At 38.3% G+C, this 45,705-nt stretch carries 45 protein-coding genes and 7 pseudogenes (1 of these 52 cut by a window edge); 23 read left to right on the top strand and 29 right to left on the bottom strand.

Annotated elements, in window-relative coordinates:
- Positions 1-185 precede the first annotated feature (185 nt).
- The 3 genes from PSI23_RS06440 to ydfG all read right to left on the bottom strand — a co-directional run bounded on the left by PSI23_RS06440 (position 186) and on the right by ydfG (position 1,771).
- Positions 186-506 (bottom strand): DUF1161 domain-containing protein, encoded by a 321-nt coding sequence (locus PSI23_RS06440; RefSeq protein WP_273554298.1) that lies wholly within the window; start codon positions 504-506, stop codon positions 186-188.
- 33 nt (positions 507-539) lie between these two features.
- Positions 540-902 carry a DUF1283 family protein gene (locus PSI23_RS06435; protein WP_273554297.1) on the bottom strand — a complete coding sequence of 121 codons (363 nt, stop codon included), beginning with the start codon at positions 900-902 and terminating at the stop codon, positions 540-542.
- Positions 903-1,024: 122 nt separating this feature from the next.
- A complete protein-coding gene (ydfG, locus tag PSI23_RS06430) occupies positions 1,025-1,771 on the bottom strand; it encodes a bifunctional NADP-dependent 3-hydroxy acid dehydrogenase/3-hydroxypropionate dehydrogenase YdfG (protein WP_273554296.1) in 747 nt (248 codons plus the stop codon).
- Between the two features lie 214 nt (positions 1,772-1,985).
- Here ydfG and PSI23_RS06425 point away from each other — a divergent pair, with 214 nt between their 5' ends.
- Entirely contained in the window at positions 1,986-2,717 is a 732-nt protein-coding gene (locus tag PSI23_RS06425; protein ID WP_273554295.1) for a hypothetical protein, read from the top strand.
- A 129-nt stretch (positions 2,718-2,846) separates the two neighbouring features.
- On the opposite strand, the gene PSI23_RS06420 is transcribed toward PSI23_RS06425, so the two are convergent.
- On the bottom strand, positions 2,847-3,140 hold the full coding sequence (locus PSI23_RS06420) for a hypothetical protein (protein WP_038196669.1): 294 nt from the start codon (positions 3,138-3,140) through the stop codon (positions 2,847-2,849).
- 164 nt (positions 3,141-3,304) lie between these two features.
- A pseudogene (locus PSI23_RS23170) lies at positions 3,305-3,469 on the bottom strand (ISNCY family transposase); the annotation flags it as partial.
- A gap of 200 nt (positions 3,470-3,669) precedes the next feature.
- Between PSI23_RS23170 and PSI23_RS06410 the strand changes: the two are divergent.
- From PSI23_RS06410 to PSI23_RS06365, 10 genes and pseudogenes are all read left to right on the top strand, one after another.
- Positions 3,670-3,957, top strand: a pseudogene (locus tag PSI23_RS06410) (ASCH domain-containing protein); the annotation flags it as partial.
- 400 nt (positions 3,958-4,357) lie between these two features.
- Entirely contained in the window at positions 4,358-4,549 is a 192-nt protein-coding gene (locus tag PSI23_RS06405; RefSeq protein ID WP_273554293.1) for a hypothetical protein, read from the top strand.
- Entirely contained in the window at positions 4,546-5,688 is a 1,143-nt protein-coding gene (locus tag PSI23_RS06400) for a replication initiation factor domain-containing protein (RefSeq protein WP_273554292.1), read from the top strand. Before PSI23_RS06405 ends, PSI23_RS06400 begins: the two co-directional genes overlap by 4 nt.
- On the top strand, positions 5,676-6,005 hold the full coding sequence (locus tag PSI23_RS06395) for a hypothetical protein (RefSeq protein ID WP_099110238.1): 330 nt from the start codon (positions 5,676-5,678) through the stop codon (positions 6,003-6,005). Before PSI23_RS06400 ends, PSI23_RS06395 begins: the two co-directional genes overlap by 13 nt.
- A 25-nt stretch (positions 6,006-6,030) precedes the next feature.
- Positions 6,031-6,288: a hypothetical protein gene (locus PSI23_RS06390; protein ID WP_273554291.1), complete on the top strand. Its 258-nt coding sequence runs from the start codon at positions 6,031-6,033 to the stop codon at positions 6,286-6,288.
- Between the two features lie 7 nt (positions 6,289-6,295).
- Positions 6,296-6,544 carry a hypothetical protein gene (locus tag PSI23_RS06385; protein ID WP_099110236.1) on the top strand — a complete coding sequence of 83 codons (249 nt, stop codon included), beginning with the start codon at positions 6,296-6,298 and terminating at the stop codon, positions 6,542-6,544.
- A gap of 140 nt (positions 6,545-6,684) precedes the next feature.
- Positions 6,685-8,286: a hypothetical protein gene (locus PSI23_RS06380; protein ID WP_273554290.1), complete on the top strand. Its 1,602-nt coding sequence runs from the start codon at positions 6,685-6,687 to the stop codon at positions 8,284-8,286.
- An 8-nt stretch (positions 8,287-8,294) separates the two neighbouring features.
- The gene (locus PSI23_RS06375) at positions 8,295-8,585 is read left to right on the top strand and encodes a DUF2523 family protein (RefSeq protein WP_099110234.1); all 291 of its coding nucleotides are present in this window, start codon (positions 8,295-8,297) and stop codon (positions 8,583-8,585) included.
- Between the two features lie 13 nt (positions 8,586-8,598).
- Complete coding sequence (locus tag PSI23_RS06370) at positions 8,599-9,639, top strand: zonular occludens toxin domain-containing protein (protein ID WP_228860472.1); 1,041 nt, start codon at positions 8,599-8,601, stop codon at positions 9,637-9,639.
- Positions 9,639-10,766, top strand: a complete 1,128-nt coding sequence (locus tag PSI23_RS06365) for a type II secretion system protein GspD (RefSeq protein ID WP_228860473.1) — start codon at positions 9,639-9,641, stop codon at positions 10,764-10,766. Before PSI23_RS06370 ends, PSI23_RS06365 begins: the two co-directional genes overlap by 1 nt.
- Before the next feature lie 2 nt (positions 10,767-10,768).
- Here the strand turns inward: PSI23_RS06365 and PSI23_RS06360 are convergent, their stop codons facing one another.
- The 8 genes and pseudogenes from PSI23_RS06360 to PSI23_RS06325 all read right to left on the bottom strand — a co-directional run bounded on the left by PSI23_RS06360 (position 10,769) and on the right by PSI23_RS06325 (position 16,291).
- Positions 10,769-11,119 carry a hypothetical protein gene (locus PSI23_RS06360; RefSeq protein ID WP_273554289.1) on the bottom strand — a complete coding sequence of 117 codons (351 nt, stop codon included), beginning with the start codon at positions 11,117-11,119 and terminating at the stop codon, positions 10,769-10,771.
- 239 nt (positions 11,120-11,358) lie between these two features.
- Complete coding sequence (locus PSI23_RS06355; RefSeq protein WP_273554288.1) at positions 11,359-11,550, bottom strand: hypothetical protein; 192 nt, start codon at positions 11,548-11,550, stop codon at positions 11,359-11,361.
- A 181-nt stretch (positions 11,551-11,731) separates the two neighbouring features.
- Positions 11,732-11,983, bottom strand: coding sequence for a hypothetical protein (locus tag PSI23_RS06350; protein ID WP_099110229.1), 252 nt, complete (start codon positions 11,981-11,983; stop codon positions 11,732-11,734).
- A gap of 130 nt (positions 11,984-12,113) precedes the next feature.
- Positions 12,114-12,332 (bottom strand): hypothetical protein, encoded by a 219-nt coding sequence (locus PSI23_RS06345; protein WP_099110228.1) that lies wholly within the window; start codon positions 12,330-12,332, stop codon positions 12,114-12,116.
- Positions 12,333-13,468: 1,136 nt separating this feature from the next.
- On the bottom strand, positions 13,469-14,116 hold the full coding sequence (locus PSI23_RS06340; protein WP_273554287.1) for a carbon-nitrogen hydrolase family protein: 648 nt from the start codon (positions 14,114-14,116) through the stop codon (positions 13,469-13,471).
- A 74-nt stretch (positions 14,117-14,190) separates the two neighbouring features.
- Positions 14,191-15,207: a serine hydrolase domain-containing protein gene (locus PSI23_RS06335; RefSeq protein WP_273554286.1), complete on the bottom strand. Its 1,017-nt coding sequence runs from the start codon at positions 15,205-15,207 to the stop codon at positions 14,191-14,193.
- Between the two features lie 173 nt (positions 15,208-15,380).
- Positions 15,381-15,824: pseudogene (locus PSI23_RS06330) on the bottom strand (SMP-30/gluconolactonase/LRE family protein); the annotation flags it as partial.
- Between the two features lie 314 nt (positions 15,825-16,138).
- A complete protein-coding gene (locus PSI23_RS06325) occupies positions 16,139-16,291 on the bottom strand; it encodes a hypothetical protein (RefSeq protein WP_273554285.1) in 153 nt (50 codons plus the stop codon).
- A 211-nt stretch (positions 16,292-16,502) separates the two neighbouring features.
- On the opposite strand from PSI23_RS06325, the gene PSI23_RS06320 reads away from it, so the two are divergent.
- On the top strand, positions 16,503-17,414 hold the full coding sequence (locus tag PSI23_RS06320; protein WP_273554284.1) for a LysR family transcriptional regulator: 912 nt from the start codon (positions 16,503-16,505) through the stop codon (positions 17,412-17,414).
- Between the two features lie 9 nt (positions 17,415-17,423).
- Here the strand turns inward: PSI23_RS06320 and PSI23_RS06315 are convergent, their stop codons facing one another.
- The 4 genes and pseudogenes from PSI23_RS06315 to aptA form a co-directional block, all read right to left on the bottom strand.
- Entirely contained in the window at positions 17,424-18,281 is an 858-nt protein-coding gene (locus PSI23_RS06315) for an MFS transporter (RefSeq protein ID WP_273554306.1), read from the bottom strand.
- Between the two features lie 34 nt (positions 18,282-18,315).
- Positions 18,316-18,585: an MFS transporter gene (locus tag PSI23_RS06310; RefSeq protein WP_273554283.1), complete on the bottom strand. Its 270-nt coding sequence runs from the start codon at positions 18,583-18,585 to the stop codon at positions 18,316-18,318.
- A 198-nt stretch (positions 18,586-18,783) separates the two neighbouring features.
- Positions 18,784-19,126 (bottom strand): annotated as a pseudogene (locus PSI23_RS06300) (ASCH domain-containing protein).
- 285 nt (positions 19,127-19,411) lie between these two features.
- A complete protein-coding gene (aptA, locus tag PSI23_RS06295; RefSeq protein ID WP_273554281.1) occupies positions 19,412-20,758 on the bottom strand; it encodes an omega-aminotransferase AptA in 1,347 nt (448 codons plus the stop codon).
- 358 nt (positions 20,759-21,116) lie between these two features.
- Here aptA and PSI23_RS06290 point away from each other — a divergent pair, with 358 nt between their 5' ends.
- From PSI23_RS06290 to PSI23_RS06280, 3 genes and pseudogenes are all read left to right on the top strand, one after another.
- Complete coding sequence (locus tag PSI23_RS06290) at positions 21,117-21,275, top strand: hypothetical protein (protein WP_273554280.1); 159 nt, start codon at positions 21,117-21,119, stop codon at positions 21,273-21,275.
- A 152-nt stretch (positions 21,276-21,427) separates the two neighbouring features.
- A complete protein-coding gene (locus tag PSI23_RS06285; RefSeq protein WP_273554279.1) occupies positions 21,428-21,886 on the top strand; it encodes a DUF2946 domain-containing protein in 459 nt (152 codons plus the stop codon).
- 117 nt (positions 21,887-22,003) lie between these two features.
- A pseudogene (locus PSI23_RS06280) lies at positions 22,004-24,010 on the top strand (TonB-dependent copper receptor).
- Between the two features lie 181 nt (positions 24,011-24,191).
- On the opposite strand, the gene PSI23_RS06275 reads toward PSI23_RS06280, so the two are convergent.
- The gene (locus PSI23_RS06275; protein WP_273554278.1) at positions 24,192-24,683 is read right to left on the bottom strand and encodes a MarR family winged helix-turn-helix transcriptional regulator; all 492 of its coding nucleotides are present in this window, start codon (positions 24,681-24,683) and stop codon (positions 24,192-24,194) included.
- Positions 24,684-24,891: 208 nt separating this feature from the next.
- On the opposite strand from PSI23_RS06275, the gene PSI23_RS06270 reads away from it, so the two are divergent.
- Positions 24,892-25,797, top strand: a complete 906-nt coding sequence (locus PSI23_RS06270; RefSeq protein ID WP_273554277.1) for an EamA family transporter — start codon at positions 24,892-24,894, stop codon at positions 25,795-25,797.
- Between the two features lie 11 nt (positions 25,798-25,808).
- Positions 25,809-26,405, top strand: a complete 597-nt coding sequence (locus PSI23_RS06265; RefSeq protein ID WP_273554276.1) for an NADPH-dependent FMN reductase — start codon at positions 25,809-25,811, stop codon at positions 26,403-26,405.
- A 393-nt stretch (positions 26,406-26,798) separates the two neighbouring features.
- Here PSI23_RS06265 and PSI23_RS06260 read toward each other — a convergent pair whose 3' ends face one another.
- Together PSI23_RS06260 and PSI23_RS06255 are read right to left on the bottom strand one after the other, a co-directional pair.
- Entirely contained in the window at positions 26,799-27,224 is a 426-nt protein-coding gene (locus tag PSI23_RS06260; protein WP_273554275.1) for an N-acetyltransferase, read from the bottom strand.
- A 23-nt stretch (positions 27,225-27,247) separates the two neighbouring features.
- Complete coding sequence (locus tag PSI23_RS06255; RefSeq protein ID WP_273554274.1) at positions 27,248-27,508, bottom strand: MFS transporter; 261 nt, start codon at positions 27,506-27,508, stop codon at positions 27,248-27,250.
- A gap of 857 nt (positions 27,509-28,365) precedes the next feature.
- On the opposite strand from PSI23_RS06255, the gene PSI23_RS06250 reads away from it, so the two are divergent.
- The 4 genes and pseudogenes from PSI23_RS06250 to PSI23_RS06235 all read left to right on the top strand — a co-directional run bounded on the left by PSI23_RS06250 (position 28,366) and on the right by PSI23_RS06235 (position 34,218).
- Positions 28,366-31,422 (top strand): autotransporter domain-containing protein, encoded by a 3,057-nt coding sequence (locus tag PSI23_RS06250; protein ID WP_273554273.1) that lies wholly within the window; start codon positions 28,366-28,368, stop codon positions 31,420-31,422.
- 193 nt (positions 31,423-31,615) lie between these two features.
- Positions 31,616-33,133, top strand: coding sequence for a trypsin-like serine peptidase (locus PSI23_RS06245; protein WP_273554272.1), 1,518 nt, complete (start codon positions 31,616-31,618; stop codon positions 33,131-33,133).
- Between the two features lie 280 nt (positions 33,134-33,413).
- Positions 33,414-33,796, top strand: a pseudogene (locus PSI23_RS06240) (STM2901 family protein).
- On the top strand, positions 33,790-34,218 hold the full coding sequence (locus tag PSI23_RS06235) for a DUF1493 family protein (RefSeq protein ID WP_273554271.1): 429 nt from the start codon (positions 33,790-33,792) through the stop codon (positions 34,216-34,218). Before PSI23_RS06240 ends, PSI23_RS06235 begins: the two are co-directional and overlap by 7 nt.
- A 370-nt stretch (positions 34,219-34,588) precedes the next feature.
- Here PSI23_RS06235 and PSI23_RS06230 read toward each other — a convergent pair whose 3' ends face one another.
- From PSI23_RS06230 to PSI23_RS06215, 4 genes are all read right to left on the bottom strand, one after another.
- Complete coding sequence (locus PSI23_RS06230) at positions 34,589-35,473, bottom strand: radical SAM protein (protein WP_273554270.1); 885 nt, start codon at positions 35,471-35,473, stop codon at positions 34,589-34,591.
- 12 nt (positions 35,474-35,485) lie between these two features.
- Complete coding sequence (locus PSI23_RS06225; protein WP_273554269.1) at positions 35,486-36,484, bottom strand: hypothetical protein; 999 nt, start codon at positions 36,482-36,484, stop codon at positions 35,486-35,488.
- Position 36,485: 1 nt separating this feature from the next.
- Positions 36,486-37,331 (bottom strand): TauD/TfdA dioxygenase family protein, encoded by an 846-nt coding sequence (locus PSI23_RS06220; RefSeq protein WP_273554268.1) that lies wholly within the window; start codon positions 37,329-37,331, stop codon positions 36,486-36,488.
- A 385-nt stretch (positions 37,332-37,716) separates the two neighbouring features.
- Positions 37,717-39,660: a pyridoxal phosphate-dependent decarboxylase family protein gene (locus PSI23_RS06215; protein WP_273554267.1), complete on the bottom strand. Its 1,944-nt coding sequence runs from the start codon at positions 39,658-39,660 to the stop codon at positions 37,717-37,719.
- Positions 39,661-40,518: 858 nt separating this feature from the next.
- Between PSI23_RS06215 and fnr the strand changes: the two genes are divergently transcribed.
- Both fnr and uspE read left to right on the top strand, forming a co-directional pair.
- Complete coding sequence (gene fnr / locus PSI23_RS06210; RefSeq protein ID WP_273554266.1) at positions 40,519-41,274, top strand: fumarate/nitrate reduction transcriptional regulator Fnr; 756 nt, start codon at positions 40,519-40,521, stop codon at positions 41,272-41,274.
- 128 nt (positions 41,275-41,402) lie between these two features.
- Positions 41,403-42,347, top strand: coding sequence for a universal stress protein UspE (uspE, locus tag PSI23_RS06205; protein ID WP_273554265.1), 945 nt, complete (start codon positions 41,403-41,405; stop codon positions 42,345-42,347).
- 149 nt (positions 42,348-42,496) lie between these two features.
- On the opposite strand, the gene PSI23_RS06200 is transcribed toward uspE, so the two are convergent.
- From PSI23_RS06200 to PSI23_RS06180, 5 genes and pseudogenes are all read right to left on the bottom strand, one after another.
- A complete protein-coding gene (locus tag PSI23_RS06200; protein WP_273554304.1) occupies positions 42,497-43,420 on the bottom strand; it encodes a tyrosine-type recombinase/integrase in 924 nt (307 codons plus the stop codon).
- Between the two features lie 535 nt (positions 43,421-43,955).
- Positions 43,956-44,117, bottom strand: a complete 162-nt coding sequence (locus PSI23_RS06195) for a hypothetical protein (RefSeq protein ID WP_273554264.1) — start codon at positions 44,115-44,117, stop codon at positions 43,956-43,958.
- Between the two features lie 318 nt (positions 44,118-44,435).
- Positions 44,436-44,591 (bottom strand): annotated as a pseudogene (locus PSI23_RS06190) (AzlD domain-containing protein); the annotation flags it as partial.
- A gap of 244 nt (positions 44,592-44,835) precedes the next feature.
- Entirely contained in the window at positions 44,836-45,210 is a 375-nt protein-coding gene (locus PSI23_RS06185) for an aromatic amino acid transport family protein (RefSeq protein ID WP_273554303.1), read from the bottom strand.
- 154 nt (positions 45,211-45,364) lie between these two features.
- Positions 45,365-45,705: the final stretch of a tryptophanase gene (locus tag PSI23_RS06180; protein ID WP_273554263.1), read on the bottom strand. 1,063 nt of this gene lie beyond the right edge of the window; the window shows 341 of its 1,404 coding nt (coding positions 1,064-1,404); its start codon lies beyond the right edge, outside the window; the stop codon is at positions 45,365-45,367.

Raw genomic sequence — 45,705 nt, 5'->3', positions numbered from 1 at the left:
CAGTTGCCAGACCGCAAGGTGTTTTAACAAATCAAAAGGGGTTTTTATAGCGGATTTATAGCTGAAAGCTCTACAGAACCCCCTGCCTAGCAGGGGGTTTTCTATATACAATAAAAAAGGGAGCGTATTTTGCTCCCTTTTTGTCTTTCCGATAATGCCCCTGATACTATGTCATTTAAAAAGTATTACTCTTGGTTTTTCTTGTCGCTTGGGGCTTTATCAGAGGGCGTGTTAGCGTGAGAAAAACGGATATAGACTATTTTCTTCTTCCCTTGATCACAATGACCAACAATTTTCCCACTTGTGGTGTTGTCTTCATTAACTTGATCACTAGGGACTAAGTCAAGCCTAAAATCCGTTTCTGAAACACCATTTTTAATGATTTTCTGCGCAATTTCTTCTTTCAGACTTTCACATGTTACCTTTTGTGAAGTTTGCTCCGCATGTACTGTAAAGGAAGAAAACGCAAAGAACAAAGCTCCAGTTAGCAGGATCTTTTTCACCATCATCTCCTTATATTGACGTCGGTGTTGAATCTATCAAGGTTTAATCGGGCGACCTGTATTGATATCCAGGCAACGCTTTGTGCTTGGTTCCCAATACGCATTAATGTTGGCACTCTTCAAACAGGTATCACGATTATCAACTTCCACTGCGTACTTATCAAACTCTTTCTCTCTACGTTTGTCCACTTTCTGACGCAGTCTTCTCTGTTCATTCCATTCTTCTCGGCTTTGACGAGCCGCTTCTCTACTCATGGAATTTTCGCCGCCACCATTAATGGTTATACATGTACTTTCTGTCGTACAAGGTCCGGAAAATGCTGGCGTTTGCCAGAAGAGAGAGAAAAGAAGGGAAATAGCCAAAATGCTTTTAACAATAGAAGAACTATGAATGTTCATGTTTGAACCTCTTTCACTATACCATTTACTCAACATATCATTTGCTAAACTATAATTATAAGACTAAGTCATTTAATAAGGCTGCCAAAAGTATCAGATTTATTAACAACCCCACTTAGTAACTAGCCTCTATGTATGCTTAAACCCGCGAATGACTGACAAACTGGCATCATTTCCAATGTATTAATATTGACACGAGAAGGCAGGTTAGCAACCCAAAATACAGCTTCTGCAATATCATCCGCTGTTAATGCGTCAGCACCTTCATAAGTTCTATCTACTTTTTCTTCATTACCTTTAAAGCGGATATGAGAAAACTCAGTCCCTCTAACAAGCCCAGGTTCAATATCAGTAACTCGAATGTTCTTTCCATGTAAATCAGATCTCAACCCTAAGCTAAATTGTTTGACAAAGGCTTTGGTGGCGCCATATACGTTGCCACCTGCATAAGGCCAACTTGCTGCGGTGGAACCAATATTAATGATGTGTCCGTGGTTGGCTTGTACCATATTAGGTAACAAAGCCCGCGTCATGCTCACTAATCCTTTTGTATTGGTATCAATCATTGTTTCCCAGTCATCAGGATTAGCTTGGTGAGCTGGTTCTAATCCTAATGCAAGCCCTGCATTATTCACAAGAACGTCTATATTAAGTAGAGTATCTGGTAATTGCTGAACTGTATGTTCAATTGCGGTGCGATCTCTGACATCAAGTTGAATGGGGTGGAAATTTTCCCCTAATTCGCTCTTCAACTTATCTAATCTATCTTGACGACGCCCTGTTGCAATAACTACCGCGCCATGTTTAATAAATTTTCTCGCAATCGCTTCACCGAAACCAGAAGTTGCCCCTGTCACAAAAACAATCATAATTATCCTCTTATCTGCGAGTCATTATCATTAATAACCCTATTAGTAGAAAAATTTATTTCTTATTAGTCAAGGTTAAATTGTTTTTCATGCTATTAATACTTTGTTTTTAAATAAATTATTTATCAAGTGACATGAGGATAAATATACAATAGAAAGACTTGATTAAAACAAATAACTGGAATAAATTATTTACAATGAAATCATATATAGAGTGCTAAAATTTTTTATAGATAAAAGTAAAAAATCAGGAGTAAATATGCCTTTTTTTCAACCATTTAAAACGAGTCTTGAGCCAGAGGATCTTGTATTTGGTTTAAATACAGAAAGAAACAAGTATGCCATAGAATATCGAGCCTTCGGCCATTTACGCGATAAGAATCATTTCTCAATAATTGATAGATATTCAATTACTCCAGAAGAAATTACAACGCGGAAATTTCTTAGAGCACAAATCCCACCTAATCAAGAAAGCTTTACACAATCGATAGAAAATCATCGTAAGTACAAGGTATTACAGTCTGCTGCGAAAGATAATGGAAAGACGAATTTTGATGTTGATTGGGATAAACATTGTCTTTCCTATACTAAAAAAGTGACAAAAAGAAAATGCAAAGCTGGATTATCTTGGTACTCTCTTTCACTAAACCGTTCATGTATTCATTTTATTTTAGATGGAATAGATATGGAGAGTGTTATTTACAAACATTATGAGCAAAAGATAAAGAAAGGGACTTCATACACAGGCAGTGAACTGAGATGGATATATCGAAATAGGAAAGATCCAAAAGTTAAATCTTGCATCCAATTTTGGCGAAATGGTCAGCCAGTTCTCCCACCTTGGGAAGAAGGAAAAGATGCTCATTTATGGCAATACTACCAGCCGAAATTTGAAAACTCTGAAATTGAGGTTGGGGAATTTGCTGAAACCGTTTTGAACCTTTAGATAAATATAATGGTCAGCTAAATGTAAGTCTTGATACGACGAGACGCACTGAATGACAATAACTCGATTGAGCAAGAAATGGCCCATTAATTTTTTTGATAGACCTTTTCTTGCCTGATTACAGCGTTCTTAGATTCTGATTGGTTTTCTCGTCAGAACTTTCATGAATGCTTGTACAAAGACAGTAGTATAGAATAAGGGAACGTATAGCATTCCAATGGCGATCATCATAGCTCCTATAGAAAGCATTATCGCAACTGTGCTATCAGGTGAGGTTATATTCATTAAACCTTCTGATAATCCCACCAGAAATTCTTTTCCTTGTAGTTTTGCATAAAGCCATGAAGCGCCAACAAGAACTGTTCCTAACCAAAATGAGATCCAGCATATTGCGGATGTAAAAGGGGTTGAGTTGTTTCTCATTTTTTTCCTTTATATTTATAAAATTACAGATGATGAAAAGAAACATTAGTACTGAACTGCATTTCTTTTTGCGAAAGTTTAGATTTTTTCATGTTGATACACATTTTGCCAATATACCAAATGATAAGTGGATAATAACTTTGATTTGACCAAAATAAGTAACCCCAGTGACCATCGGCAGTCATCCATTTTCTGAGCATTTCCACCGAGACGATGATGTCGTGACGTTCCCTAAGTTTTTCAGCAGCCAGTGTGGGGCCAAAGTCACTGTAATTTTCATATAGCAACGCCAATACCTGAAGTTTTAGCGATTCAGGAAGACTGTAGTTGCCAGATTTGCATGTCAAGGCTAAGTAGAAATGTCCGCTTGTTAGCAAAGTTGAAATGTCCTGATTTATGCATGTATTATAAATAATTACAGGCGGTTCTCTGGAGGAGAACATGCAGATTAACATGAGAAAATCATACTAATGAAAGCTATATCTATAGTCGCACCAGCAGGTGAAAATATTGCGACAGGAAAAAAACGTTAGAAATAAGAAAATGGGCACCAAACTTTGATTGTAATGAGGACTTGTTGATTGTTGAAAACCAACATTATCTTTTAAAAGAGGGTGATGAGGAAATGGGGAAAGCCGTCGCAATCGTCAAAGTTAAAAATGTTAGGCCATTTTTTGAAAGTGATATTGAAGCAGCTTGCGCATCGTATTACGAAGCGGGTTGGTTAGCTTGGGAGCTAACGGATGTCAGAGCTATCGAAGAACCAATAAAAATGATAGCAAAACGTAAAATTTATGAGGTTGAGCTGAGAGCCTAACGATTATAAACCAGCCAGAACACTGAATTGCACTTTCATACCTCATTATGATGAAAATAAAAAGTTAAGATGACTAATCGGAAATTATCTCATGGATTTGTTTATTGAAAAGGTTACACCTGACACAGTTGGTTTTTGGGAGTTGATGAATAAGAGTATTCGTTTTTAATACAATATGTTACGCAGACTGAAACATAACTGGCACAGCGGAAAAAACCGCTTTGAGCTATTACATTAATGGTTCGCATAATCTCGAACCGCGTTATGTTGAATTGCGGGCTGCCAAAATATCGCATGGCAGCCCAGCAATTTAGACATAACGTGGATTATGCGAATCCCACGCCGATCATACAGTTATAACCCCTAACTTTCGCTCTCTCTTGGTTACAAGAGAGGGGCTATGAAGATCATCTATTTCGATTACATCGCAGGTTTTGGCATCAATGCTCTTGTTGCCGATGAATGGGATTTTTACCCGTCTGTTGATGAATTGATGTATGAATGCACCTCTCTTTACGGCAATCAAATAGTGTTCGTCTCTACGGCGACTACTTCTGGTAATTTCACTGGCTATCAGGAATCTTTAAAATGATGACTGATAGAAGCGTTATTATCGATTATCTGGCCTTTTCTGCGCCGCTTTCATGTATGAAAGATGTTCATACTTTTCAGGAAAAAGGGCATGAATGGCGTAAATATGAATTTTTGCCATCTTATCGACATTATCAACACAGCCAATTTACTGAATCAGTATTAGGCAGAGATTACGAAGCGTTACCTGATTCAGGTGAGGTGTTTTCTTCTTCGATTGAAGATATCAACCGTAAGGCTGAACGCTATAACAGAGAATTATTGTCCTGTTTACATTCACGCCTGAGACGTTTTATCGCTGCTGTATTTGGATTATTTGTTGGTCCTGCTCGCGGTGCAGGTGGTTTTGCTTATCAAGATTCAGCCATTCTTTATTCTGAAGATGGTGGATATGAGCATTTCGGCATGATCTACTGGGGTGGGAACAATGGCACTTTTTACGTTCAGATCGGCGGAAAGGGTTGTACACATGTTATGAGTGGCACAACACCGGAAAAAATCTATAAGTGGCTTAAACATTTAGATATCACATCATTAAAACGTTTGGATCTCGCCACTGATGATTATGACGGTGTGTTCACTTGCCACCATGCATTATCAGCCTATAAAGATGATGCTTTTTATGGTGGTATGGGTCCAAAGCCAAAATTAGGCAATGCGCATGAAATAGATGCAGCAGGGTGCTATACCAAAGAAATAGTAACGGTAGGTTCTCGGCAATCTCGTGTTTATTGGCGTGTTTACAATAAAGCCCTTGAGCAAAAAGTTTCCGGCACTTGGTATCGTTCTGAGGCTGAATTAAAAGGCGTACCAATTGAGGTACTTTTAAATACACAAGGAACTTATACAGGGTTGTGCCCTTATGCAGCTTCCATTAATCCGACGAAGCCTGCACCAATTCCGATTCTTTTAGGTCGCAAGGCCGTTGATGCTATTGAATCTAAAGTTAAATGGCTTAGGAAACAGGCTTCTTCTTCTATCGCAAAACTTATTCACTTTTTTGAAGGGGACACTCAAGCCGTTCTATCAATGATAGTACGTGATGATCACATTTCTGATTTAAACCTGAAATTAGATTTGCCCCCAATATATCAAACACTCATAAATGAGAAATTAGGAGTATCACAATGTCCGTTTTAGAAAAAATTCCATTTTATATAGAAGTTACTGCCGCTGATGTGAAAATAGAACAAAAGACACGTACTAATAAAAATACGGGCGAAATCACTCCCTATTATACACAGCGTGTTATTGCACATATGGGGCCACGCTCAATGTCAGAGACAGTTATCACATTGTCAGAGCCAAATCCGTTACCAGAGGGAAAATATTTAATTTCTGGTTCTAGTTTATATCCAGGTAAACCATTTGGCGATAATCCACCTCGCCTTGAGTTTAACCAGTGGAATGTTTCTTATGTTCCTATGGAAACAGTTAAGCATTTAATTAAATTATAAATTAATTTTCAGGAATAGTTGTTTTATGGATGACTATACCAAAATAACAACTAAATTTTGTCAGCCTCATATAAATATGATGACTGATAATAGTAGTTGTAACGATGTAATTTTGAAATTACCGAAATCAGAATTTAATAAATTTCAATCTTCGATGGTTTCAAACAGTCCGCCTTTAGGTGAATTTAATATGAATATCTTAGGGGCTGGATTAGGGCTTGTCTTAGTCTTTTATGTATTAGGTTACGGATTAGGACGCATGATAAAAATGGTTAACTTATAGGTCTATTATGAAAATTAAAAATATTATTTCTAGGAGTTATTTAAAAGCGAGTGTTGTAGCTTCTGTGGCGTTGAGTTCTGCGGCATTTGCTAATGATGCTTCACAACCATCAGCAGGCTATCTTGATGTACTTTTGAAACAGATTGATGTTGCGCCGATAATTACGGGGGTTGTTGGTGTGGCGGCAATAGTTATGGGTATTTCTGTTACTATTATGGGTCTAAAAAAAGTATCAGCCATGATAAAATCGTTTTAATTAAAAAGCGTTTTAATGAGGGGCTTTACAGCCCCTTTTTAGAGGTGATTATGTGGGAATTAATGAGTTTTTTTACAGGGGTATTATGTGCATGGGCTGTAATACAGGGGTTTAATAGCTATTAATGACAGGTTATTTCCATGAATCCATATTCTTTGAAAAGGAAAATATTCATTTTTCCTTTGATGTTTATTGTATTATTTTTCCCTCTTTATCATTCTTACGCTAATCCGGCTGTGGCTATTGTTGCCCGTCCGATAATCACTCGTGTTTTCCAGTCTATTGTTACTCGCCGCGCAGGTATGGTAGCAGCGAATGATGCCGTCATGTTAAATACAGTGCGCTCAGGTACGATGCGTTATGTGGGACGTGTTGCGGCAAATGATTCTGTCTATAAACTAGCGAAAGTGAGTTCTTTACGTCATGCGAAAGATATTTCTTGGGTTTCTTTGGCTTTATCGTCAGGTGCAATAACATTACTTGATTTGAATGTTAATGGTAATGATAAGGTTAGTGTTTTTTTTGAACCGACAGCGGTTAAATTAAAGAATGGCCGTTATGCTATTAATGTAAATGGTAAAACAAAAATTGTCTCTTATAAACCATCTTTGAATAATCCTGTTATTTATACATATAGTTATAATATCGTTAATCCAATAGAAAAAGTAGATGTGTATGAGAATGATAAGTTAAGCAACGATTATAGATATTATTACAAATCTAATGATGGTGGTTTGTTTATGTCAAATGACTTACCAAAGTTAGCAGAACATCACGCATATCAAGACTTGGTTAAATATGACATTGGTAACAAAGTAACAAACGAAACCGTTGAAATAGATGATAAAAAATATGAATATTTAATTAGGAGAGTGGATATTGAAACAAAATACTTAAGACATTCTATCGGTGAGTTTTATGTTGAAGCAGAAGTTCGGGTTACAAGGAATATAACTGAATTCAAATATGATTTTGACGTGTTAACTGAATATTTCACTGGCACTGAAACAATTAAAATATTTAATAAGCCTGATTTAGAAAAAGATTATGATTATTATAAAGACACTAGCGTTTCATCTCCTTTGTTATTAATAAATCGAGAATATACTGAAAAAAAAGATGATGACACTCAGGTTGGTACGATTGCTGATTTAAATTTGAATTTATATAAAAATAAAACATTACCTTTACAGAACCTTGCGACATTATTTAACGGTTTGTTGTTGGAGGCTGCTTTACAGCAGGGTTATGACGGCGTTCCTTTCAGTCAGGAAAATCCGATAACTGAGACTGAGATTCAGACTGCACTGAATGAATTGGGTGTTGATAGGGTGACTTTTTCGGATTTGTTAGCGAAAGCAGGAGCAGGGAATGTTATTAAAGTTGATTTTGAAGAAAATCCAGCACCAAATCCAAAGCCTTCACCTAATCCAAAACCACGTCCTAAACCTGATGAAGAAACTGATCTTGATGCAGAAAACATTCAATACCCTGAATTAGATATGCCTACAGCAGAACAAATATTAGCGCCTTATAAGTTATTTTTTCCTTTTTTACAGGATTTTACTATGCCATCTCGCAGTGCTCAGTGTCCTGTTTGGGATATCAATATTCCTTATATGAATTTTCGTGGAAAAATAGATTCCCACTGCCCATTAATTGAGGAAAACAGAGGGGTGATTGAATCTATATTTTCATTGGTTTGGGCGTTTGTCGCATTGCGTAGGTTACTCAGTGCATAGGAGATAAAATGGGACGTTTACTCACAACATTATTTAGCGGGGCGTTTAGTTTCATATTTAAAGGCATTGTCGCAAAGTTTTTCCTGTTCTTTGCGTTATTTTATGTTACGACTGAATTTATCCCCATTGTCATTGACTGGTTTTTGCCTAAATCAACCAATTTAGCGGATCTTTTTGGCGCTTTGCCCGATGCCATTTGGTATTTCCTTAATTTATTGCAATTTCCGCTAGGTGTGCCTTTGGTGATTTCTGCGATGGTGACGCGGTTTATCATTCGCCGCTTACCCATCATTGGTTAAATAGGGAGTCAGGATGCCTATTACAGCTTATGTGGGTGTACCGCGTTCAGGTAAATCCTATGAAGTCGTTAAATCGGTGATTGTTCCGGCGATTGCGTCCGGTCGGCGCGTAGTTTCGAATATTTACGGGTTAAATGAAGAAAAAATCAAAGCCTATTGTTTGAAACAAAATAAAAAAATGTCTCCTGATAATTTAGGGAAATTGATTTATGTTGAAAATAATCAGTGCCTGAATGAGGATTTTTTACCTTCAATGGATAATTTGGACACATTTTGTCGGGCGGGGGATTTAGTTGTTATTGATGAAGTGTGGCGTGTCTGGGGTAGTGATAAAGATATTCCTAAAAATCATCGTTCATTTATTGCTGAACATGGTCATTTTGTTGATAAAGACACGGGAATTATGTCTGATTTAGTCGTGATTAACCAGACCATTAGTGACATTCCGCGTTTTATCAAAGGGCGTATAGAAACCACGTACCGGATGCAGAAGCATGTTGCATTGGGATTAAATAATCGTTATCGGGTTGATGTTTTTCAGGGCGCAAAGGTCACTAAGTCTAACCGGATGACTTATTATCAGGAAAAATACGATAAGGCTATTTTTGAGTTATATAAATCGGTCGAGGGTAATAACCCGAATCAGCAGAGAACGGATGCACGTCAGTCTATCTTTTCATCTAAAACGATTCGAATACTTATTCTAACTGTCCCTGTTTTTATTCTGGCATCAGCTTATGTTGTTTATAACTATTTCAATCAATATTTGAATTCTGAAAGCAAGGTGGAAGAAGTTTCTACTCGTCAATCCACATCGACAACAGCAAAGACTGTTAGCTCAGTAATCAGTCCTGTAAAGCCAGTGATCTCTTTATCGGATAAATGGCGCATTACAGGTGAGTTAGTTAAAGATGGCAGGGCATATGTGATTCTGGCTGACAAGCAAGGTCGATTACGCCTTGAGCCTAGAAGCCAGTTCCAATACAGCGGACGACTTTTGCAGGGTGATATTGAAGGGCAGACCGTGAATTATTACTCTGGAGGAATACAATAATGAGAAAAGGGTTATGTTTAATTTTTTCCTTACTGGCCCTGTCTGCACAGGCTAAAAATGTGGATTTTAAGCTGGAAGCCGTACCATTACCCAAAGCGATTGGACTCATTTATGATGAAGTCTTACAAAAGCCTTATATGCTTGATCCGAATCTTGCCAGTGATACCAGCCTGATAAGTTTTCATGCCACCGATAAGCAGGATTTTAACCAATTTATTGTTCGTTATTTCCAGAACATGAATATTAACGTTCATGAGAAACACGGTGTCGTTTATCTCGTTAAGGTGAAACCGCCAGAACCGAAGGTGATTAAGCAAAGTTTCGTTTATAGCCCTGTCCATCGGGATGTTGAGTATTTACAGGGATTTCTAAAATCAGAAGGGGAAGTAGCTGCCAGCGGTGATAAATTGGTTTTCTATGGTTCTAGAGATGAAATTACACGGGTTCAGAGTGTGTTAAGTTCGGTAGATATGCCCTCTCGTGAGGTTGTGGTAACCGGTTATGTTTTTGAGGTTCAGGATATTGAAAAAGAGGGTAGCGGGATTAACCTGTTGGCTAAATTACTCTCAGGAAAATTAGGGATCAATATTGGTGTAAAACAAAACTATGAAAATTTCATTACGATTAATACGGGTAGCCTTGATGCAATGGTTGAGTTGTTCCGGCGTGATGAACGTTTTCATGTGGTGAGCAGTCCGACTTTGCGTGTGAAATCTGGTTCAAAAGGAAATTTTAGCGTGGGGTCTGATGTGCCTGTGTTATCGAATGTGACATATCAGGATGGACGGCCTGTACAGTCGATTGAATATCGTTCTAGTGGGGTGATTTTCGATATTCAACCCACGATTAAAAGTCAGGCGATTGATTTAAAAATACAGCAGCAATTATCCAACTTTGTCAAAACAGATACGGGTGTTAACCAGTCACCAACCCTAATTAAGCGTGACATTGTCACTGACGTTTCTGTTAAAAGCGGTGAAATTATTGTGCTGGGTGGTTTGGCTGAAAATAAGGTAGAAGAGGGTGAAACAGGATTCAGTTTCCTGCCGAAAGGCTTTTTAACGGGCAAGTCAAAAGCTAATACAAAGACTGATATTATCGTATTATTACAGGTAAAAGTTATTTGACGTTATCGAGCATTGAAAAGCCGCCCCCCGCAGCGTTGCGAGGAGGCAGGCTTTTCAGGCGCAGATAGCGTCATTTTGTTTTCGGTGAATAATTCATATCGGATCATTCGTAATGCCGTTTTATTACTCTTTTTAATTTCAATAGATTCGTTAAAAGATGCTTTCAATTCTTCAAAAAAATTCATGTGACACCGTATCAAAACTTTGTTGGTAAATGCCCGTAAGGGCATGTAAGGCGGCATGAGAAAGCCGATGGAGACACTGCTATTAATCCGCCGATACAAAAGGGGGATTGAATCAGGGAGCGCGAAAACCATCTCACTCTCTGCAAAGCCGTGAGCGTAGCGAACCACTAAACCATCAAAGAGTACGAAAGTGTGACCGTCGAATAGACGAAAGAAATGTTCAGCGGGTAAGAAAAAAATTGTCTCGTTTGATTACATAGTATTTGGTACAGAAATCCAAGAAATGGTTAGTGTGCAACCAATTTTATTTTCACCTTTGGATTTTTCAACTCTGTATCCAGAATAACGAATAAATTCTTCTATATATTCCTCGACACCAAATTCCAGGAGCGTTCTGAAATCATAATCTATATATATTTACCATGTTTTGCCGCTTGATGTATAAGCGAATATATTTCATGGATATATTGAAATGATAACGCAGCTAATTTTGCTTGTTGCATTTGCTTTTGAGCTTTATCAGCTTCATATTTTGCATCTTTGGCTGAATAAAAATTATCAAAATTTTCAGGGCATATGTTTTTATTTATGTGGTTCAAAGTATTTCCTATGTATTATTAGTATACTAATAAACAACAAATATTGTTGTCTAATATGCGTACTGGTCATACCTGAAAAAGGCAGAATAATGGTTTACAATCAGTTGAGCTCACATGCTAAAAAACCGCTACAAAATAGAATGTTGTAGTGGTTTTTAAAAGTGAACTATCGTTTAACAGATTATTTATTTGTCAATTTATCTTTATGTTTTTCTTTTATCATTGCTGAATAATGATATTCAGCGGCATCAACAATTTTTGCCAAGCTCTGTCTTTCTATTCCATCACAACCATCTAAACCTTCACCTCCTGGCCTGTCAAATTTCACAAAGTCATATACTGTTTTTACTAAAAATCTTGCTATTTCGGCTCTTGCTACAGGGTTATCGTTACTTTCTTCTTGAAGCCATTTTTTTATAATCTCTTTTTTCATTTCTTATCCTTTTTACAGTTATAGAAGTTATGGTTTTTATCTCGGATGGTGAGCGTGGAAAAACCCCCGTGCTGTACTACGGGGGTAGTCTAAGGTTATCTTCGGGCTTTCAGGTGAACCCGGCCAAATTCTAACTGTCTTTTTCCAAAATTAGGTGACCATGTTCATCAAGTGTGATCATGGACAGCATTTGTTCAATTGCGTAATGCACCAAATCAGCCTCACTGTAAATTTTTTGCCGTCCGCTCATGATATTTTTCTTTGTTAAGAGGAATGCCTTTTCCTGTAAATCGATAGATTCCGACTTCTTCAACCTGATGGTAGTTTTCAATGTAGATGCATGACTCATTAGCAGCCTCCGTTCACCATAATCTTTAATTCTATAAAATTTGTGTGCAAGTTGCCTACGACATGTTGACAGGAAACATGTGATATGTTTACTATCTATAGATAATGTTATTAGTGATTTGTATACAACGCCAATTGAGAGCGTATTTAGGGAAAGAAAGATCGGGTACTCAGGGTCAAACCTCAGTATTTTTTTAAAAGCCTTATGGGTTCGCATAATCTATATTATGTTAAATAATCTATAATAATAAATTATTTCATATCCCTTCCTTTATTTCTAACCTTCATTTTTGAATAAGTATAAATTACCTATCTCACCTCACATTAAGGTGCTTTACTACACTCTTGTTCCAATCCAGATGAAGCAATCGCCCTTCCCGATCAAAGAATAGCCATCCATCATCTAATATTGCGAATATTCGGTGTTTTTTCTAATACCTGTTATGACTTTCAGATTATTACATTCTTCATCCGTAATATTGTCGGGTAATGTAATTCGTTTAAAGGCTCTGCCATTATGATAAATATGATAAATATGTATTTCACCAGAAGAAACTCTGTAGATTGTCCCCGTCTGTAAATCAACATTAATCGGTTCACTACCATTTATAGCATAAATACTCTCCCGAGAGATTTATGGCACGGCATATTCATATTTAATACCGTCAATCCATGGGTCGTCTGCATAAGCGGATAACATTGGAATGACAAAAATGGGTATTCGATGTGAAATAAATCATAAATATCTTCTTGTTAAGTTAGAATGGAAAATGTACAGTCTGTTTTTTATTAATAACACGTTAGAAGTCTAAATAATAATACTCTTCTTTTAAAACCTTTCCTTGAAAAAACAAAAGATATATAAAGCTTTTTAGCAAAAAGATATTGACAGTTTTAATTACTGTTATTTTAAAGGTGAATTTACCAAATTTCTCATCAAAAATCTTCCGATTTTTGTATCGAAAAGCTTGGTAATTTACTGAATCAGATATTCCCGATACACATTATTCGGTTTCTTTGATAATCGCAGGCTGACGGCGTGTTTTATCCAAAAGAAGACAGGTAACATCGGGTCGTGAATAGTGCCCTACGGGGTCTGCAATGGCTTTTGCCAATGTAATGGCACTCAGATCGATATCAGCGTACAGTACTCCTTCTTCGTATAGCAGTATTCATTTCACCTGATAGAGCATGAACATGCCCTTTATAAATGGAAAAACTTGGCCAGGAACCAACATGTATTTGTTCATCCTGAGAAAACATAGCGTATTTTGACAATGGTTGGATATGTTCCCAGCAGTTTAAGGCACCAACTTTACCAAGAGTTGTTTCAATAACATTTAAGCTACTACCATCACCTTCCCCAAAAATTGCTCTTTCTACATGTGTGGGCTTTAATTTTCTTCGTGTCAGTAGCGTTTGCCCCGTTTGATCGATAATAGATTGAGATATGTAAAGACTGCCATTATCTTTTTCGCTGAAACCAAGTACTACCATAATATTATTGTCAGCAGCAGCCTGCTCAATTTTTTGATATTGCTGGCTATTGATAACTAGTGAATTATTGTGATATTGCTCGAAGAATTGCATGCCCCAGAGTGGTGAATCCAGCCATATGAACCAAGGATAGCCCGGGATCCAAGTCTCAGGGAAAGCAATCAATTTAGTGCCATAATTGGCTGCCGACTCAATGAGTGAAATGGTTTTTGCAACGGTCGCTTCTAGATTGAGGAAAATAGGAGCAGCTTGAACTGCGGCTACTCGATATATTGTAGTTATTGACATAATGGACTGTCTCATTGTTAGGAATGCGCCTTTTCTTGCTGAAGAAGCAGAAGTTACACCGCTTTTTAATTCAACTAATTTAGCAATATCTCAGCAATTTTGTAACTCAGCGTTTGTGTATCAATAGATTCTTGATTACTCAGAACAGCAATAGTTAAACGCGAGTTTGGCAAACGTATAAAATAAGCTTTGTAACCTACCCATCCGCCGGAATGCTCTAAACTCGGTTCTACTAGGTGGTTATGATGTTCCAAACCAAATGCATAAGACTCATGATTTTTAACTATATCTCCGGTAAATGTTTTTTCTGGCAATGCCTGAGTCATGTGCTGGATTAATGTTTTTCCACCAACCCTGCCATGAGTTAAATTTTCTCCCCATAGCATGAGATCCCCAACGGTTGAGTGTACTGCTCCATCACCAGTATGTGTCCACAACGACTCAAAAAGCTGACCTTCTTGACTATATGCATGTACAAATTCAACAGAGATTGGATATTCATCAACAATGAATGTATTTCTCATTCCGAGAGGTTTAAAAATATATTCTTGGCTAAATTCACTAAGTTTCATCCCACTGGCTTTTTCAGCCACTTGTGCCAGTAGAAAATATCCGGTGTTGCTATACTCGAAAGCCGTTCCTGATACAAATACTGCTTGAGATTGGGCGTACAGGTGATGTAATGATTGTTCAATTGTCAACGTTTCTTGTTCACTGATACCAGCTGACTCAGCTAATTCCATATAATCAATCAATCCGCCTGTATGATAGATTAAATGACGCAAAGTAACGGGTTCAGCATAATTACCCAAATCAGGCAGATATTTTATGATTGAATCATCTAACGATAAATTACCATTGTTTTCTAACAATAGAATCGCAAATGCAGTGAATTGTTTTGAAACGGAAGCAATATTAAATACGCTATCTATTGAAAGTGGTTTATGTGATTCTAAACAAGCTAAACCTATAGAACCTTGATAGATTAAACCGCTGTCATATTTAGCCATATATACAACACCGGGAGCATTTTCATCAAACGGTGTTAAAAGATCATTTAGTTCTTTGATAATTATGGGGTTTTTATACATAAGAAATACCATCATCTTGTTCTAATATCTGGATGATAATACTATTGATTTTGAAATTCTAGTAAGTTGAATTTATGAAATATAAGAGTTACCGACTGTGCTTTCAGATTTAGAACCTTTAATCAAAGTTGGTAACTATCTTCTTTTCAAATCATAATATCAGGCCTGAACTTAGTGTTATTATTGGGATCATAGCAATATACATAGCAGCCAATAACTTGGCTTTCTGATTTATATCCCTCTTTGTCATTGATAATTCCATAAGGTGGGTCAGTAAACCAAATTGTTCCATCAGAACGTACAACAACATCATTGGGTGAATTGAATCTTTTACCATCTATTTTTTCAACTAATATAGTGACGCTACCATCGTTTTCTGTCCGAGAAATTCCACGTCTGCCATGCTCGCAGGTAATCAGTCTCCCTTCATTATCCAATGCATTTCCATTGGCATAATTAGAATATTGCCACCATATACTGAGGCCATCATATTCTGACCAGCGAAACATTTTATTTCTTTTCACATCACTAAAAATAATAGCATTTTCATCTGGTATCCAAACTGATCCCTCAGCCAAAATAGCCGGAGAACAAAGTTTTTCTAAATATATTTTCATAGTTACTCCTATTATTTTAGGGAACTTTTTTCATCATATAGATAATTATTTTCAATAACTTCATTGATCAATAAAATGGATTAATGTAGAGATAGCACTAAAGAGCATAAAAAAACAAATAAGCGAGTTTAGAGTTTACTGATGATTGCTGTAACTATTGGAGTGATTTTTTGTGTCGCTGGCTCACGGAAGTTTGCAATTAAGAGGCTATAAACAGAACCAATTAGCTCGGTCAAGCAGAGGCTTGTTGCCGCTGCTTGACGACTAAAAAATTCCGTTTTGCGCTAGGCTTTTGTTTAGAATTGATGTTGGGACTACTTACCACCACATTGACCCCCACTTGGATCATCTGAACCTTGAAAATAGCCCACATGAGATTGATCAAATCCACAGATAAAAGCACTTACCTGCATTGGAGCTAACACAACATAGATTGAACATAGCGCAATAATGATATATTTTTTCATTTTATTCTACTCCCCCGATAATAAGGTTATTTACACCTCAAAAGTAGTATATTATTCATACTAACAATATCGATTGTAGTACCTGGCGTTTACTATTTCAATATGAAATTTATTGTTTTTTCGATGCGTCAACTACATTAGTTGACCTCAGCTACAGATAATATAGGTTGAATATTCATTAATACATTGACTGATATAGATATTTCTAAACATGCGTAGAACGGATCATTTTGGTGGAATAACGGCGTTTGTTACAACAGCACAATTAGGAAGTTTCACTGCTGCCGCAGAACGCCTTGGTTTGACAAAATCAGCTGTAGGAAAAAGTGTCGGGCGGCTTGAATATCGCTTAGGGCTTAAGCTTTTTCATCGTTCAACACGCAGTTTAAGTCTGACGCCAGATGGGGAAGCCTTCCTGATAAGTTGTCAGAGCGCCATTGATATTCTCGAACAGGCTGAAGTTGTACTTACTTCACATATTGCTCATCCTTCAGGACGGCTCCGCATTGATTTGCCCGCCGCGTTTGGTCATCAGCGGATACTCCCTGCTCTTTTGAAATTTGCCCGTGATTATCCTGAACTGTCTCTTACCGTTTCATTTAGTGAGCGTTTTGTTGATTTAATTGAGGAAGGCATTGATCTTGCTATACGTATCGGTGAACTCTCTGACAGTAGCGGTCTGGTTGCCCGTAGATTGACGACTCAAAAACTTGTTATTTGTGCAGCACCGGAGTATTTATATTTTAACGATGAACCTAACACTCCCGAAGAATTGAGCCAGCACCAGTGTATCGTGGGATTTCGTAGGGATCAGCCAGTATCTTGGTTATTGAAAGAAAAGGACGGTAAGATCAAACGTTACGCACCACCAGCAACTTATGAATTTGCTGATGGCGATGCAATGTTGGTGGCTGTTCTGGCGGGTTGCGGATTTGCACAACTACCATTATGGATGGTAGGAAAGTACCTCAAAAGCGGAGAACTCAAAGTGGTGTTACAAGAGTATGCAGGTATCGAAATCCCGATTAGTGCATTATGGCCGCAAAACCGCCAATTGCTACCCAAAATACGCTATGTCGTAGATACTCTGGTCGAAATGGCGGAAAATGGCTTACTGGATTAATTTTAGCAATTACTTTTCAGGCATTTTTTTAATGTAAATACTGAGAAAAGCCAGTAAAGAAAAAAGGATACTACTCAGAACAGTCGTATGAACTCCGAACTGTGAAAGAAACCATCCCCCAATTACAGAGCCAATGGTGATACCTAAATTCGCAAAAGAAATATAAAGGCTGTTGGCAAGCTCTGGAGCTTCGTTAGCTTCTCGCATAATCCAAGTTTGGCTAACTACTAGACCAGCAGAATGCAACCCACCCCAGAAAATCGTCAGTATATACATAGCCACCGGTGAGAACCCTAAATACCAGACTTGGATATAGAGGAAAATTAATAAAATAGGATATGCGTAAGTTGTAATTACAACATTTTTTTGCAGGAAGCCACTAAACACAAAGTTACCGATAAATCCACAAACACCAAATAAGATCAAAATCATACTGATTGAATCATTATCAAACTGAGTGATTTTTGCAAGATAGTCAGCTATATAGCTAAAATTTGAAAAGGTTGCAGAAAAAATCAATATCACGGTAGAAATCGCCAGCCATAATCTTCCCTTACGCAGTATATTTAATTGTTTGATATTAATACCGCCTTTTGTCGCAGGGAGAGAAGGAACAAATAATAGAATACCGACAAAAGCCAGTGCACAAGTAATCGCACTAAAATAAAATGCCGCGCTAAGTGATAGATGTTCAGCTATAAATGAACTCATCGGCATTCCTAATACCATTCCAACTGCAACTCCAGCAAAAACCTTTGCCGTTGCACTTGCACTTTTTTCTTTAGGAACAGCATTCACTGCAATTACAAGGGCCACGGCAAAGAAGACAGCGTGTACCAGCCCCGGAACTATCCTGAAAGCCAGCATCAAATTAAAAAGGTCTGTTGTGGCATAGATTAGATTAGATTAGATTAGAAATAACAAATAAAAGCAGGATAGTGAGAAGAACATATTTCTTATTATATCGAGATAGTATTAACGTTATAAATGGGCCTGTTACAGCCACAACAATGGCATAAACACTCACAAAAAAACCGACCTGAGTCGGTGTCACATTTAATTGTGCTTCAAGCTGAGGTAATAGCCCAATGACAGCGATTTCAGTAGTAATAATACCGAAAACTGCAATGGACAACGTCAATAACAACATAGAACTTTTATTTTGCATCATGGGAACCCATTATCATTTTGGTTTTTAAATGTAAATAGATAGAATGATGACAAAACACCTGTAAGAACAGAAGTCTACTTTGGTCTACTGTCTGTAGACATAATTTCTTCAATGATTTTTAATTTTTAAAGCCGCAGCATGGCGGCATTCGAATGAGTTTTTGATGGGTGCCCTAAAGGAATTAAGGTAATGCTGAAGTTATGAAGAGAAATTCTCAATGACTTTAAATTCAATAACAACAATTTCCATATCTGGCGAAAAATCGCCTACTTTTTCAAAAAAACGTTGATGTTCTGATTGCCAATGAAGCAGACTTTTATCTCCTTCCCCTTCTTTCCATGCCAATTCTTCTGTCATTTCTGAAAACTGCATTAAATGCATGGCAAACACAAACTGGATGTTCTCTACTGTCGAAGACAATATAGTGATTGCCAACTGTAATCTTGCCATCCTCTGACTCATAAGAATGATAAGCGTAAAACGGGCAAGTCGTCGCTGTTTTAATACCTTTGGCAACCAATTCAGCTAATTCATCATGCATAGCGGCTGAATCACCAAACACCCAGCGTCCTGCTTTGGGATATTTGCTTTCCATTACCTCAATAACTTCATTTGTTTTCATATTTCTTTTAGATGTTTCGTTAAGTTTATTGTGGACTTATTTACTAACACAATGACCCTATTTGTCACCACAACTTTATGCCAACTATATGACACGGCTCCACATTATAATATTAATAAATTTAATGATTTATGAGTTTGGGCGGTATCCTGACCACCCATTGAATAAATTAATAATGGAGATTAATGATTGCTTGGATTTCCTTTATTTAATCTGGTGTAGAACATCACCCACAGCATTGAACAGACGCTCAAGATCATCAGTTTTAGCATTAAACATAGGACCAAATTGCAATGCATCACCACTAAAACGCACATAAAAACCCGATTTCCATAATGCAATACCGGCATCAAAAGACCGGATCGCCGCATCTCCGTCCCGTGGAGCAAGTTGAATTGCCCCCACCAGCCCACAGTTACGAATATCTACTACATTCGGACAGTGCTTAAGTTCATGTAGTGCTTGTTCAAAATGCGGTACCAATTCAGCGGATTGCTGCAATAAATTCTCTTTTTCCAGTAGTTCTAAGGAAGCTAATCCTGCTGCACAAGCAACGGGATGAGCAGAATAGGTATAACCGTGGCTGAACTCGACCATATGTTCTGGCAGAGGCTGAGACATAAACGCCTCGTAAATCTTACTGGAGGCAACGACACCCCCCAGAGGAATTGCACCGTTGGTCACTTGCTTAGCGAAATTGAGAATATCGGGGGTAACACCGAAATACTCAGCGCCACTCCAACGGCCCAAACGTCCGAAACCGGTAATCACTTCATCGAAAATCAGCAAGATATTGTGTTGGGTACAGATTTCCCGTAAACGTTGTAAGTAGCCTTGTGGCGGGATAATAGCGCCAGCAGAGCCAGCAAGAGGCTCGACGATAACAGCGGCAATATTACTGGCATCATGCAGTTCGATGAGTTTCAATAATTCATCTGCCAGTTCACGGCCACCAGCCGATGGCATTCCTTTAGTAAAAGCCATATTGGATTGTAATGTATGTGGTAGATGATCAACATCCATAAACTGACCAAACATTTTGCGATTTCCACCAATACCACCAAGGCTAGTTCCTGCAATATTGACGCCATGATAGCCACGAGCCCGACCGATAAATTTAGTCTTTGCGGACTGTCCTTGAATCCGCCAGTAAGCACGAGCCATTTTTACTGCGGTATCGGCAGCTTCCGACCCCGAACTGGTAAAAAATACATGATTCAAATCATCGGGCATAAGACTGGCAATTTTATCAGCCAATTTAAATGACAAAGGATGTCCATATTGAAAACCGGGTGAATAATCCAACGTACCCAATTGTTCAGAAACAGCCTGACGAATTTCAGTGCGTGTATGGCCTGCTCCACACGTCCATAAACCTGACAAACTGTCATAAATCCGTCGGCCTTGATCATCAACCAGCCAGTTTCCCTCTGCGGAGACAATTAAACGTGGATCTTGTTGAAAATGACGATTAGCACTGAACGGCATCCAATGTGCTTTAAGGTTCAGTGTTTGAAACGGATTGGCTTTAAATGGATGGCTATCTGACATTTTTTTAACTCCTTACACAAGGTTGTAACAAAGAGTTTGCAATGAAAATATACTCAAGTTAAATCTCAATTATCGAATCAGTAGTTCTGAGTTTACTTATGTAAATAAAAACAACAAGCTTTAGGCAACTAATTAATTTTTATTTGAAATTATTACGGACCTTTAAGGTCGTCGTAGAATGTGGCAGTTTTTCTATAGCAGAAATAAAATTATTTCTAGATAACTTAGATTGAAAATTGCCCAATAAAATTAACAGTTATCAATTGATAACTGTTTTTCATTATACAAACATCTTTAAATTTTATTTAATGCAACAAAGTCATTGTTAATAATTTTTTTGCTTAATGGAGTGAATATAATGAGTTTTTTGAAAAATAATATTTTTGGTGTTTTTTATTCTGTGTTAACTAAAGTCTTTGTTGTATTTATTTTAATGGGAAGCATTCAATTATCTTATGCTGAAGATAAAGACAAAGAAATAAATATATGTAAGAGTGTCTGCTGGCAACCCATTTAGTTGATTACATCTGTTGACTATATGCAATGGCCAACAGATGCCATTCAAATACAGCAAAACCACCTATGCTCTGTCCTAAAAAATTTTAACAAACCCATCAAAAATGCAGTAAGATTAGCGCCCAATCGTGGAAATTGATTTGGGCCATTAATTTGTTATCACTTTTTCGCCTCTCACAGCGTCGGACACCTGCCTTTATCGCCTTACTAGCGATTTTGATGCTGTTCATTGCACCTGTGGTATCGAAAACGCTGGAACACTATCGTAAAAATGGAACGTGTGAAAACGGAATGAATCACTGCATGTCTATGTCTGATATGCAGAATAGTGATAACAGTAGCCACCACAACCCAAGTCACCACCAAGTATCGCCACCGCCTCATTCCATGAACCATCATGGTGCTGATCATATCCATACGGGATTGATGGATGATATTGCTTGTGGTTACTGTCAACTTCTGATTAACCTGCCATTATTGGCAGAAGGTTTTGTTCCTTTCATTTTGCTGACGCTTATCGTGTCTCGGGCACCACTAGCATTACGTCTTTCTGGCTCAACTATTCGGCTGTTTTACGGCGAATCACAACCACGCGCCCCTCCCCTTAATTAGTCTATTCATTCGAAACAAATAATTTTATTTTCATTGCCTTACATAGTGTGTATGGCGATTTTTTAATGTTTTAAATAAATTCCAAGACCGAATTTGTTACTAATTAAGGGATTTTTTATGTCTGCTGCACAATTATTTCGTGTATCACCTCTGACGGCTGCTTTGGCTATCGCACTTTCTGTACCAACCAGTAGCTTGGCTGCCAATATGGAACACGCCAAAGAAGCACATACAGCAAATGACAATGAAGTAGTAATAACAGTAACTGCTCCAGCAACGTCGCCACTTGAAGTGGCATCTTCACTAAAAACGCCTCGTCAACCAATTCCTGCCAGCGATGGTTCCGATTATCTGAAAACTATTCCCGGTTTTTCACAGATCCGTAATGGTGGTACTAACGGCGATCCTGTATTCCGTGGCATGTTTGGCTCACGTCTGAGAATGCTGATTGATGATAGTGAAATTCTAGGTTCTTGTGGTGGACGTATGGATGCGCCAAGTTCTTATCTCTCACCAGAAAGTTATGATGTTCTGAGTTTAGTGAAAGGCCCACAAACAGTACTTTGGGGAGCAGGAAACTCAGCCGGAACTATCCGTTTCGAACGTACTCGTCCTCAGTTTGAACAACTGGGTGCACAAGGTAATGCCAGCACAGTTATTGGTTCTAATGGACGTTGGGATGGTAATGCTGATCTCAGTATTGGCAATGAACTGGGTTATATCCGTTTAATTGGTAATAAATCCCGATCCAGTGATTATAAAGATGGTAATGGTCATCGTGTTCCTTCACGTTGGGATAAATGGAATACTGATATTGCGTTAGGTTTGACGCCTGATGAAAATACGTTACTGGAGTTAAGCGCCGGACAAGGTGATGGTGAAGCGCGCTATGCTACGCGTGGTATGGACGGCTCTCAATTCAAGCGCAAAAGTTTTGGCGTGCGTTTTGAAAAATCCAATATTGGTGAGGTGTTTGACAAATTTGAAAGCAATTTTTACTACAACTACACCGACCATGTAATGGATAACTATTCTATGCGTACGCCTCTACCTGGGCACATGGAAATGGTTTCAGAGCCGGATCGCCTTACCATGGGTGGTCGTATAATGGGAACTTGGGTTTGGGAGGATTTCAAATTACAGAGCGGATTAGATATGCAAACGAATATCCACCGTTCCAATACCGATCATTACATGAAGAAAGCTGAAAGGATGGGTTGGCAGAAAAATGCACGTTTCCGTAACTATGGCCTTTTTGGTGAATTAACGTGGGATGCAACTGAACAGAGTAAAGTTATCGGTGGTGCACGTTTGGATCGTGCAACAGCATATAAATACTCTACCCAACAAGAGCGCAAAGAGACCATTCCCGCTGGCTTTATCCGGTTTGAACATAATCTGAAAAACGCTCCCGTGATGTTCTATGCCGGTATGGGTTATACCGAGCGTTTCCCTGATTACTGGGAGATATTTTCAAAAAAAGCGGGTGAAGGTGAAAATGTTTTCACGGATGTAAAAACCGAAAAAACCACCCAGTTGGATATCGGTGCGCAATATAACGATAACCAACTGAAAGGTTGGGTATCAGCATATGTGGGTAAAGTGAATGATTTCATACTATTTAACTATGGAAACAAAGACCCTGCTCACAACATTAATGCCACCATTATGGGTGGAGAAACGGGGCTTGCTTATAAATTCAATGAACATTGGAAAACTGATGCCAGCTTGGCGTATTCCTGGGCGCAAAATACCACCAATCATCGTCCGTTACCTCAGATCCCACCTTTGGAAGCACGTTTTGGGCTGACTTGGGAACATGGTGATTGAACGAGCAGTGGTTTGTTGCGTCTGGTAAACAGTCAACACCGAGTAGCAATCAATGAAGGTAACGTTGTCGGCAAAGATTTTGATAGCAGTAAAGGCTTTGCCATTCTATCTGCAAATGCAGCCTATAAAGTGACTAAAAATGTTCAGGTCAGTGCTGGCGTTGATAACATTTTTAATAAAGCTTATGGCGAACACCTTAACTTAGCGGGAAATCAGGGCTTTGGTTATTCTGGCAACACAGCAGTAAACGAGCCTGGCCGTACTTATTGGGCAAGAATGAATGTTAAGTTCTAATATTTTCTATTCTTAGCATTATCTTTTTAGATTAGAAACATTTCGCCCTGGCATAAGTCAGGGCGAATTTTTTAAATATCTTTAAGAAAAGATAACTTTCATAGTTAGTTTAATATTAATAATGTCTTTCAAAAAAGATACTTTTGTGATTTACCTGAAAAAACTCGTTATCAGGTAAATCTCAGCTAGCTGATTCATTAGCCAACAACCAATGACGTAACAACGTTGCAAGTTGCTCTTGTTGAGTTTCGGTCAACGGTTCAAGAATCGATTTTTGATTCTCCAAATGACTTTCCACTGCTTTATCTATCAATGCCTTCCCTTTTGATGTCAGAAAAACTTTGCAACTGCGTCGGTCTTCTTCATTGGCGACACGCTCAACCAATTCTCGCTGTACCATATGTTCAATACGAGTGCTCATTGCTCCAGAAGTTAGCATAACGGATTGATACATTTCAGTAGGCGTAATTGGGGCGTTATTGCGACGCAGCGTCGCAAGGATATCAAATTCTATGGTGCTTAAGTCGTGTTCTTTGAAAGCATGTTGCAGACGTTGTTCAATAATTTTGTTTACGCGACATAACCGTCCAATGACGCCCATTGACGACGGATCAAGGTCTGGGCGTTGTTGTTCCCACTGTATCAGTAATCGGTCAACGTGATCGTACTTCATGCTTTTTTCCCTATTTATTTTATTTCGACAAAAAGATACTTGATAAAAATCGTTTAGGCTATTATTTTAATTTAGCTTTATTTAAAGATACTTTAAGTGATGTCATTTTCAAGCTGATGGTTTGATTTGATGAGCGTTTGAATGGATAAGTACCGAAAAGAGGATACACAGGAGGATGAAGAAATGAATAACTTAGAAGGACATCAACATGTCAGAAATTAAAACCGTTCCGAATATTTTACTGACAGCGTTGGCCCCGATTGTTTGGGGAAGTACTTACATCATTACAACCGAAGTATTGCCACCCAATATGCCTTTACTGGCTTCTACCATCAGGGCTTTACCTGCCGGTATATTATTACTTCTGATTTGTCGTACTGTGCCCAAAGGAATTTGGTGGCTACGTATTACGGTATTGGGATTACTTAATATCGGTGTTTTTTTCTATTTCCTCTTTGTTGCAGCAGAATATCTCCCTGGTGGCACAGTGTCACTGATTATGGCTTGCCAACCTATTATTGTTATCTTGTTAAGCACTTACATACTGAAAACTTCCCTGACAATAAAACACATCATTTCTGCAATATTGGGGATTATCGGGATCAGCTTATTAGTATTGAATTCAGCCACCAGCTTAAATTGGCAAGGCGTAATTGCTGGCTTGGCAGGATGCAGCTGCATGGCTTTAGGTGTTGTGCTGACTAAATATTGGAACCGCCCTAAAAACTTATCATTACTTAGTTTTACTGGTTGGCAATTAACGCTTGGAGGCTTCATGTTATTGCCCATCGCTATTTTTATAGAAGGTTTACCACAACATCTTACTGTGGCCAATATTCTCGGTTACGGTTATTTATGCATGGTTGGTGCAGTATTTTCTTATATCATTTGGTTTCGTGGAATTGAAAAATTACCTGTTGTGACAATCTCTTTTTTGGGATTTCTCAGCGCTGTTTCTGCTTGTATTTTAGGCTATCTGTTTCTAAAACAAACATTTTCCTTGCCACAAATGTTTGGAGCATGCACCATCATTATTTCTGTTTGGCTTTCGATTCCTCGGAATCAGATAAAAAAAACCGATAATCCTACAACTTCATTAACTAGTAAAAAATAACAGGAAAATTAATGAAACTTACTATAATTTCAGGCAGCCAACGCCCGGATTCCTGTAGCCAACGTGTGGCTTGTTATTTGCAAAAATTAAGTAGCGAACATGGGTTTACTGACATAGAGCTTTTGGATCTCTCTAATATAGAATTGCCATTACATGATGGTTTTACGACAGATATATCAGCAGAATCTCATCCTTGGCAGGCGATTGCGCGATATTTAAGAGAGAGTGAAGCATTTATCTTTGTTACCCCAGAATGGCATGGAATGGCAACCCCCGCATTAAAAAACTTTTTATTACATTGTTCTATAGCCGAATTGGGCCATAAACCAACATTGTTGGCGAGTGTATCAGGTGGAATTAACGGTGTTTACCCACTTTGTGAATTACGGATGACCGGTTTTAAAAATAATCATGTTTGTTTCTTGCCTGACCATTTAATTTTTCGGCAGGGTGAAAACTTGATTTCGAAAGATCTGATTTGTAACGATGAGGCATTTGAAAGCCGAGTTAACTATACGCTAAAACTACTTGAATCTTATACTAAGGCATTGAAGCAAGTCCGCGAAGATATTGGAGAAGAAAGTAAAAATTATCTGTATGGTATGTAATTAAATGGTATTTAGTTTCTTATGAGTAAACCTCGGTTCAGAAATTTGAGCCGAGAGTATCCTTTTAAATGTGGATGAAAAATACACTTCATTTTTACTATAAAGCTGTAGATGTAGCTATGATGAGGCTAAAAAAGAAAATAAAGGATATTTTTTGATTAGATTCTATTCTAAGGAAATAACAGATGATAACTGAGTGGATATTTCTAGCAAAAGCACAATAACCAAAAGCACAATAACAGATTGAATTACTTATGCTGTATAAAAACACAGTGTATCGTATTTTTGGCAATTTTGTTTAATAATGAAGCATAATTAGATTTCTATTTGTTCAGATGGAGTGAAATGCCAGCAACTAAAGAGATACTGGCTTTGTTTGTACTTTTATGTTATCTACATTTTTAAGCGCATAAAATACTCTTTGCATCCCGTATTTTCATCTACGTCTTCGCTGACAACATAAAACCCCTGTGATAAGTAGAACTCATAGCTTGCTTGGTTTTGCTGATAAACCGATAATGTGAGTTCAGTTCTTCGATTTTTGGCATTATTCACTAATGCTTTGCCTATTCCCTGCCCCTGCTTATCTGGTGATACAAAAACGGCGGCCAAGTTATCTTCGTGCAGTGCATAAAAGCCGATAATATTAGCTCCTTGTACATAGACATATACTTCTGAGGCCGGAATATAGATATGTCTCATGTTTTGGACTTGTGACTGCCAAAATTCAGACGCCACAAAATTGTGAGCTTTAATGGAAGCCTCTAACCAAATAGACAGAACCGCATCCATATCTGCTTCTGTAAAAGTTCTGATCACTCTTTAATATCCCCTTATATATCCTATTTTCGATGTAGTTTTTTCAATAAGTAAAAGGCAATAAAAGCGGCGGCAACATTGTAAAGCATACTGTGAACAAAAGCATTTTGATATGTGACAAAAGGCGATGTATCTATTCCATTAAAATGCCACTGAACTAACACACTAATTACGGCAACACCAAAAGCAGCACCAATTTGTTGTAAAGTCGCAATGACACCTGATGCCATACCTGCAAATCGTACGTCAACAAAAGCCAGAACAATATTGAGCAATGGTGTCATAACAAAACCCTGACCATATCCAAGGAATATTAGAATCTAAGATATCACCTGATTTTTATGATATGTGGCATAAGCATGAAATCTATCCTTGTAATGGCGTTCGGTGGCTGAATGTAAATGGGCAGGAAACGGCTTTCGATTACACATCAATGATTACCGATTTAGAAAGACATTTGCGTTTGATTGTTTATGCCAAAAAGAGCAATTAATTGATCGATTAAATTATACCTATTTATTGGTATATTTATTTAATTTTCACATTATATTTAAAAATAATTTTTTTAAAAAAATAAATGATATAACATTTTTTATATGTAAGATGTTTTTTAAATCATAATTATTAAATAATCACAGTGAGATCTTCAATAATTTATATATTCATTAACATTCAAGAAATGAAATCCATAACAAAGTTATCAACTGCCTTGATATAAAAGTCAGTATAATAAACTATCGCCACGGCAGGTGTCACAAATAATATCCACCCACTTAAAAAGTTACATACCAATAACAATTAACATCCTTTCAATAATGAAAATCACACAACCAAATGTTTTAATGTAATTTATTACCAAACCCCTCTTATGCCGTGATTTTAATTTTGTTATAAAATAGTTATAAAATGGTTAATATTCTTCCTTGCGTTTTGGGTTTAATTATTATCCTATAGCAGCTTGTGGGCATAAAATATTATGCGCGAAATTATTCTATAGATGGTTAAAAATATAGAGTTGGATCGGCATTGCCTACTTACTTAAGTTCAATAATCGGTTTTATTAATAAGGACTTTTCAAGGAGCGATGTGCCAAATAGCAAATTGAAAGTTACCACTTTTTAAAAAATGGAACCTCTATATTATGAAAAAAAACAATTCGGCACGACCGATCTTTTTGTGGATGACATTATTTTTTGGACTATTACCTGTTAGCGCTTCAATAGCGGCTATTGAATATCAGGAAAAAGGCAAGAAGAACTCACCAGATAGTTGGTTATCAGATGAATTTAATCATCAGTGGGGATTGGCCGCTATTGGTGCTCATTATGCTTATGCGCGGGGTTACACGGGGAAAGGCATTAATGTTGGTGTCTTGGATGAAGCTGTCACCCACCATCCTGAATTTGCAAATAAACTGAAAATCCTGAGTCCTGAAGACCCATGGAATTACGATGAAAACCTCTATACAGGGATTATCAGTTTTGGTGCCCATGGTAATCATGTTTCCGGAATTATTGCAGCAAACCGGGATGGTGAGGAAATGCACGGCGTGGCATTTGATGCGGGATTGATCACAGGAAAATATTTGCAAAATCCGTATAACCGCACAGAAGCTATGATCCAAAGCAATGCGAGAGTTATCAATAATAGTTGGGGCGTTCGCCCTCGCTATGAGATTGATGCAAACGGCAATCCTAAACGATGGGCAAATGGGACGGTCAAGTATTACCCGGTCACATTGCAAGATGTGATTGATTATGTCAGACCAATTAAAGATGACTTGGATCGGTTAAGCCGTTCTCCAATCCCGGAGAGTGATGATTATACAACCAGAAGCGCAGGTCTATTACGGGCGGCCCGCCATGGAAAATTAGTTATTTTTGCTGCGGGAAATGCCAATAACTATAACGTTACTTGGATGCATGCAGGTATGCCCTATTTTTTCCCTGATGCATTGAAAAACTACCTCAGCGTCGCCAACCTGACCAGAGAAAATAAAATTAACCCATCATCAACAAGTTGTGGTTATACCGCCAGTTACTGTTTGTCCGCACCAGGCACAAAAATTTACAGCAGTACCGGAAATTTCGTTTCTAACGTGAATGGCGACATTAATGAAGAGGCTTTCGAAAATGGTGAATTGGAGATTGCTCCCACCTATGAGGCCTACACCGGTACATCAATGGCCTCACCCCATGTTGCGGGTGCTGCGGCGGTCTTGATGCAACGCTTCCCTTATATGACTGCCGGACAAATCGCTGATGTTCTCAAAACCACTGCCACCGATTTGGGTGATCCTGGAATTGATGATATGTACGGTTGGGGAATGCTGAATCTGAAAGATGCTATCGATGGCCCCAAAAAATTCATCACCGAAAAGGATATTCCCAATAAATACTACATTCCCGGCTCCTATACTGAAACTCAGTTTATCGCCAATATTCCGGGGCTCGGTGGTTTGGTCGAGCAAGGCACAACGGTAGAGCGAGTCTGTGACAGCTATGAATGCGCCTATGACAGTTGGAATAACGATATTATCGGTTACGGTGGGTTAACTAAAACTGGCAATGGTACGCTCGAACTTGCCGGTAAAAATAGTACTTATAAAGGCTCGACGTTGGTAGAACAAGGCCGTTTGCAGGTTAGCGGCTCCATCACGTCGGATGTGACGGTACAAGATGGCGCAACCCTCGGCGGTGCTGGTACGGTCGGTTCACTTATGGCCAATGCCGGTGCCAATATTGCCCCCGGCAACTTAAGCTCAAGCGGTGTGTTGAACGTTGAGCGCGATGTGACCTTCCTGGTGGGTTCACGTTATCTGGTGGAAGTGGCACCCAATAGCCAAAGTCATGGTGATCGTATTGTCAGCAATGGATTGGCAACGCTGAAAGGCGGTGAAGTGCAAGTCACGTTGGAAAACAGCAGTAACTTGTTATCGAAGCAAGAAGTCCGTAGCTTGCTGGGCCAGCAATACAATATCCTGCAGGCAAGCCGGGGGATCAACGGTCAGTTTACTGCTGTCGTGCCAAACTATTTGTTTGTTGGTACTGAGCTGAGCTACCACTCAGATCGCGTGCTGTTGGATATCAACCGCAATGCCACCCCATTCACCAGCTTGGGCATGACCACTAACCAACGTGCGGTCGCGAATGCAGCCGATAAGCTGAGTTTGGGGCATCCGGTTTATGAAAGTATCTTGATGTCTGATACGGCTGCACAAGCCCATCAAGCTTTCCAACAACTCTCTACCGGCCAGATCCATGCGGATATTGCAGCGGCACAAATCGATAATAGCCGGTATCTGCGCGATACACTGAACACCCGTTTACGTCAGGCTGACGGTGGCGCTGTCGGGCAGGATATCAAGGCGGATAAGAACGGGGCATGGGCACAAATCATCGGTAACTGGCAACGGGCTGATGGTAACAGTGAAGTGAATGGTTACCGTGTATCCAATTATGGTGTGTTATTGGGTGTGGATAAAGCATTAGACAATGACTGGCGGTTCGGTGTCGCAACCGGGTATATCCGCTCTTCGTTGAATGGTGGAGATAACACATCAGCACGCAGCAATAATTTCCATCTGGCGCTGTACGGTAGCAAGCAAATTGATGCGTTGGCGTTGCGTACTGGTGTTGCTTACAGTTGGCACCGTTTTGATACAAAACGCTCGGTGGCGTTTGGCAGCCAATCGGACAACCTGAACGCGAAATATAGTGCGCAAACGGGGCAATTGTTCACTGAGGCCGCTTACGGCATGAACACCGCCTGGCTAAATCTGGAGCCATTTGCCAACTTGTCTCATGTTAATTTCCGTCATGATGGCATAAGTGAACATGGTGGTGCCGCTGCATTGAACGGTAAAAAACACTCGAAAAATGCAACGCTTTCGACACTAGGTTTACGTGTCAACCAAAAATGGCAGACTAAAAATGAACTGACCGTGGGCGTTTATGGTGAATTGGGTTGGCAACATCAGTTTGGCAATGTCGATCGTGATACTCAGTTAAGTTTTAGCAACAGCAATGCAACGTTTACAGTCAACAGTGTTTCAGCCGCACGTGATGCAGCTGTCATTAAAGCCGGTACAGCATTGGGCATCAATGAAAACACCAGCTTGTCTCTGGGTTATAACGGTGTTTTATCCGGCAACCATAAGGATAATGGCGTATTCCTGAATGCCAACTGGACGTTCTAGTCAGTAAAAATCGCTTATTATCCTCAATAATAGAAACTCACTGCCGGTAAAAGCTGGCAGTGAGTTTTTCATTTTGGGCATTTTGTTTAGAGCATTTGTATCCGTTTTAATACAAATCACTTTGGTAGAACTGAATAATGATTAAATTAGATAATGAATCCAAGTCATTAGATATATCCAAAGGAGGAAAATTGTGACTTATCGTAAAATTATATTAATTAGTTTGTTCTCGGTTTCTGCAAGTTCAAGTGCTTTAGCCTTAAACACTGTAACTTTATCAACGGCAAATGATAATGGTGCTCCATTAATGCAATCAACCGATCCTGATGCTGAAAAGTACAGAACTGTTGGTAAATTAAATGCCTACTCACATTGTACAGCAACCCTGATTTCTGGTGAAAATACACCGAACAAGGATACACCAGCACTGATACTCACTGCCGGGCATTGTGTAAATAGTAATGTGGGTACAAACGACGTGATCGTTGATCAGCCAGCACCTGAGTATTGGCAATATACTCCAGATTACTTCATTGATAAGAAAGATGAATTATCACCAATAAAAATCAATCGTATTTTATATTCAACGATGAAATACGAAGATATCGCGGTTTTACAATTGGATGCAACTTATGGTGACTTAGCGAAAAAAGGCTATCATCCTTTGAAGCTGAAGAAAAACCTTAAAATGAAACATCAACCTATTGTGTTGACTCATATTCCTGTTGATAACGTTGATTACAATTATGCTTACCTCAGAAAATCTGAGTGTAACATCACTGGAACATCTCCGTTATTGTATGAAGGTAACTCTCCGTGGATTTGGTCGCCGGTTTTCTCCACTAACTGTGCTGGCGTAGTTGGTGGAACATCTGGCTCTCCTGTTTTTGAGAAAGATAAAACAGACGTGATTGGTGTAATGAATACGACAACAACACCGGAAATGACCGGCTGTGGATTTGGCAGACCTTGTACTATCGAAAACAATAAAGGTATTTCGACAGAAGGCGCTAGCTATTTCATCCCCGTAGATAGCATTGCTAATGCGTTGACAAAAGATAACAAGCTGGATCTTTCTAAACTTGAAAATAATAGTGGTAATGTTCTGGAAAGGAGTACGCCTTGGTCACCTTGGGTAACTCAAAGCGTTAATCCTATTGATGGGGAGAAAGCAAAATGGGACATCGTTATCAAGGAAGGAGCTAACGTTAAGAATATTCGTTATAAAACAGGTTTAATCAGCGATGTAAATTGTGCTGATGAAACGGGATACAGTGCTTCTATTCCTGTGAACCAAAGCCCACTGGAAAACATACTGGTTCCGAAGCAAGATGGGATCTATAAACTCTGTGTTATTCACCAGAATAACGGTGGTCAATGGCAAAATACAAAAGATGCCTCAGTTATGTTACGGGAAATTGATAATATACCACCATCAATTAAACCTACTTTAAATGTGAAAGGTCTTGAGAGTGATAGCTGGTTTGTGACTACTGAAAGTAGTGCCTATGAAATCACAAGCATACATATGAAACATGGCCCTAAAGCGACAACTAATTGCGACGATAAAGCAGACTACCAACCTTTCTGGATGCCAATCGTACTGAAAAAGGCTGAAGCTCCATGGCGTGTTTGCGCATATGGTGCAGATATGGCACGAAATTCTGGCCCAATAAAAGTACTAGATATTGAAGCAAGTACTACTAAGTAAGCACTGTTAAATATAAGTATTGTTAAAGAGGTAAAAGAACTCACTACTGGCAAACACTGGTAGTGAATTTTCTTTTTTATAGTTATAGTATATGCCCATTCTCAAGGGGGTTGTGCCCCGTATCTATGCCGAACTGACCCAATCAATATCCCCTAATAGCCCTGTAAAGGAGTTTAAAACTCAACCGGACAAAAACAAAGTTCATTTTTCAAACAAATCTGTTCTGGCAATCTTCTGTACGTGATTATAAGTTGTTCTTTTTCACAAAAAAGAGTAAGACATGGATACGGTTGAGTAGTTACACGGAACCTATTTTTATGATGGAACACCTAATCTTTCCGCCGGAAAGCTATTTTTTTGGATCATGATTGATGAAACCCTGGATCATTTTGGTATCACTGATATAGCAGGGATATTTGTGATTTATATTGGTCTGAATAACGTCCCCGTGACAGGTAAACCGGCTGGCGCGACGCAGGGAACTTCAATCGCGTCTAAATATTAAACACTAAACGGATTATGACGAAGAAATTCGGTACATTTGTGGGTCGAACTATTCCTTTAGTGGGTTGGGTAATACTCGCTAGTGATGTAGCGGCTATTACTTATAAGGCCGTCAAGAAATATAACGTTATCGCTAACCGGAAGGATCGCTTATGGTAGACAGGACAAACATAGAGAGCGAAGTGTTTGCATGGTATGAGGCAAATCACAATGTGCCAATTTTTCTGTGTTTCAAAAAGCCCAAACTTACCCTTGAAACTAGCCTTTCAACCGGGAAGTATCCTTGGTCGTGGGAAGATGCGGAAGATATTCTCGCTGAATATTTTGAAAAATGTAATGTAGATCCACGTAATTTTTCATTTATAAAATATTGGCCTAATGAAGAAATCTTTATTCCCTTCCCAATCGTTCAGCAACGTAGCATTTATCCCAGAGGAAGTCATTTACTCAAATTGTTTCACCATCAACTAATATTGGATTACAAATTGGTTATGGAATTTTCATGTCCCTTATGCACCTTATCTGGTTTATGGAGATTGCAGTTTTCTTCTCTCACCATAAACTCAGAGCCACAATGTTAGAAAAACAAACCATAGCATCATTTTAATGGGATTGGGTGCTTCTTTGGGGATAATTCCTATCGTCAATTGATAAAAAACGATAAATCTAGTCATCATCTTTCGAAGCAATCAACTATGAGAACTTATCATTATGCCAATTGATTTCAATGCTCCAAAAAACAGGCATGCTTATCTTGGTCGTGAAGCTCAACAAGAATGGTTAGAATTAAGTTAAATTTAATCCAGAAGCTGGTGGATCCTAGTGATAAGGAGGTCGCGGATGTTTCTTTCCAAATATTGAATAACCCTCCGAATATCACCTCATTATATAGAAATAAATCAACGGCTTGGGGAGCAATCACCCAAGCCATTATAGTGTTATAGCTACACGTTACATAACCCTATACTTACTGCGAATATCCCTAACCTGAGATTTTAGTTGTCCGCAGCCACCCCAAATTTCTGTACCATCACTTTTATCTGATATGCATCGAAAACCAGCTTCAGTAAGTGCTTTGTCAAAAGAAGGCATTTTTTCTGAAGGGTTCAATGTTATTCCATTTATATCACTAACTTCATTCAGATACTTTAGCTTAATAACAAATGTGTCTTTATCCACCAAATCTTTTAACCGGGCCAAATCCTCTTGTGAGTCATTTATTCCCTCCAGCATCAGATAATTAACAATAACAGGAACCCCAGTATGGTGATGATAGGTCGAGAAATGCTCAAGAAGGTCTTTGATGCCAAATTTCGCTTTTGATGGAATTAACATATCGCGCTGTTCGTCGGTTGTAGCATGGAGCGAAATGGAAATGGTATTCAATGGAAGATCATAAATTTTATCTCCCGCATGGCGAATACCGACAGTTGTCAGTGTCACCCTATTTGCCAGTGACTGTTTTTTGAACTCAGTGACTGCGCCACTGATCTCTTTCAAATTCAACATTGGCTCCCCCATTCCGGCGAACAATATTGTATTGAGTTCTTGGTTAACTCCCAGAGCCTTTGAATGTAATAAATGCTCACGGCACAATAAAACCTGCTGTACTATTTGCTCTGTCGTCATGTTTCCCAACGGTTGTTGTCTGCCGGTTTCGCAAAACACGCAACCGACAGCACAACCGTATTGGCTGGATATGCAAAGATAAGGTAAACGTTGATTTGTATGCATAAAATAAGTTGATTCAACACTTTTTCTTAAGTCTGAGTCATTTGCTGATAGCAAATATTTTTTAGAACCATTTTCTGACTCCACTACTTCACTGATTTTCATTTTTACACCTTCTCAATATTCTTCGGCACGGCGGCGCATATCAGAGACTCCGCACATTTTGGGACTGGCTAGAGGCAAATCAGATTGCATAACTTCTTGATGTGTTTTTACTGGATCAATAAATAATTGATGGATTTCATCCAGTTGTAGTGTGGAAAGATAACCACTATGAATACCCTGATAATTTTCTGGGATCGTCGTTGTCGTGGGAAAAACAAGTTGTTCTGGATACAAGCGACCACTCCAGAATTCATTACCTTTATCCAGTGGTTTGACCATATCAGTATTGACTAACTCAGAAATTTTGGCGTTGTAAGGGAATCTCAGGCTGTTCTCGGCCGCAGGATAGTCATGTTTTACCATCCAATCGACAATATTTTGTTGTCGTTCCATCAACGCAATATCTTTAAAGAATGCAGTTAATACTATGGGGATTACGATCCCTCCTGCATTGCGGTATTTTTCAATAAAATCTAGTCGTTGTTTCAACTGTACTTTGGTATCTAACGCACTAACCGAAACCCTTACTTCTGCTTCAGCTACAATTAAGCGCTGCATAATGTCAAATGACATTTTACGAAAGGCTTTGGTGATAAATATCATCATCAACCCCATATCTCGTGCCAATTCAGTCATTCGTGCAGATATGGGCCAGTTCCATGATGGATCGCTATTCCATCCACATCTGATGTATTTTTGTGAATGAGGCAAGGCGTGAAGATCAGAGAGAAAAATAGTTTTATCTAATTGATTATCAACTCGCTTACCAAAATCGATACCATTTTCCCAACTAGAAACAGCAGAAAAACACATGCCATAACAAGCCATACTTTCTGGTAAACATCCTGTTACAACATCAGTAGTTAAACTATTAAATGGTAATCCTCCAGCAATTCCTGCTCTTATCAACATTGGCTCTGCGGGTTTAAGTTTATGTTCCTTGCTATATGCTTCGTTACTTTTCCTGACTAATTGCTTAATAAGTTTCTCTTTCTCTTCTTCTATATGCATATTAATCCTCTATTATTTCCCGGCCAGGTATTTTAGTTTGATAAGAAGTATCTGGATGAATTTTCAATGCCTTAATAAACCTATCCCCAGTAAAATATTCACGGCGATGCAAAAGTTGACTGTTATCATATAAAAGTAAATCTCCCTCACTCCATTGGTGTGAATAAATGTTTTCTGGAGATAATATTTTTTCTAAAATAGTCTCTTTCAGCTCTTTTGAATGTGTCAGGAGCTGATTATTATCAAGAAATGCCATGGTGTTTTCACTGACATAAATATATTGCTGCTTTGTTCGTACATTTTCAATTATCACGGGGTGAGCAACGGTGATATGAGGAGCATTGTCGTGTGAAGCCGCAGGTTGGCGGGTTGACCACAATTTGTTTAATATTGAAAGCTCATCAGGGGTAAATTCCAGATGATCTACAGCAGTGGAAACAAAAGAAGTATTTCCTCCCTGACATTTCACAACTTCACTGTAAAGTATGCTGACGGACGCTGGATTGAAGCGAAATTCTTGATCTGAATGCCAAAAATCTGTTTCATTACCAGCAAAACCTAATTGTTCTCCTTTGTTATCACGTAAGTTGGTTAAGTAAGCAATATATTTCCGGTTATCTGATAGAGAGATTTTCCGGGCTGGTTCTTCAAGTTTTCCACTTCCTACATGTTGTGCAAAGTTAACAAGATCCTCATCATTCATTTTCTGATTGTTAAAAATCAGCAAACCATAAGTGGACAGATGTGATTTTAGAATAATGTAATCTTCATTTGACATCTCAGAAAAATTTTCACAGACAACATAAGCGCCAAAATGTTTTCTGAGAGGTTTTATCGTAAATGGCATGACAATTCCTCATATTTAATATTTATTACAATTAATTATCTTCAATAAATACCAATGAAAAAGTTATTAACCTCATCGGAACAATCAAAGATATGAAATTTATTTCATATTTTTATATGTGTTAAAGGTGTTTTTTGCATTTCAGGATGGGATGATAACTCAATAGTTCATCAATTAAGGTGATTAAAAATCATTGGTTAAATAAAAATCTTTTTGTGATGATGTTTTTCTTCAAATTTTATTTGTTATTTTTAACAAAATTTAATGCAAGAGTAATACATATAATTAATAGTAAAAAGAGCCTATTTTTATAGGCTCATCATGATTAATTTATTATTTTTTCAATCTAAAAACACTAGTTGATTAATGTTCTAATTTCTGTTTATCAATCCATAAATGGGACTTCCAGCCCCAAATTTATCCGTGCTTTTTTCTCTTCTTCATCAACAATCTGGTCCAATTTCTTGATAAAGATAGCTTGAAGCTGCTCCCAGAACTCTTCAAAGTGCTCTTCATCGCGTAAGCAGTAAGTCATTACCGCAGCGCGTAATACATAGATATTGCGGACCTCTTCCCATTCATTACGATTAAAACCACATTTCTCTGCATAGAGCCATGGCGTATCACCATATTCTTTATAATCTAATATAGTTGATGATGTGAGAAAATCGTTGGTATAAGCACGTCCCGCAGAATATGAGCAAAGTTCGTATAGACGCTTGTTGAGAGCATTATGATTGCTCAGGCTATCGCTACCAATTTCTTTGAATGTAAAGTTGATCATATGAAAATCAGGGGATGGAAAAATATGTGCTTCAAATCGATGTTTACCGATTTCTATTGGCGCTAAATTTGCCAATTTACTCAATAACCTTTGGGCTGTGACGATGCCAGCAGCAATGACTTTCCCGTATCCATTAATATTTAAAGGTAATAAACGATGAGCAGCCCAAAGTGCCGCAGCTGTTGCTCCCGATTTTGAACCTTCCATAATGGATGAACCAAGAATTCCCCGATTGATGGTATTCGTTTTATCATTATTTTCTTCGAATACATACGCTGCATGAGAAGAAATCAGGTCGAGAATACGCTTGTCTTTCATGCAGATGGCACCCGCTGCATATTGAATGAAACCAACTTTATGCGGGTCCACTGTAATCGAGTCAACTTCTTTCAATGCCTTGAAGCTCTGGTAGACTTCAGGTTTCGGCCAGCTGATATTTTCCGGCATGATCCCTACCGACTGGTGGTAATTGGTCAGCTCATCATATTCTATAAAGTCTCCCTTCTCATTCAGTAGCATGGAACACGCATATCCTGCATAGGCAGCATCAACGTGGATATAAAATGACTCACCATAACGCTCTTCACATTCTTTCCTCAATGCAACAACTTCATCAATCCGATCAATTGCACCAACTTCAGTCGTTCCTACTACAGCAACCATTGCCAAAATGGGTTTACCTTGTTCAATTAATTCAAAGGTGATTTTTCGCATTTGAGCAACGTCAGTTTGATAATCTTCATTGACAGGTAGGGGAATAATGTTTTCCTGACCAATCCCGAAAATATCTGCTGCTTTCATCCAAGAATAATGTTTGGATTGTGGAACCAATAACTTGCCCAGAATTTCCGCTTTAACTCCCGTACCACGACATGTCATATCGCGAATTTCGTCAAAGAGTCCACGTTTTTTCAGTTCAGTAATCAAATCCAAAATTTCAGCGGTTGGCATATTTTTCAATTGCCGGGATGTTTTATGGCTGATCAGATCTTTTGCTTTAGGATGTTGAGATATTGCAAAAGGCAATGTTTTTAAATTCCTGGCTACCCACACCCCTTCATAATTAGCCACTGTGCCGCCAGAAGTGATATGCCCCCAGGATTGTTGAGGGTTATAGCCAAACATGCGGCAGAGGTCTAATCCTGATTCAAGCTCTAGTTCTGTTGTTGTCGGGGATGCTTCATAGCTACAGTTATTCGGGTTGTACATCATGGCCATAACGTAGGCAAGATTAGAAACCATTAGGGTATCACTGCTGATATGACCGAGGTAACGAGGAGAAAAGAAAGGAATAGATGTGTTTTTCAATTTTGCAGATAGCTGGTTTAAGATCCCTTCTGTGCGATAAAGTGTTTCTCTATAGTTATGTTCGTAGCGATCAACGGATGTAACTAAAGTAGTATCTTCAGGGTGGAAACCTGAGCGCCAATGCATATGTTCGCTAACCGCATAATCCATCATCTCTCTAAAAAAAACAGCGTTCTCTGATTTTGGACCCAAAAATAACGCATCTACATTTAAATTCGGATGAAATGGTTTAGTCATAATCACACAGCCTTTTAATTGATTCTTTGTTTTTTGTTGTAAATAAAAAATTTATTAATAATTTGTTTTTATTTTCTGTTTTAATGGCGAATGTCTTGCGACGGTGATAAAACACCCACAATAACTAACTGAAAATACTTTGTTTGATTTTCGATCGTTGCGTAAAAAACATTCTGCAACATATTTCTAATCAATCTATTTATATATATAAAACATTGCTCTTAGTATATTAATAATAAGTTAATAGTTAACTTTAAATTTGTGCGCTACCACAAAGAAATGAGAATAATATCTTATAGTATTTACCTGAAAATATTTCTTTATAAAACTATAAAGGTGGGAATTTCCATGAATAACAGAAACTGTGACAACGTCACAGTTTCTGTTATGCGGAACTAAAAGCGAAAAAAGTGGGATAATCAATCAAGATAGTATGAATTATTTATCATACTTTTCACATAATAAAAAATGTATATCGGTTGATCACTTCAGCACAGCAATGAGCATAGGAAATGCTCCAATCAGAATAAAATTTCTTATATTCAATCAATGGATTATCTCTTATTCTCTTGAGGAAGTAAGTTTAGAATGCTATTGCAATAATATATAATCACCATGAAAGAATTCTTAATCACTTACGCCTATTGAATCCATATATTATTAATTAAATTTTATTTTGTTTAATATATTATATCGAGCAACTAAGATGTTATGTAAATTCGAAATAAATCCCAAAAAAATTTCACTTTTTCGCTAGTGATGATAAATATCGAGATTAATGGACATACCTAGCTCTTATCAGAACAACCTAAATATGTTAAATTTACGCATATCAATCACTTCTAATGAGCATCTTCTATGATCCCGGAAAAACATATTATTCGTCGGATTCAATCTGGTGGTTGTGCAATCCACTGTCAAGATTGTAGCATTAGCCAGCTTTGCATTCCTTTCACCTTAAATGAACATGAACTTGACCAGCTTGATAATATTATTGAGCGTAAGAAACCCATTCAGAAAGGACAAACGTTATTTAAGGCTGGTGATGCACTGAAATCACTCTATGCCATCCGCTCTGGGACTATCAAAAGCTATACTATTACTGAAGAAGGTGACGAACAAATTACAGGTTTTCACCTTGCTGGTGATTTAGTTGGATTTGATGCCATCATAAATACTGAACATCCAAGCTTTGCCCAAGCTTTGGAAACGTCAATGGTATGTGAAATCCCATTTGAAACATTGGATGATCTTTCTGGGAAAATGCCTAATCTTCGCCAACAGATGATGCGTTTGATGAGTGGAGAAATTAAAAGCGACCAAGAAATGATACTGTTGCTCTCCAAAAAGAATGCTGAAGAAAGACTGGCTGCCTTTATTTACAATCTGTCACGCCGCTTTGCACAGCGTGGTTTTTCGCCTCGTGAATTCCGCCTTACCATGACACGCGGCGACATTGGTAATTATTTAGGCTTGACTGTTGAAACAATTAGCCGCCTACTTGGCCGTTTCCAGAAAAATGGTATTTTGGCTGTTAAAGGTAAGTATATCGCAGTCGAAAATATGGATAAATTGACTGAATTGGCCGGAAAGTCTCCAGCTAAAGTGTGCTAGCGTTAGCTAAATTTTAAGCCAGATCACTATATTTTGCTGATCTGGCATACTTTTAGCCTGTTATAGTTGTCTATATTGGTTTATCTTTCTATATGAAAGAGGCATCCAGACTCTGCGAGGAACTCAATATGGCAAACTACCAAAACCTCTTGGTTGCAATTGATCCCAATCAGGATGATCAACCCGCATTAAGGCGCGCAGTTTATATCGTGCAACGTAATGGGGGGAGAATTAAAGCGTTTTTACCTATTTATGACCTTTCATATGAAATGACCACTTTACTTTCTCCGGAAGAAAGAAGTGCAATGCGAAAAGGTGTAATAGGCCAACGAGTCGCTTGGATAAAACAGCAAGCCCATTACTATCTCGAATCAGACATTGATATTGAGATCAAAGTGGTTTGGAATAACCGTTCTTATGAAGCCATCATTCAAGAAATTATCAATGGAAATCATGACTTATTATTGAAAATGGCACATCAACACTCTCGGTTGGAATCCATGATTTTTACTCCTCTTGACTGGCACCTATTACGTAAGTGTCCTTGTCCGGTCTGGATGGTAAAAGATCAAGTATGGCCAGAAAATGGTTCTGCTGCTGTTGCTGTTAATTTATCCAATGAAGAACCTTACCATAATGAACTGAATCTGAAATTAGTACGTGAAACGCAAGACCTTGCCAACCGAATTGTAAAAGATCCCTTGATTCATCTTGTCAGCGCGTATCCGGTCGCACCTTTAAACATAGCAACTGAGCTGCCTGATTTTGACCCTAATGTGTATAATCAGGCATTGCGCGGTCAACATTTGATCGCCATGAAAGAATTGCGGCAGAAATTTTATATCGATGAAAAGCAAACCCACGTTCATGAAGGCGTACCAGAAAAAATAATTCCTGAGATATGTGATGAATTAAATGCAGGTGTAGTTGTTTTAGGCATTCTTGGCCGAACTGGGCTGTCAGCCGCATTTCTTGGTAATACAGCAGAACATGTTATCGATCGACTTAAATGTGATTTGTTGGCTATAAAACCTGATGGATTTGTTTGCCCGATCAAGGTAGAAGAAGAGTGACGGGGTTTAACTTTGATCAATAAGTGATAAGAGCTTGTTGATAGATAAATGATAGATGGATATTAACTAAAAAAGCTCCTGATATAGGAGCTTTTTTGAATATATGAGAAAAGCTCTCTGTTTTAGTAAAATAGAGACTATCTACTTTATCAAAAATTGAGATTTCGGGCTGCGTTCTTTAAACGTTCATCTCCGCGGCGATCATATTTCTGGGTTGTAGTGATGCTTGAATGCCCCATCGCATCTTTGACGGTTACGATATCTTCACCATTGTCCAACATAGCTGATGCAAATGTTCTGCGCAGATCATGTGGCGCAAATTTTTCCAGCCCACTTTCTATTCTGCGTGACTCAAGGATGTGATAAATTGCTTGGTCTGACAAACGGTTATCGGTTACATCATCATGGCGACGAATTCGGGTAAAAAGTGGGCCTGAATGATCCCCGCGTACTTCATCTATCCAACGAGTTAAACGTTCCCATGTTCCTTCCGGCATATAGGACAACCGTTCTTTATTACCTTTTCCCATAACTCTTAACGCTTGCTCGCGACGAATAATGTGTTTCATATCGAGTGAAACAATTTCTGAACGACGAAGTCCACACCCAACAAGCACACCAATGATAGCTGCATCACGTAATCCTTTTGTGCTGATATCATTTTCACAGGTAAAAAATAAAGTTTTTATTTCATAACGTTCAAGCGCCCTACCTTTTGGCAACCGATTTCCCCTGACAGATCGCACTTGTTTTATATGCTGAAAACAGTCGGTATCGAGTTGTTTCATTGTCCATGCTTCCAATGCAACACCTTTCAACGCAGAAAGATAAGTATTAATTGTTGCGGGTGCTTTACCTGAATCTGAAAGCATTTCCATAATTGCTTGAACATGATGACGACGAAGTGCGTGCCAAGTGCAATCTTGTACATTTTGGTATCCCAACATTTTTGCCACGATATCCAGAAAAGATTTCATAGTTTGGCGACTACGTTTTGAACCAAGGCTGACAAGATATGCAATTGCAGGATTGTCGTATATTCGTTTTCCCGGTGCAGTTAACGACATCAACATACCCTGCTTTTGTTGAGAGTCGGTCAGTACAGTCAATGATTTTTTATCACCGTTATTTTCGTGGTTATCTTTATTTTGATTATGGTTGTTCAAAGCTGTCTCCCGACTTCAATGTCTATAGTTCGCCAAAACATAATCCATAGATAGCGTTTGAACGGAACAGACATTTCCATTTTCCTATTCCTGATAGTGTGTTTTTTGCTCAACCTGAGTGCGTATTAATGATTGAGTTACGTAAAAATTACGGCTAATCACTCACGCTATCTTATTCAATAAATCTTACTTTTTCAAATGGTTCTTTTAATAAGTAGAATGGATTCAATATCTCCATGTAAATATAATTACTTGTTTATAAACAATAAATTCCCATTGAGGTCTATCTATCAGCTATTCCAGAATTGAGGCAATCGGATAATCTGACCATTAACGGTTCTCTAGTTGAACGTGAAAATTTGAATTTACATAATCGACTGAATCGTAAGGCATTGGGCTAACAATGTAATCTATAATTAGAAGAGGATCTCCATTGGATTATTTAACAGTTCGGTGGCGGGGATATGTTGATAGCAGACTGTAGCAGCAGTAACCCAAAAAACGTTACCGGAAAACCAATCAGAATCCATTTTATTAGCTTTCTGGCTTTCAGAATGGCAGGTGGGAGGGCGTTATGATCGCTATGGATCTTATTATTACTCATTTGGGTAATTCCTTTGTCGCTCTTCTTTGTGTTGCATGCTTGTTTATGTTTTGTGCTATTAATACCCAGCTAGGTATTATATTGCGGTTGCATAATCTCACATTTAATTTAAATTTTTGTAAAAGGACTGATTTAAATTTGGGGTTTGGCAGAGTTGCAAGATAGATAGATGGATGCAGGGTGACGGATTTTGCTAAATCAATGTTGAGAGTTTTACTATTCGTGATGATTTATCTCTAATGGTGGACATCCAGTAAAATGAATGCAGCTATTTGGTTTTGGCACAACGACACTATATGGATGTCCAACAATATTTTTTTAACTTATTCCTGCGTAGCGTAGTAGCGCCGTTACAATTTCTGCAACTAAAATCACCACAATCAATGGCATTTTTCGCCAGGCAAGAAAGACAGCAACAGCAATACCCAACACGCGCGCCATACCAGCAAAATGTCCACTTTCGTAGAAATCAGTCTTTGCAAAACCAGATAGGTAACTTATTGATAAAATCTAAACTTTCCTGTCAGTTCGGTTTTATCGTTACTTTTCGAACACGGTTTTAAACCCAAAGGGAGAAATAAATAACGCATCTATCGTCCGGTTTTCCGGGGAAAATTCTTGTGCATTCAGATCCTGTTTATATCAATTCTTATTGAAGATGCTTGATTTTTAATTCAAATCAGACCACGTTGACTAACATGAAAGTTACAGCAGCCAATCAGCGGTAGATAGGTAATAAATTAAACTGTGCCAATAATTGGCAAATGATACCGAATATACCAAATGCAATGACTGTATAAATTAATCCCTTACCACCCCATACTGTAAAACCAGACTCAGGAAATTTTTTTCGGACTTTTAAAGCCATCACTGCCGGACAGATAATCGCCCAAATGCAAGCGGCCATACCAGCATACGCAATAGCAATTAAAAATCCGTTTGGAAAAAACATACATAACAATAGTGGAGGAGCAAAACAAATCAGTGCTGATTTCAATCTCCCGTCAGAATTATCCTTAAAATTAAACGTGGATAATATATAGTCAAATAAACCAATTGCGACGCCTAAAAATGAGCAAAAGACCGCACTGATTGAGAACCCATTCCGGCCCCTATCATTGCACCACCCAGTACAAAACCTCCTACAGTAATTGAGGGTTCTTTATTAATTAAATGGCTCATTGTTATTTCCTTAATAGAATAAGGATAAGGCTCTCGTATTGCACGAGAGCCGTTATTAATAATGGTTATTTGATAGGCTTTAATCTGGCCGTAAAGTGTCTTAATACCGGAGGCTCATATTCAAACTCAAGCCCTTTAAGGGATTGGAATTTATCCTTCAGACCAATTAACGCATCTGCAATATAATCCATATGGTCATTGGTATATACCCGACGAGCAATAGTCAGACGCATAAACTCCATATTAGAATGTTTCTGTTTTCCTGTTGTCGGATCACGCCCTAAAAGAAACGAGCCAATTTCTACCGCACGCACACCTGATTCCAGATAAAGTGCATTAATAATAGCCTGTGCAGGGAACTGATCTCCGGGAATATGGGGAACTAATTTTTTACAATCGACAAAAA

The organism is Xenorhabdus yunnanensis, from assembly GCF_028598805.1.
Lineage (GTDB): Bacteria > Pseudomonadota > Gammaproteobacteria > Enterobacterales > Enterobacteriaceae > Xenorhabdus > Xenorhabdus yunnanensis.
The sequence above is the reverse complement of the archived record's forward strand: the minus strand, read 5'-3'. Positions and strand labels throughout refer to the sequence as shown.

Bases quoted from the DNA above. Each gene is read 5' to 3' on its own strand.
- PSI23_RS06350 (WP_099110229.1), bottom strand. From the start codon at position 11,983: ATGAAAAAAGAGATTATAAAAAAATGGCTTCAAGAAGAAAGTAACGAT.
- PSI23_RS06365 (WP_228860473.1), top strand. From the start codon at position 9,639: ATGAGAAAAGGGTTATGTTTAATTTTTTCCTTACTGGCCCTGTCTGCA.
- PSI23_RS06250 (WP_273554273.1), top strand. From the start codon at position 28,366: ATGAAAAAAAACAATTCGGCACGACCGATCTTTTTGTGGATGACATTA.
- PSI23_RS06370 (WP_228860472.1), top strand. From the start codon at position 8,599: ATGCCTATTACAGCTTATGTGGGTGTACCGCGTTCAGGTAAATCCTAT.
- PSI23_RS06390 (WP_273554291.1), top strand. From the start codon at position 6,031: ATGGATGACTATACCAAAATAACAACTAAATTTTGTCAGCCTCATATA.
- PSI23_RS06380 (WP_273554290.1), top strand. From the start codon at position 6,685: ATGAATCCATATTCTTTGAAAAGGAAAATATTCATTTTTCCTTTGATG.
- PSI23_RS06405 (WP_273554293.1), top strand. From the start codon at position 4,358: ATGAAGATCATCTATTTCGATTACATCGCAGGTTTTGGCATCAATGCT.
- PSI23_RS06235 (WP_273554271.1), top strand. From the start codon at position 33,790: ATGGTAGACAGGACAAACATAGAGAGCGAAGTGTTTGCATGGTATGAG.
- PSI23_RS06225 (WP_273554269.1), bottom strand. From the start codon at position 36,484: ATGCATATAGAAGAAGAGAAAGAGAAACTTATTAAGCAATTAGTCAGG.
- PSI23_RS06325 (WP_273554285.1), bottom strand. From the start codon at position 16,291: ATGAAAAAATATATCATTATTGCGCTATGTTCAATCTATGTTGTGTTA.
- PSI23_RS06435 (WP_273554297.1), bottom strand. From the start codon at position 902: ATGAACATTCATAGTTCTTCTATTGTTAAAAGCATTTTGGCTATTTCC.
- PSI23_RS06335 (WP_273554286.1), bottom strand. From the start codon at position 15,207: ATGTATAAAAACCCCATAATTATCAAAGAACTAAATGATCTTTTAACA.
- PSI23_RS06310 (WP_273554283.1), bottom strand. From the start codon at position 18,585: ATGATGCAAAATAAAAGTTCTATGTTGTTATTGACGTTGTCCATTGCA.
- ydfG (WP_273554296.1), bottom strand. From the start codon at position 1,771: ATGATTGTTTTTGTGACAGGGGCAACTTCTGGTTTCGGTGAAGCGATT.
- PSI23_RS06200 (WP_273554304.1), bottom strand. From the start codon at position 43,420: ATGTTGATGTCGTTAACTGCACCGGGAAAACGAATATACGACAATCCT.
- PSI23_RS06395 (WP_099110238.1), top strand. From the start codon at position 5,676: ATGTCCGTTTTAGAAAAAATTCCATTTTATATAGAAGTTACTGCCGCT.
- PSI23_RS06275 (WP_273554278.1), bottom strand. From the start codon at position 24,683: ATGAAGTACGATCACGTTGACCGATTACTGATACAGTGGGAACAACAA.
- PSI23_RS06265 (WP_273554276.1), top strand. From the start codon at position 25,809: ATGAAACTTACTATAATTTCAGGCAGCCAACGCCCGGATTCCTGTAGC.
- PSI23_RS06215 (WP_273554267.1), bottom strand. From the start codon at position 39,660: ATGACTAAACCATTTCATCCGAATTTAAATGTAGATGCGTTATTTTTG.
- PSI23_RS06220 (WP_273554268.1), bottom strand. From the start codon at position 37,331: ATGCCATTTACGATAAAACCTCTCAGAAAACATTTTGGCGCTTATGTT.
- uspE (WP_273554265.1), top strand. From the start codon at position 41,403: ATGGCAAACTACCAAAACCTCTTGGTTGCAATTGATCCCAATCAGGAT.
- PSI23_RS06440 (WP_273554298.1), bottom strand. From the start codon at position 506: ATGGTGAAAAAGATCCTGCTAACTGGAGCTTTGTTCTTTGCGTTTTCT.
- PSI23_RS06195 (WP_273554264.1), bottom strand. From the start codon at position 44,117: ATGAGTAATAATAAGATCCATAGCGATCATAACGCCCTCCCACCTGCC.
- PSI23_RS06420 (WP_038196669.1), bottom strand. From the start codon at position 3,140: ATGAGAAACAACTCAACCCCTTTTACATCCGCAATATGCTGGATCTCA.
- PSI23_RS06230 (WP_273554270.1), bottom strand. From the start codon at position 35,473: ATGAAAATCAGTGAAGTAGTGGAGTCAGAAAATGGTTCTAAAAAATAT.
- PSI23_RS06385 (WP_099110236.1), top strand. From the start codon at position 6,296: ATGAAAATTAAAAATATTATTTCTAGGAGTTATTTAAAAGCGAGTGTT.
- PSI23_RS06290 (WP_273554280.1), top strand. From the start codon at position 21,117: ATGAGTTTTTTGAAAAATAATATTTTTGGTGTTTTTTATTCTGTGTTA.
- PSI23_RS06400 (WP_273554292.1), top strand. From the start codon at position 4,546: ATGATGACTGATAGAAGCGTTATTATCGATTATCTGGCCTTTTCTGCG.
- PSI23_RS06255 (WP_273554274.1), bottom strand. From the start codon at position 27,508: ATGACACCATTGCTCAATATTGTTCTGGCTTTTGTTGACGTACGATTT.
- PSI23_RS06315 (WP_273554306.1), bottom strand. From the start codon at position 18,281: ATGCTGGCTTTCAGGATAGTTCCGGGGCTGGTACACGCTGTCTTCTTT.
- fnr (WP_273554266.1), top strand. From the start codon at position 40,519: ATGATCCCGGAAAAACATATTATTCGTCGGATTCAATCTGGTGGTTGT.
- PSI23_RS06375 (WP_099110234.1), top strand. From the start codon at position 8,295: ATGGGACGTTTACTCACAACATTATTTAGCGGGGCGTTTAGTTTCATA.
- PSI23_RS06320 (WP_273554284.1), top strand. From the start codon at position 16,503: ATGCGTAGAACGGATCATTTTGGTGGAATAACGGCGTTTGTTACAACA.
- PSI23_RS06345 (WP_099110228.1), bottom strand. From the start codon at position 12,332: ATGAGTCATGCATCTACATTGAAAACTACCATCAGGTTGAAGAAGTCG.
- PSI23_RS06340 (WP_273554287.1), bottom strand. From the start codon at position 14,116: ATGTCAATAACTACAATATATCGAGTAGCCGCAGTTCAAGCTGCTCCT.
- aptA (WP_273554281.1), bottom strand. From the start codon at position 20,758: ATGTCAGATAGCCATCCATTTAAAGCCAATCCGTTTCAAACACTGAAC.
- PSI23_RS06270 (WP_273554277.1), top strand. From the start codon at position 24,892: ATGTCAGAAATTAAAACCGTTCCGAATATTTTACTGACAGCGTTGGCC.